Origin of the sequence: Kitasatospora sp. NPDC056076 (assembly GCF_042266305.1) — a bacterium.
In the GTDB taxonomy this organism is placed as follows: domain Bacteria; phylum Actinomycetota; class Actinomycetes; order Streptomycetales; family Streptomycetaceae; genus Kitasatospora.
In genome coordinates this window covers 111,993-168,002 of record NZ_JBHJWG010000009.1, presented here as the reverse complement: position 1 = coordinate 168,002, position 56,010 = coordinate 111,993, and the positions used below count along the sequence as shown (strand labels likewise).

General features: G+C 75.0%; 53 protein-coding genes (2 of these 53 running past the window's edge). 22 read left to right on the top strand and 31 right to left on the bottom strand.

The features are described from left to right. Positions 1-41 carry the beginning of a DUF6309 family protein gene (locus ACFC1T_RS10510; RefSeq protein WP_375886156.1) on the bottom strand. 610 nt of this gene lie to the left of the window's left edge, so only the first 41 of its 651 coding nucleotides appear in the window; the start codon lies at positions 39-41; its stop codon lies beyond the left edge, outside the window. 20 nt (positions 42-61) lie between these two features. Beyond that, positions 62-862 (bottom strand): phytanoyl-CoA dioxygenase family protein, encoded by an 801-nt coding sequence (locus ACFC1T_RS10505; protein ID WP_375886154.1) that lies wholly within the window; start codon positions 860-862, stop codon positions 62-64. A gap of 468 nt (positions 863-1,330) precedes the next feature. Between ACFC1T_RS10505 and ACFC1T_RS10500 the strand changes: the two genes are divergently transcribed. The 3 genes from ACFC1T_RS10500 (at position 1,331) to ACFC1T_RS10490 (ending at position 3,017) form a co-directional block, all read left to right on the top strand. After that, entirely contained in the window at positions 1,331-2,002 is a 672-nt protein-coding gene (locus ACFC1T_RS10500; RefSeq protein ID WP_375886151.1) for a TetR/AcrR family transcriptional regulator, read from the top strand. Positions 2,003-2,109: 107 nt separating this feature from the next. Beyond that, positions 2,110-2,304, top strand: coding sequence for a DUF1918 domain-containing protein (locus tag ACFC1T_RS10495; protein ID WP_375886149.1), 195 nt, complete (start codon positions 2,110-2,112; stop codon positions 2,302-2,304). Positions 2,305-2,381: 77 nt separating this feature from the next. Continuing rightward, entirely contained in the window at positions 2,382-3,017 is a 636-nt protein-coding gene (locus tag ACFC1T_RS10490; RefSeq protein ID WP_375886147.1) for a DedA family protein, read from the top strand. Here ACFC1T_RS10490 and ACFC1T_RS10485 read toward each other — a convergent pair. From ACFC1T_RS10485 to ACFC1T_RS10460, 6 genes are all read right to left on the bottom strand, one after another. Then, complete coding sequence (locus tag ACFC1T_RS10485) at positions 3,014-3,754, bottom strand: PIG-L deacetylase family protein (protein WP_375886145.1); 741 nt, start codon at positions 3,752-3,754, stop codon at positions 3,014-3,016. The two genes, ACFC1T_RS10490 and ACFC1T_RS10485, sit on opposite strands and share 4 nt — an antisense overlap. Before the next feature lie 251 nt (positions 3,755-4,005). Further along, positions 4,006-5,241: an MFS transporter gene (locus tag ACFC1T_RS10480; protein WP_375886143.1), complete on the bottom strand. Its 1,236-nt coding sequence runs from the start codon at positions 5,239-5,241 to the stop codon at positions 4,006-4,008. Next, a complete protein-coding gene (locus ACFC1T_RS10475) occupies positions 5,241-5,801 on the bottom strand; it encodes a GNAT family N-acetyltransferase (protein ID WP_375886140.1) in 561 nt (186 codons plus the stop codon). The genes ACFC1T_RS10480 and ACFC1T_RS10475 overlap by 1 nt, the downstream gene beginning before the upstream one ends. Then, positions 5,798-7,018, bottom strand: coding sequence for a type III PLP-dependent enzyme (locus tag ACFC1T_RS10470; RefSeq protein ID WP_375886211.1), 1,221 nt, complete (start codon positions 7,016-7,018; stop codon positions 5,798-5,800). Before ACFC1T_RS10470 ends, ACFC1T_RS10475 begins: the two co-directional genes overlap by 4 nt. A gap of 384 nt (positions 7,019-7,402) precedes the next feature. Then, a complete protein-coding gene (locus ACFC1T_RS10465) occupies positions 7,403-8,755 on the bottom strand; it encodes a DUF6271 family protein (protein ID WP_375886138.1) in 1,353 nt (450 codons plus the stop codon). Beyond that, positions 8,737-9,828: a phytanoyl-CoA dioxygenase family protein gene (locus tag ACFC1T_RS10460; RefSeq protein WP_375886136.1), complete on the bottom strand. Its 1,092-nt coding sequence runs from the start codon at positions 9,826-9,828 to the stop codon at positions 8,737-8,739. The genes ACFC1T_RS10465 and ACFC1T_RS10460 overlap by 19 nt, the downstream gene beginning before the upstream one ends. A 523-nt stretch (positions 9,829-10,351) precedes the next feature. Between ACFC1T_RS10460 and ACFC1T_RS10455 the strand changes: the two genes are divergently transcribed. After that, positions 10,352-12,283, top strand: coding sequence for an FUSC family protein (locus ACFC1T_RS10455; protein WP_375886209.1), 1,932 nt, complete (start codon positions 10,352-10,354; stop codon positions 12,281-12,283). A 33-nt stretch (positions 12,284-12,316) separates the two neighbouring features. On the opposite strand, the gene ACFC1T_RS10450 is transcribed toward ACFC1T_RS10455, so the two are convergent. Continuing rightward, positions 12,317-13,720 (bottom strand): amidase, encoded by a 1,404-nt coding sequence (locus tag ACFC1T_RS10450; RefSeq protein WP_375886134.1) that lies wholly within the window; start codon positions 13,718-13,720, stop codon positions 12,317-12,319. 368 nt (positions 13,721-14,088) lie between these two features. Between ACFC1T_RS10450 and ACFC1T_RS10445 the strand changes: the two genes are divergently transcribed. Together ACFC1T_RS10445 and ACFC1T_RS10440 are read left to right on the top strand one after the other, a co-directional pair. Next, positions 14,089-15,438 (top strand): cytochrome P450, encoded by a 1,350-nt coding sequence (locus ACFC1T_RS10445; RefSeq protein ID WP_375886132.1) that lies wholly within the window; start codon positions 14,089-14,091, stop codon positions 15,436-15,438. Between the two features lie 103 nt (positions 15,439-15,541). Next, complete coding sequence (locus ACFC1T_RS10440; protein WP_375886130.1) at positions 15,542-16,261, top strand: rhomboid-like protein; 720 nt, start codon at positions 15,542-15,544, stop codon at positions 16,259-16,261. 84 nt (positions 16,262-16,345) lie between these two features. Here the strand turns inward: ACFC1T_RS10440 and ACFC1T_RS10435 are convergent, their stop codons facing one another. Both ACFC1T_RS10435 and ACFC1T_RS10430 read right to left on the bottom strand, forming a co-directional pair. After that, positions 16,346-16,927, bottom strand: coding sequence for a DUF421 domain-containing protein (locus tag ACFC1T_RS10435; RefSeq protein WP_375886127.1), 582 nt, complete (start codon positions 16,925-16,927; stop codon positions 16,346-16,348). A gap of 73 nt (positions 16,928-17,000) precedes the next feature. After that, positions 17,001-17,810 (bottom strand): LysR family substrate-binding domain-containing protein, encoded by an 810-nt coding sequence (locus tag ACFC1T_RS10430; RefSeq protein WP_375886125.1) that lies wholly within the window; start codon positions 17,808-17,810, stop codon positions 17,001-17,003. Positions 17,811-17,867: 57 nt separating this feature from the next. Between ACFC1T_RS10430 and ACFC1T_RS10425 the strand changes: the two genes are divergently transcribed. From ACFC1T_RS10425 to ACFC1T_RS10415, 3 genes are all read left to right on the top strand, one after another. After that, positions 17,868-18,287, top strand: a complete 420-nt coding sequence (locus tag ACFC1T_RS10425; RefSeq protein ID WP_375886123.1) for a DUF5997 family protein — start codon at positions 17,868-17,870, stop codon at positions 18,285-18,287. A 299-nt stretch (positions 18,288-18,586) separates the two neighbouring features. Continuing rightward, on the top strand, positions 18,587-20,299 hold the full coding sequence (locus ACFC1T_RS10420) for a DUF885 family protein (RefSeq protein ID WP_375886121.1): 1,713 nt from the start codon (positions 18,587-18,589) through the stop codon (positions 20,297-20,299). A gap of 253 nt (positions 20,300-20,552) precedes the next feature. After that, the gene (locus ACFC1T_RS10415) at positions 20,553-21,311 is read left to right on the top strand and encodes a hypothetical protein (protein WP_375886118.1); all 759 of its coding nucleotides are present in this window, start codon (positions 20,553-20,555) and stop codon (positions 21,309-21,311) included. A 24-nt stretch (positions 21,312-21,335) separates the two neighbouring features. Here ACFC1T_RS10415 and ACFC1T_RS10410 read toward each other — a convergent pair whose 3' ends face one another. The 9 genes from ACFC1T_RS10410 to ACFC1T_RS10370 form a co-directional block, all read right to left on the bottom strand. Next, entirely contained in the window at positions 21,336-22,676 is a 1,341-nt protein-coding gene (locus ACFC1T_RS10410) for a glycosyltransferase (protein ID WP_375886115.1), read from the bottom strand. A 55-nt stretch (positions 22,677-22,731) separates the two neighbouring features. After that, on the bottom strand, positions 22,732-23,499 hold the full coding sequence (locus ACFC1T_RS10405; protein ID WP_375886112.1) for an SDR family NAD(P)-dependent oxidoreductase: 768 nt from the start codon (positions 23,497-23,499) through the stop codon (positions 22,732-22,734). A gap of 3 nt (positions 23,500-23,502) precedes the next feature. After that, positions 23,503-23,970, bottom strand: a complete 468-nt coding sequence (locus ACFC1T_RS10400) for an SAM-dependent methyltransferase (RefSeq protein ID WP_375886207.1) — start codon at positions 23,968-23,970, stop codon at positions 23,503-23,505. A gap of 143 nt (positions 23,971-24,113) precedes the next feature. Further along, positions 24,114-25,049 (bottom strand): ADP-ribosylglycohydrolase family protein, encoded by a 936-nt coding sequence (locus ACFC1T_RS10395; protein ID WP_375886110.1) that lies wholly within the window; start codon positions 25,047-25,049, stop codon positions 24,114-24,116. Next, entirely contained in the window at positions 25,046-25,885 is an 840-nt protein-coding gene (gene nadE, locus ACFC1T_RS10390; RefSeq protein ID WP_375886107.1) for an ammonia-dependent NAD(+) synthetase, read from the bottom strand. The genes ACFC1T_RS10395 and nadE overlap by 4 nt, the downstream gene beginning before the upstream one ends. Positions 25,886-25,946: 61 nt before the next feature. Beyond that, a complete protein-coding gene (ftsH, locus tag ACFC1T_RS10385) occupies positions 25,947-27,956 on the bottom strand; it encodes an ATP-dependent zinc metalloprotease FtsH (protein WP_375886104.1) in 2,010 nt (669 codons plus the stop codon). Between the two features lie 33 nt (positions 27,957-27,989). Continuing rightward, on the bottom strand, positions 27,990-28,556 hold the full coding sequence (locus ACFC1T_RS10380; RefSeq protein ID WP_375886204.1) for an NUDIX hydrolase: 567 nt from the start codon (positions 28,554-28,556) through the stop codon (positions 27,990-27,992). Between the two features lie 185 nt (positions 28,557-28,741). Continuing rightward, positions 28,742-29,380 carry a DsbA family protein gene (locus ACFC1T_RS10375; RefSeq protein WP_375886101.1) on the bottom strand — a complete coding sequence of 213 codons (639 nt, stop codon included), beginning with the start codon at positions 29,378-29,380 and terminating at the stop codon, positions 28,742-28,744. Between the two features lie 68 nt (positions 29,381-29,448). Next, the gene (locus ACFC1T_RS10370) at positions 29,449-31,020 is read right to left on the bottom strand and encodes an alpha/beta hydrolase (RefSeq protein ID WP_375886098.1); all 1,572 of its coding nucleotides are present in this window, start codon (positions 31,018-31,020) and stop codon (positions 29,449-29,451) included. Positions 31,021-31,382: 362 nt separating this feature from the next. Here ACFC1T_RS10370 and ACFC1T_RS10365 point away from each other — a divergent pair, with 362 nt between their 5' ends. The 3 genes from ACFC1T_RS10365 to ACFC1T_RS10355 all read left to right on the top strand — a co-directional run bounded on the left by ACFC1T_RS10365 (position 31,383) and on the right by ACFC1T_RS10355 (position 33,262). Beyond that, positions 31,383-32,117, top strand: a complete 735-nt coding sequence (locus tag ACFC1T_RS10365) for an NUDIX domain-containing protein (protein WP_375886095.1) — start codon at positions 31,383-31,385, stop codon at positions 32,115-32,117. 150 nt (positions 32,118-32,267) lie between these two features. Continuing rightward, positions 32,268-32,666 carry a PadR family transcriptional regulator gene (locus ACFC1T_RS10360; protein ID WP_375886093.1) on the top strand — a complete coding sequence of 133 codons (399 nt, stop codon included), beginning with the start codon at positions 32,268-32,270 and terminating at the stop codon, positions 32,664-32,666. Next, on the top strand, positions 32,663-33,262 hold the full coding sequence (locus ACFC1T_RS10355) for a hypothetical protein (protein ID WP_375886090.1): 600 nt from the start codon (positions 32,663-32,665) through the stop codon (positions 33,260-33,262). Before ACFC1T_RS10360 ends, ACFC1T_RS10355 begins: the two co-directional genes overlap by 4 nt. A gap of 285 nt (positions 33,263-33,547) precedes the next feature. On the opposite strand, the gene ACFC1T_RS10350 is transcribed toward ACFC1T_RS10355, so the two are convergent. Together ACFC1T_RS10350 and ACFC1T_RS10345 are read right to left on the bottom strand one after the other, a co-directional pair. Next, positions 33,548-34,225: a DUF6461 domain-containing protein gene (locus ACFC1T_RS10350; protein ID WP_375886087.1), complete on the bottom strand. Its 678-nt coding sequence runs from the start codon at positions 34,223-34,225 to the stop codon at positions 33,548-33,550. A gap of 438 nt (positions 34,226-34,663) precedes the next feature. Then, positions 34,664-36,175 carry a purine-cytosine permease family protein gene (locus ACFC1T_RS10345; RefSeq protein ID WP_375886085.1) on the bottom strand — a complete coding sequence of 504 codons (1,512 nt, stop codon included), beginning with the start codon at positions 36,173-36,175 and terminating at the stop codon, positions 34,664-34,666. Between the two features lie 71 nt (positions 36,176-36,246). Here ACFC1T_RS10345 and ACFC1T_RS10340 point away from each other — a divergent pair, with 71 nt between their 5' ends. From ACFC1T_RS10340 to ACFC1T_RS10320, 5 genes are all read left to right on the top strand, one after another. Next, positions 36,247-36,933, top strand: coding sequence for a TetR/AcrR family transcriptional regulator (locus ACFC1T_RS10340; protein ID WP_375886082.1), 687 nt, complete (start codon positions 36,247-36,249; stop codon positions 36,931-36,933). 54 nt (positions 36,934-36,987) lie between these two features. After that, positions 36,988-38,685 (top strand): amidohydrolase, encoded by a 1,698-nt coding sequence (locus tag ACFC1T_RS10335; RefSeq protein WP_375886079.1) that lies wholly within the window; start codon positions 36,988-36,990, stop codon positions 38,683-38,685. A 271-nt stretch (positions 38,686-38,956) separates the two neighbouring features. After that, positions 38,957-40,354: an erythromycin esterase family protein gene (locus ACFC1T_RS10330; RefSeq protein ID WP_375886076.1), complete on the top strand. Its 1,398-nt coding sequence runs from the start codon at positions 38,957-38,959 to the stop codon at positions 40,352-40,354. A 144-nt stretch (positions 40,355-40,498) separates the two neighbouring features. Continuing rightward, positions 40,499-41,278 (top strand): hypothetical protein, encoded by a 780-nt coding sequence (locus tag ACFC1T_RS10325; protein WP_375886073.1) that lies wholly within the window; start codon positions 40,499-40,501, stop codon positions 41,276-41,278. Positions 41,279-41,432: 154 nt separating this feature from the next. Then, positions 41,433-42,641 carry an MFS transporter gene (locus ACFC1T_RS10320; RefSeq protein WP_375886071.1) on the top strand — a complete coding sequence of 403 codons (1,209 nt, stop codon included), beginning with the start codon at positions 41,433-41,435 and terminating at the stop codon, positions 42,639-42,641. An 86-nt stretch (positions 42,642-42,727) separates the two neighbouring features. Here the strand turns inward: ACFC1T_RS10320 and ACFC1T_RS10315 are convergent, their stop codons facing one another. Continuing rightward, positions 42,728-43,696 (bottom strand): alpha/beta hydrolase, encoded by a 969-nt coding sequence (locus ACFC1T_RS10315; RefSeq protein WP_375886068.1) that lies wholly within the window; start codon positions 43,694-43,696, stop codon positions 42,728-42,730. Positions 43,697-43,737: 41 nt separating this feature from the next. On the opposite strand from ACFC1T_RS10315, the gene ACFC1T_RS10310 reads away from it, so the two are divergent. Next, positions 43,738-44,220, top strand: coding sequence for a MarR family winged helix-turn-helix transcriptional regulator (locus ACFC1T_RS10310; RefSeq protein ID WP_375886065.1), 483 nt, complete (start codon positions 43,738-43,740; stop codon positions 44,218-44,220). Positions 44,221-44,289: 69 nt separating this feature from the next. Here the strand turns inward: ACFC1T_RS10310 and ACFC1T_RS10305 are convergent, their stop codons facing one another. Further along, a complete protein-coding gene (locus tag ACFC1T_RS10305; RefSeq protein ID WP_375886062.1) occupies positions 44,290-47,409 on the bottom strand; it encodes a phosphocholine-specific phospholipase C in 3,120 nt (1,039 codons plus the stop codon). Between the two features lie 299 nt (positions 47,410-47,708). Here ACFC1T_RS10305 and ACFC1T_RS10300 point away from each other — a divergent pair, with 299 nt between their 5' ends. Beyond that, positions 47,709-48,152 carry a hypothetical protein gene (locus tag ACFC1T_RS10300; RefSeq protein ID WP_375886059.1) on the top strand — a complete coding sequence of 148 codons (444 nt, stop codon included), beginning with the start codon at positions 47,709-47,711 and terminating at the stop codon, positions 48,150-48,152. A gap of 51 nt (positions 48,153-48,203) precedes the next feature. Here the strand turns inward: ACFC1T_RS10300 and ACFC1T_RS10295 are convergent, their stop codons facing one another. Continuing rightward, complete coding sequence (locus tag ACFC1T_RS10295; protein ID WP_375886056.1) at positions 48,204-48,950, bottom strand: DUF2306 domain-containing protein; 747 nt, start codon at positions 48,948-48,950, stop codon at positions 48,204-48,206. 65 nt (positions 48,951-49,015) lie between these two features. Further along, a complete protein-coding gene (locus ACFC1T_RS10290) occupies positions 49,016-50,053 on the bottom strand; it encodes a medium chain dehydrogenase/reductase family protein (protein ID WP_375886053.1) in 1,038 nt (345 codons plus the stop codon). A 112-nt stretch (positions 50,054-50,165) separates the two neighbouring features. Here ACFC1T_RS10290 and ACFC1T_RS10285 point away from each other — a divergent pair, with 112 nt between their 5' ends. Then, positions 50,166-50,807, top strand: coding sequence for a TetR/AcrR family transcriptional regulator (locus ACFC1T_RS10285; RefSeq protein WP_375886050.1), 642 nt, complete (start codon positions 50,166-50,168; stop codon positions 50,805-50,807). A 118-nt stretch (positions 50,808-50,925) separates the two neighbouring features. Here the strand turns inward: ACFC1T_RS10285 and ACFC1T_RS10280 are convergent, their stop codons facing one another. Continuing rightward, the gene (locus ACFC1T_RS10280) at positions 50,926-52,140 is read right to left on the bottom strand and encodes an amidohydrolase (protein ID WP_375886047.1); all 1,215 of its coding nucleotides are present in this window, start codon (positions 52,138-52,140) and stop codon (positions 50,926-50,928) included. 119 nt (positions 52,141-52,259) lie between these two features. Here ACFC1T_RS10280 and ACFC1T_RS10275 point away from each other — a divergent pair, with 119 nt between their 5' ends. Beyond that, positions 52,260-52,784 carry an HPP family protein gene (locus ACFC1T_RS10275; RefSeq protein ID WP_375886045.1) on the top strand — a complete coding sequence of 175 codons (525 nt, stop codon included), beginning with the start codon at positions 52,260-52,262 and terminating at the stop codon, positions 52,782-52,784. A gap of 171 nt (positions 52,785-52,955) precedes the next feature. Here ACFC1T_RS10275 and ACFC1T_RS10270 read toward each other — a convergent pair whose 3' ends face one another. Further along, positions 52,956-53,723 carry a maleylpyruvate isomerase family mycothiol-dependent enzyme gene (locus tag ACFC1T_RS10270; RefSeq protein WP_375886042.1) on the bottom strand — a complete coding sequence of 256 codons (768 nt, stop codon included), beginning with the start codon at positions 53,721-53,723 and terminating at the stop codon, positions 52,956-52,958. Position 53,724: 1 nt separating this feature from the next. Beyond that, positions 53,725-54,264: an SRPBCC family protein gene (locus tag ACFC1T_RS10265; RefSeq protein WP_375886039.1), complete on the bottom strand. Its 540-nt coding sequence runs from the start codon at positions 54,262-54,264 to the stop codon at positions 53,725-53,727. A 263-nt stretch (positions 54,265-54,527) separates the two neighbouring features. Between ACFC1T_RS10265 and ACFC1T_RS10260 the strand changes: the two genes are divergently transcribed. Beyond that, entirely contained in the window at positions 54,528-55,514 is a 987-nt protein-coding gene (locus ACFC1T_RS10260) for a LysR family transcriptional regulator (protein ID WP_375886037.1), read from the top strand. Here the strand turns inward: ACFC1T_RS10260 and ACFC1T_RS10255 are convergent. Beyond that, on the bottom strand, positions 55,489-55,890 hold the full coding sequence (locus tag ACFC1T_RS10255) for a hypothetical protein (protein WP_375886035.1): 402 nt from the start codon (positions 55,888-55,890) through the stop codon (positions 55,489-55,491). The genes ACFC1T_RS10260 and ACFC1T_RS10255 overlap by 26 nt on opposite strands. An 18-nt stretch (positions 55,891-55,908) precedes the next feature. Then, a protein-coding gene (locus ACFC1T_RS10250; RefSeq protein ID WP_375886032.1) for a GNAT family N-acetyltransferase crosses the window boundary here: on the bottom strand, positions 55,909-56,010 show its end. The gene runs 669 nt beyond the window's last position; 102 of the gene's 771 nt are visible here — the last part of the coding sequence; its start codon lies beyond the right edge, outside the window; the stop codon is at positions 55,909-55,911.

The window sequence follows — 56,010 nt, the reverse complement described above, 5'->3', positions numbered from 1 at the left end:
CGGTGGACCTCGGAGTAGGCGACGGCGCTGACGATCTCCACGGCGGTGCTCCTCAGGAGGTTCAGACGGTTCCGGTGTACTCGGTGAAGTGGTGTTCCGCGAACAGGTCGGGCCACTGGCCGTCGGCCAGGTCGAGTTCGCGGGCCCGGGCGAGCATCTGCCGCCAGTGCGGCTTCACCGGGCGCCAGCGCGCTCCGACCTGGCAGTAGGAGGCGTCGATGAAGTAGCGCGGCCGGCCCGGTCCGCCGTCGGGCGCCGGTCTGCGGGTGTGGAAGAGGGCCGAGTTGAGCAGCACGGTGGTGCCGGGCGGCAGCCGGTCGAGGACCACCTCGCCGGGCAGTTCGCCGGTGCCGTGGTGGGCGTAGGCGCCCTTGTCCGCGGTGCGGCGGTGCGAGCCGGGCAGCACGGCCAGGCTGCCGACCCGCTCGTCCAGCCCGGTGAGGTAGTGCAGCGCGTGGACCATCAGCAGCGACGGGTCGGAGCCGTCGTTGGGCTCGCAGTCGTGGTGCCACGGCTTGCCGGGGAGGTCGGGGGCCTGGCGGTCGCTGTGCAGGTGGTGGAAGACGAAGGACCGGCCGATCAGCCCGGTCAGCGCCCGCAGCAGCGGCGGGTGGGTGAGCAGTTCGCCGTGCGCGGGGAGCTCCAGCTCCAGCACCGGGGGCGGCCCGTTGCGGCGCGGGTCGGTGCAGGCGGCGATCGAGCGGGCCCGCAGGCCCTCGTCCACCCAGCGGTCCACCTCGGGGGCGAGGCGTTCGCGCAGCGCTTCCGGGAGCAGCCCGGGCAGGACCAGGTACCCGGACTCCAGGAACTGACGGCGGTGCTCGGCGTCGAGGGCCTCACGCCCGGTGGAGAAGACTGTCACCGTACCGACCCCCTCCTTCCGTTCGACGGGACGCACAGCGGGACTCGGCACGGCGGGACTCGGCGCAGCGGGACTCGGCACAGCCGGGCGGGGCGCAACGGGCCGGGGTACGGCGGGACGCGGTTCGGGCATGGAGGCACACGGGTCCGTCCTGACTTCGGGTGGCGGCGGTGTCGCCCGTCGTCGCCACAGACAGCTGGATGCGCGTTTCGCAATCGCGACCGGGTCCACCGAACGGGCCCACGGTCGCCACGAAGAGCCAAGCGTCGATCACGCAAGGTGATCCGCCCCAGGAGTATGAACCGGCCTTCGCGTCCACGACAAGACCAAAGCCAACCCGTGGTTACCTTCCCGCCACCGTGCCGTTCAGCTCCGGCCACCAGTCGATTCGCACCCCAACCGAAACTCCGGCACTCCCCCGCCCCGATGATTCGCCGTCGGAACAGCGGATGCGGCAGAGTTGGCGGCATGAGCGTTGACGCCCGGAGTCTCCGGCACAGCCCCGGACCGGCCAGGCGGCGGCCGGTCCAGCAGCGCAGCCAGGAGCGGTACGGCCGCATCCTGGACGCCTGCGCCCGGCTGCTGGACGAGGTCGGCGCGACCGCCCTGACCACCAAGGAGGTCGCCCAGCGCGCCCAGGTGCCGATCGGCACCCTGTACCAGTTCTTCGCCGGCAAGGAGGACCTGCTGGCCGCCCTCGCCACCCGCAACCTCGACCACTACCTCCAGCGCCTGGACGACCGGCTGGCCGGCTCCGCCCCGGTCGGCCCGGCCGGGTTCACCGACCTCGCGGTGGAGGAGTTCGTCGCGATGAAGCGCGCGGTGCCCGGCTTCGGCCAGGTCGACTTCGGGCTCGCCGGTACGGCGGTGCCCTCCGGGGTGCGGAACGACAAGCACCTGCTGGACTCCGGTATGGACAACAACACCGCCGTCGCCCTGCGGCTGCAGGCGCTCGGCGGCGAACTGTTCGAGGCCGGCGACCCGGCGGCCACCACGCTCGCCCTGCGGGTCGCCCTGGAGGCGGCCGACGCGGTGCTCAAGCTGGCCTTCCGGGGGGACCCGCACGGGGATCCGGCGCTGATCGCCGAGTGCAAGCGGCTGGTGCGCGGCTACCTCGCGCAACAACTGCCCGCCCACTGACCCCCGTCCCTCCGGCCCGCCCCACCCCGGCCGCCCGAGCCGTTGCGAGGCCGTCCCCGGCGCAGCACAGTGGATAGCGCAACGGCCGCACGACTCGAGGAGCAGTCATGCACGCAACGGTTGGTGACCACATCCACATGTTCAGCCGGTCGATCGGCATGACGGACCGGAAGGGCGAGATCGTCGAGGTGCGCGGCGCCGACGGGGAGCCGCCGTACGTGGTCCGCTTCGAGGACGGCCACCAGGGCCTGGTCTACCCGGGACCGGACTGTCTGGTCGAACCGCGCCTGGCGGAACACTGACCCACTCCCCCACGACCCCGCTGCCCGGAGCGCTCGCCGGGCTCGCGCCACTGCTGGACCACTACGGGTACCTGGCGGTGGCGCTGCTCGTGCTGCTGGACAACTGCGGCGTCCCGGTGCCCGGGCAGACCGTCCTGGTGCTCGCCGCGGTGTACGCGGGCACCGGGCACCTGGACCTCGCCGCCGTCCTGCTGATCGGGGCGGCCGCCGCCACCGTCGGCAACATGCTCGGCTACCTGATCGGCCACACCGGCGGGCGCGCCTTCGTCCACCGCTGGGGCCGCTACGTGCTGCTCACCCCGGCCCGGATGGAACGCGCCGACGGCTTCTTCGCCCGGCAGGGCGGCAAGGTCGTCACGGTCGCCCGCTTCGTGGACGGGCTGCGCCAGTACAACGGCATCATCGCCGGGACCACCGAGATGCCCTGGCGCCGCTTCGCCGTCTTCAACCTGCTCGGCGCGGTGCTGTGGACGGCCGTCTGGGGCACCTTCGGGTACGTCGCCGGGGCCAACATCGGTGCGGTCTACCGGACGGCGCTCCGCTACCAGCTCTGGTTCGCGATCGGACTCGGCGTCCTGGTCGCGGCGTTCCTGCTGCGGCAGGTGCTGCGCTACCGGCGCCGGCGCCGCGAGGACGCCGACGCCGGCAGGCCGTCCGACCGGCCCGAGGACCCCGCCCGGCCCGAGGACTCCGACCGGCCCGAGGGCGGTTAGCCCAGCGGGAACACCTCGAACGGCACCGCGAAGCGCGTCCCCAGCCGGGTGCCCGCGCCCCGGCCGAAGCCCTCCAGGAACTCCCGGGCGTCCGCCATCGCCCCGCCCAGCCCGGCCAGGTACGCCTTGTGCTCCTCCAGCGAGGCGACGCCCAGGTCGAAGGTGTCGGTGGTGTCCACCGCGTGCCGGGCCTCGGGCGAGGCGGCCGCCCAGATCTGCCGGACGCCGTTCCAGGGCTGGTGGCCCTCGTCCAGCAGTTCGCGGAACACCCAGCGGTTGCCGGCGTCGCGCACGCCGTCCAGGGTGGCCCGGCCGACCGCGATGTGGTCGGCCTGGTTGAGGAACGTGCCGCCGTAGGTCTCCCGGAAGTTGCTGGTGATCACGATGTCCGGCCGGTGCCGGCGGACCACCCGGGCGATGTCGCGGCGCAGCGGCAGCCCGTACTCGACCACCCCGTCCGGGTGCCCGAGGAACTCGACGGTCTCCACCCCGACCACCCGCGCGGAGGCGCGCTGCTCGGCCTCGCGCAGCGGGCCGCACCGCTCCGGGTCCATCGAGTCGATCCCGGCCTCGCCGCTGGTGACCATCACGTAGACCACCTGCTTGCCCTGGGCGGTCCAACGGGCGACGGCCGACGCGCCGCCGTACTCCATGTCGTCGGGGTGGGCGACGATCGCCACGGCGGTCCGCCAGCCCTCGTCGACGGGCTGGTAGGGCTCGGGCGCCTGCTCGGTCATGCTGCTCTTCCTTCACTCGCGGCTCGTACGGCTCTCGGTCACACCGTCGTACGGTCGTACCGCAGGCGACTCTAGAAGACCGTCCTCCCCACACCCCGTCAGACACCCTTCCCTCGCCGGGACTTGACCCCGACCCCGCGCGTCAGGGGTCGGCGTCCGGTCGGCCCGCGGCGGGAAAGGGCTCGCCCGGCACGCCGCAACGGGGGGTACGGGCGTGCCGGGCGAGGGCTGGGGGGTGGACCGCCGGTCGGTCAGCCGGCCTCGGCGGCGAGCCGGGGTTCCGGCGCGGGCGCGGCGGGCTGCGGCCAGGTGATCCGGGTGGCGCAGAGCGAGACCACCGCGGCGGAGGCGGCGACGGCGGCCATGCCCCAGACCAGGCTGGTGCCCCCGGCGATGAAGCCGATCACGGCGGGGCCGGCCAGCAGGCCGGTGGTGCCCATCGCCGCCACCAGGGAGAGCGCGTCGGAGCCCTGGCGGGCGGCGGCGACGTAGACGCAGGGGGTGACGGCGGCGACGCCGAGGCCCACGCAGGCGAAGCCGAGCAGGGTCGGCACCACGCCGCCGGCCAGCAGGGCGAGGGCGAGGCCGAGGCTGGCCAGCAGGCTGCCGGTGCGGACGATCCGGCCGTCGCCGAAGCGGGTGCGCCAGCCGTCGGCGAAGATCCGGGCGCAGACCATCATCACCGAGACGACGGCGATGCCCAGCGGGGCGAGTCCGGCACCGGCGTCCACCACGTCCTTGAGGTAGAGCGCCGACCAGTCGTTCATCGCGCCCTCGGTGACGGTGCCGAAGACCATCGCCAGGCCCATCCAGAGGGTGGCCGCGGCCGGCAGGGCGAAGCCGCGACGGGTCTTCCTCCCGGCCTGCTCCGCGGGGGCGGCGGCCCCGTCCGGGTGCTCGGCCCCGTCCGGACGTTCGGCCAGCAGGCCCGGCCGGGCGGCCAGCGCCAGCACCGCCAGCAGTGCGGCGGCCAGCCCGAAGTGGACGACGAGGCTGCCGGTGAAGGCGTTGACGCCGGAGGCCAGCAGGGCGGCCAGCAGCGAGCCGGCGCTGAACGTGGCGTGCAGCCTGGACATCGTGGTGCGCTCGAAGCGGGCCTCCAGGGCGGCGCCCTGGGCGTTCATCGCCACGTTCAGGCAGCCGACGGCGACGCCGTCGAAGAACAGCACCAGCAGGGTGACCGGGTAGTTCGGCACCACCGACAGGGCGAGCAGGACCACGCCCAGGGCGAGCGCCGACAGCACCGAGAGCAGCCGGGAGCCGAACCGCCGCATCAGCACCGCCACCAGCGGGAACGACACCGCCGCGCCGATCCCGCAGGTCATCAGCAGCAGGCCGATCTGGGCCTCGCCCAGATCGAGCCGCGCCTTGAGCGCGGGCACCCGGGACACCCAGGTCGCGTACTGGAAGCCGAGCGCGAAGAACAGTGCGCCGATGGCCAGTTGGGAGCGGCGGAACTCGTCGCGCGCGGGGGAGGTCATGTGCATCAGCCCACTTCGGCTCTGGGTGCGGATCCGGGGGTCGGGTCCGCGGGGTTCGGGGCGCGGTCCAGCGGCTTGGCCATGTAGACGGCCGCGGCGCCGTAGCTCGCGGGCAGCCCGATCTCCGGCCGGGCGCGGTAGCCCAGTCCGGTCCACAGCACCTCGGAGCCGCGCACGGCGACCAGCGAGAGGGTGCGGTGGCCGGCCGCCCGGCCGCACTCCTCCAGGTGCCGCAGCAGCTGCGGGGCCAGGCCCCGGCCGCGCGCCCGCTCGGCGATCACCAGGTCGTGGGCGTGCAGGTTGCTCTCCGTGGGCCGCACCACGGCGCCCGCGGACGCCAGGCTGAGGTCCGGGCAGCGGAACAGCGGGTACGGCAGGGCGAGCAGGTAGCCGGCGAAGCCGTCCGCGTCCTCCAGCACGAAGCAGGTCGACGGCGAGGCGCGGTGCCGGGAGCGCAGCGCCGCACCGCCCTCGGAGAGGCCGCTGGCGGCGTAGGCGCGCTCCTCGGCGGCGATCACGTCCGGCCAGTCCTCCTCGCGGAGCAGCCGGATCCGGGTGTCGCTCATCCGCGCCCCTCCTCGGGGTGGTCGCCGCCGACGCAGGTGTACGGCAGCGGCGGGAAGCCGTTGAAGCCGCGGGTGGCGTAGGCGGTGGCGTAGGCGCCGCAGGAGTGGATCCAGACCGGATCGCCGGAGGCGAGCGCGTGCGGGACGCGCACCGCGCCGTCCTCCTGGGCGTACGCGTCGTCGCTGTCGCAGGTCGGGCCGGCCACCACGGCGTTGACGAACTGCCCGCCGGGGTGGGTGGGGAACTCCAGCCGGTACTGCAACTGGTCCATCTCGTACAGGCCGTTGAACTTCCCGCAGCTCAGGTAGAGCCAGTCCTCGCGGGTGCCGTCGAGCCGGTGGCGGGAGGAGAGCCGGGCGACGTGGGCGCGGATCGCGCCGTGGTCGGCGACCAGGTGGCGGCCGGGTTCCAGGACGAAGTCCAGCGGGGCGGCGTTGACGGCGCGCAGCCGGTCCATGCCCTCGCGGATCACCGTGAACATCTTGTCCAGCGGCGGTTCGAGCGGGCGGCCGCCCCGGTCGAGGACGCCGAGGGCGGGCAGTCCGCCGCCGAGGTTGATCCGGTCCGGGGTGATGCCACGCCAGTTGAGCGCCTCCAGGACGGCGGCCAGCGAGTCGATCGCCGCGGTCCAGGCCTCGGCGGTCATCTGCTGGGAGCCGACGTGCACGGACAGCCCGGAGGGCACCAGCCCAGCGGTACGGGCGGCGCCGAGCACCCGCAGGGCGTCCTCGGGCGAGCAGCCGAACTTGTGGCTGAGGCCCCACAGGGCGCCCTCGCCGGTGGTCGCGATCCGGCAGAACACCCGTGACCCGGGGGCGTGTTCGGCGATCGCGGCGACGTCCTCCAGGCTGTCGGTGGCGAACTCGCGCACGCCCAGCCGGTAGGCCTCGGCGATGTTGCGGTCGGACTTGATGGTGTTGCCGTAGTGGATCAGCCCGGGGGCCACCCCGGTGCGCAGCGCCTGGGAGATCTCCTGCGGACTGGCGGCGTCGAAGCCGGAGCCGAGCCGGGCGAGGTGGCCGAGCACCTCGTCGACGGGGCAGGCCTTCATCGCGAACCGGACGGCGACGCCGGGCAGTTCGGTGACCAGGGCGGCGTACTGGCGGCCGATGCCGTCGAGGTCGTAGATGACGGTGTCCTCGGTGGCGGCGGCGAGCGCGGCCCGGAGGGCGGTGTGGTCGTGCTGGTCGGGCCGGGGCGCCCGGTCGGCGTGCACGGCGGCGGAGGCGGTCGGGGCGCGGTGGTTGGCCCTCCCCCGGTCGGCCCGCTCGCGCGGTTCGGCGGCGTGCTGCGCCCCGGCGGCGTGACGCTGCTCGGGGATGTGGCGCGGCTCGGCCGAGCGCCGGGGCTCGGCGGAGCGGTGCGGCTCGGTGGAGCGGTGCGGTTCGGCGGAGCGGTGCGGTTCGGCGGAACGGTGCGGCTCGGTGGCAGGGCGCGGTTCGGTGGTCTGAGATATCACGTGTGAACTCCCGGTGCGGCTGGGCCTGTCCGGCGGATCTGGTCGGACCAGACCGCGGCGTCTGAGTGCGTGCATCGCAAGGCGGAGGATGGAGTCCATGCGGAGCATCGGCGACTGACGACAACGCAGCGAGGTGCGTGCTCAGGCGTCGCGGGCCCGGCCGGATCCGCCGGACTGGCCCTGACCCTGCAGCCGGTCGGCGGGGGCGGTCCGGCTCGCTCGCACGAGCGGGCCCCACGCGTCGATCAGCAGGGCGAAGTCCTCGATGTCGGCCTGCGCCCGGTCGAGCAGCTGCGCCCGTCGGGGCGCCAGGTGGTCGGCGAACTCGGCGTACTTTCCGCCGAGTTGCCGGTAGCAGCGGTCGAGCTCGGCGAGCCGCCGGTGGTTCTCGGCGCGGTCGGTCGTGGCGCTGCGGCGGGCGGAGTCGGCGATCACCCCGGGGCGGACGTGGTGGTGCTCGTCCAGCAGGGCGTCGCCGGCCCGTTCCATCTCGGAGTAGACGGGGTGGAGGTAGAGCATGGAGAGCAGGAACTTGGCGTAGCGCTCCTGGTAGGCGGTGAAGCCGGAGTCGGTGCGCCGTTCCGGGGTGTAGTAGTTGACGATGTGCCGGTTGTGGGTCACCCCGGGCAGGGTGGCGTCGTGCACCAGGTGGTGCAGGAAGTAGTCGCTGCCGATGGTGTCGGTGGCGGGCGGCAGCGGGACGCGTTCGTAGACCTCGTGGTCGAGGGCGATGTTGCACATGTCGATCCGCCAGATGTCGGGCCGGCCGAGCACGGCGCGGTCGACGGTGAACGGGTCGGTTCCGGCGCCGGTGAAGGAGTCGGCGACGAGTTCGCGCCGCTCCTGCTCGGTGGCTCCGGTGGGCGCCCAGAGCGCGACCAGGTCGTGGTAGACGTCCGGGTCGAGGGCGCGGATCTCGCCGAGGTCGACGGAGAGTTCGCCGATGAAGGAGGCGCCGACCAGGGCGACGGGCTTGTCGGCGTCGGCCGGGTCGAGGGTGTGCTCGGTGACGGCGGCGGCCGCGTCGGCGGCCTTGAGGCCGATGGTGGCGAGTTCGTGGTCGATCGGGAAGACGGGGGCGCCGTCGTGCCACTGGTAGCGGCTGTCGGAGTCGCGGCGGTGCACGGAGGCGCAGCCGAGGGCGGCGGCCAGCAGGAAGGCCCGGTTGGTGCAGGCGCCGTAGGAGACGGCGTCGGGCAGCATCAGGTCGAGCAGCCGGTCCGGGTCGGGGTGGGCGGTGCGCTCGATCACCTCGCGCAGGAAGGCGCGTTGGGCGTCCTCGTCGAGGTGGTGGGTGACCACGCCTTCGGTGGGCGGCAGTGCGGCGACGGCGGCGGCGTGCCGGGCGCGGTCCGCCGGGTCGGCGGAGTCGAGCACCAGGAGGTGCACCCGGACGCCGAAGGTCCGGGCGGCGTGGGCGGCTTCGGCGCCGACGGTGGTGATGGTGTCCGCGCAGGCGCGGTTGGTGGGCAGGGTCAGGCAGACGGCGTGCATTCCCGCTCCCCCGTGGGCTGCTCGGCGGCCGAGTCCTCGAAGGTCCGGCCGGTCCAGGACCGCAGGCCGAGCAACTTCTCCCCCAGTTCGGTGAGTTCGGCCGGTCCGTAGCGCAGGGCCTCGGGCCGTTCGGCGTCCCCGACCAGGGTGCGGTTCCAGTCCGGGGTGGCGAGGGTGCGCCAGGACTCGACCCGGGAGCGGCGCAGCGGCTCGGCCTCCTCCAGGGCGGGCATCATGGACAGGTACTGCACCGAGCGCACGCCGTTCGCGGAGGTGTTGGGGGCGACGCCGTGGGCGAGCAGGCCGTTCCAGATCAGCAGGTCGCCGGCCTTCAACTCGGGCCGGACGACCGGGAACTCGGCGCGGTCGATGTCGGGGCGGATCGGGTCGCGGTCGGCGGGCTGGGCGGCCTGCCACTCGTTGTGGCGGCGGAACAGTTCCGGGTCGCACTGGAAGCCGCCGTGGTCGGGGGCGGTGTCGTTGAGCGCGATGATGCCCTGGACGCGCTGGGGCAGCATGGCGCGGGTGGTGTCGACGTCCCAGTGCAGTTCGATGTCGAAGCCCTTGTCGGTGGGTTCGATCAGGGCGCGGTCGCGGTTGCGGACGTTCGGCGGGTTGAGGTTGAGCCGGTCGAGGGTGACCCAGAGCTCCTCGCAGTCCCAGACGTCCACGAAGGCGTCGTAGACGCGCTGCGACTGGCGGCTGTCCCAGATGAGTTGGTGGTGGTAGGCCTCGACGAAGCCGTAGATGTGCAGGTGCCGGTCGAGTTCGTCGCGGTGGTCGCGCTCGCGGTACCAGTCCTCGGGGCGGTCGGGCGACAGGCCCTGGAACTCCCAGGCGAAGTCGAGCAGTCGCTGCGCGGCCGCGGCCGGGATCGCCTGCCGGACCACGACGTGGCCGTAGGTCTGCCAGTGCGCGAAGTCCTCCTCGGAGAGCACCCGCAGCGGGTGCTTCTTGCGCAGTTCGCGCAGGGCGTCGGAGGCGAGGTAGCTCTCGGTGTCGGCACTGAAGTAGGGGCGCGCGGAGGCGGCCCGGTACAGATATTCCTCGGGGTGTTCGTCAGGGCTCGGCATGGGCGGTCACTCCGTGGTTCGTGGTCGATGCAGCGCGTTCCCGGGCGCCCGGTGCGGGCGCGGCGAGCCGGTGGCCGGTCGTCGGCCGGAAGGGGAATTCGGCGCGCGGACCGGTTCCCCGTCCGCATGCGCTCCTTCTCGCCTCGGCCCCCGAGCGGCGCACAACGCCACGTCAGGGGGCCAACTCACCCGTCCGGCAAGGGCACTCACCCCACATCAGCCTGCGCCGGACCGCGCTTCCCCATACGTTGGACTAGACCAACTAATGGTGTCAACCCTTTCCCGCAGGTTACCGATTGGGAATCAGCGCAGTTCACGGCGGTTCTGGAGGTTCGCTTTATGTTTCGGAGACTGACATAAGGCCGGGTATGTTTCGAGAATTGACATAATCGCGCGGAGGTGAACCCCACGCGCCCCACATCCGTTGCGCACGTACGTTGGGTCTGTGGCACGCACCCGGCCGGCACCTCCCCGACGGACCCGTCCCCGACCGGCACGGCCCCGGCCGGCCCCGCCCGGCTGGCTGACCGCGAGCCTGCGGCCCCGGGCCGCGCCGGTCCCCTGGGCCGCGGCGGCCCGCGCCTCGGTGGCGCTCGCCGCCCCGCTCGCCGTCGGCACCGCCACCGGCCGGACCGGCTACGGCGCGCTGGTGTCGATGGGCGCGCTGTCCGGGGTGATCGGGGACACCGCCGACGCCTACCGGATGCGGGTGTTCAACATCGCCGTGCCGCAGCTGTTCGGCGCCCTCGGGGTGCTGGTCGGCACCCAGGTGTTCGGCACCGGCTGGACGGCCGTGGTGGTGCTGACGGTGGTCGCGCTGGTGTCCGGCATGATCTCCTCGATCGGCGCGGTCGCCTCCGTCTCCGGCCTGCTCCTGCTGCTGAACGCCGTGGTCGGGGCCGGCCTGCCGATGCCCTCCCCGTGGTGGCTCCCGCCCGCCCTGCTGCTGCTCGGCGGCCTGCTGGTGCTCGCGCTGACCCTGCTCGCCTGGCCCTTCCGCGGCGGCACGCCCGAGCGCGCGACGGTGGCCGACACCTACCGGGCGGTCGCCGGACTGCTGGAGGCGGCCGGCTCACCCGGCTACGAGGACCGGCGCCGGGAGCTCACCCGGGCGCTCGACCACTCCTACGACCTGCTGCTGGCCCGCCGCGCCCGCCGGCACGGCCGCTCGCCCACCCTGGTGCGCCTGCTCGCCCAGCTCAACGCGCTGATCCCGGTGGTCGAGGGCGCGTCCGCGGCCCAGCTGCGCCCGCCCGCCGAAGGTCCGCTGCCGCCCGCCTACCCGGCGGCGGTGCGCGCGCTGGCCGCCGCCGTCGAGCGGGGCCCCGGCGGCCCGTCCCCGCCGCCCGGGCCGCCCGGAGTCCTCGGACTGCCCGAACTGCCCGAGCCGCGCGGCCCCTCCACCCGGGCGCTGGCCGAGGCCATCGGGCACGCCGCCACCGTCGTGCACGAGGCCGACCCCGATCCGTACGCCGCCGACGACCGGCTCGGCCGGCCCGCCGGGCTGCGGGTACGGGCCCGCCGGACGGCCCGGGCCCTGCTGCTCTCCGGCGCGTCCTGGCGGTACGGACTGCGGCTGGCCCTGTGCATCGGGCTCGCCCAGGTGCTGGTGTCGGTGATCGCCGTGCCGCGTTCGTACTGGGTCTCGCTGACGGTGACCTTCGTGCTGAAACCGGACTTCGGCTCGGTGTTCTCCCGCGCGGTGCTGCGCGCGCTCGGGACGGCCGCCGGGCTGCTGGTCGCCGTGCCGGTGCTCGCCGAGGTGCCGCACGGCTGGTGGGACGTCCCGGTGATGGCGGCGCTCGCCACGCTGATCCCGGTACTGTCCGCGAAGGGGTACGCGTTCCAGACCGCCGCGATCACCCCGGTCATCCTGATGCTCTCCGACCTGCTCAACCACCAGGGCTTCCACCTGGTGCTGCCCCGGCTCTACGACTCGCTGATCGGCTGCGGCATCGCCCTGCTGGCCGGCTACCTGCTCTGGCCGGAGTCCTGGCACACCCGGATCGGCGACCGGCTGGCCGACGCCGTCCAGGACACCGCCTCGTACGTCTCGCTGGCCTTCACCACCGCGCCGGGCCACGACGAGCCGGCCCGGGCCCGCTACCGGCGCCGGCTCTACCGGGACCTCTCCGCGGTGCGCAGCGAGTTCCAGCGGGCGCTGACCGAGCCGCCGCCGGTCGGCGCCCGGGCGGAGGCCTGGTGGCCGCTGGTGATCGCGGTGGAGCGGATCGTGGACACCACCACCGCCACCCGGGTGCGGGTCGAGCACGGGGCCCCGGCGCCGACCCCGGCCGAGGTGGGCGCCGTCGCCCGGGAGCTGACCGACCTCGCCGAGGCGCTGCGCACCGGCGCGCCGCTGCCCCCGGGCGACCCGGACCCGCCGGCGCCGGACTGCGCGCTGGCCCGGCTGCACCACGAGGTGCACGCGGCCCGGGCGGTCGCGGCCCCCTGACCGGCCCGCCGCGGCGCGGCGGGCCGGGGCCGGTCAGTCCTGGATCCGCCGCCAGGGCCGGTCCGCCTCCAGCTCGTAGGCCAGCTCCAGCAGCAGCCGCTCCTGCCCGTGCGCGGCCGACAGGTGCACCCCGATCGGCAGGCCGCCCGGCGCCGCCCCGGCGGGCAGCGCGATGCCCGGGCCGCCGGTCACGTTGTTGACCGGGGTGAAGGCGACGTAGCGCAGCAGCCGGTCGACCAGCTCGTCGAAGGCCACGTTGGGGCTGAGGTGGCCGATCGGCGGGGCGGTGTGGGCGAGCACCGGGGAGAGGATCGCGTCGTGCTCGCGGAAGATCCCCGCGTACACGGCCTCGGCCCGGCGCAGTCGGCGCAGTACGCCCGGGGTGCGCCGGAACTCCGCCCGGAAGCCGTTGCGCAGCCCGGTGGTGAGCCCGTCCAGCTTCCCGGCCCGGAAGCTCGGGTCGAGCAGCACCCGGCCGGTGAGCGCGATCACCCAGGCGATGTAGCCCCAGTACGCCAGGAAGTCGCGGGAGAACTCCTCGCCGAAGGGCAGGGTGGTGGGCACCACCCGGTGCCCCATCGCCTCCAGTCGGGCGGCGGTCTCCTCGACCACCCGGCGGGTCGCCTCGTCGGTCTTGGCGGTGGGCGAGTCGACCACCAGCCCGATCCGCAGCCGGCGCCCGCCGGGGCCCTCGACCAGGCCGAGCGGGGGCAGCCGGGGGTTGCAGTGGTGGCGTTCGGCGGCGGCGAAGAAGGCGGCGGTGTCGCGCACCGTACGGGTCAGCACCCCGTCGGTGACCAGGTCGATCGGCAGTTTGCCGCCCTGGGCGTTGGTGACCAGCCGGCCGCGGGTGGGCTTGAGGCCGACCAGGCCGCAGCAGGCCGCCGGGATGCGGATCGAGCCGCCGCCGTCGTTGGCGTGGGCGATCGGCACCACTCCGGCGGCGACCAGCGCGGCCGCGCCGCCGGAGGAGGCGCCGGGCGAGTGGGAGGTCTTCCAGGGGTTGCGCACCGGCTGGGCGGTGGCGAACTCGGTGGAGGCGTTCAGGCCGAACTCGGGCAGCCGGGTCTTGCCGAGCACGGCCAGGCCGGTGGACAGCAGCTGGTCGGCGAAGGGCGCGTTGCGGCGGGCCGGGCGGGCGCGGAAGGCCTCGCTGCCCATGCCGGTCGGCAGGCCGCGCAGGTCGACGTTGTCCTTGAGGTAGGTCGGCACGCCCCAGAGCGGGCCGTCGATGCCCGCCCGGCTGATCCGGGGCCGGTCGTGGGCGGCGTGGGCGACGGGCAGCAGCGCGGCGTCGATCCGCCCGGCGCGGGCGACGGCGGCCGCGACCAGCTCCCGGGGGTGGGCCGCACCGGCCCGGACCAGGGCGGCCAGTGCCACGGCGTCGTGTGCGCCGAGGGCGTCGTCGGTGAACGCGTGGGCCCGCTCGTCGGCCATCCCAACTCCCTACCGGTAGTACCGAACTGACTGGCGGTACCAGCCGGTAGTACCAGCCGGTAATAGTGCGGAGCTCGCAGTGTAGGCGCGCGGCACCACGCGCGGAAACCCCCTGCGCCCGCCCCCGGAACCGCCGTCCGGGCCTCCGCCGGTCCCACCCCCGCCCCGAGCGTCGACCGGGCCGCACCGGGCTGTCGGCCGGGCTCGGCGCCGGGCTCGGCACCGGAACGTCAAGGCCGCCCCGGCGCACGGGCGTTCGGCCTGCGCCCCCGCGTTCACCCCACCCGCCGTTCGCGGACCGTTTCACCGGCGGCCGCCGGGAAAGATCACCGACGCCCGACCGACCCGCCCTCCCCTAGGTGACGCCCGTGCCCACCCAGTACCGCCCCACCGCCCGCTACACCTCGGCCACCGCCCCCGGCGCGCTCCCCCTGCTCGGCCACGCCCCCGCCCTGCTCCGCAACCCGCCCGACTTCGTGGCCGGCCTGGCCGCCCACGGCGACCTCGTCCGGATCCGGCTCGGCCCGCTCACCGCGTACGTCGTCTGCCACCCCGACCTGGTGCGCCGCCTGCTCACCGAGGACCGCACCTACGACAAGGGCGGCATCGTCGTCGAGAAGGCCCGCGAGGCCTTCGGCAACGGCCTCGCCACCTGCCCCGCCGCCGACCACCGGCGCCAGCGCCGGATGCTCCAGCCCGCGTTCCACCGCGACCGGCTGCCCGGCTACGCCGCCCTGATGGCCGAGGAGATCGCCGCCACCACCGGCGGCTGGCGCGACGGCGACGTGGTCGACGTGCCCGCCGCGATGTACCGCCTCTCCACCGCCGTCACCGCCCGCTGCCTGTTCGCCGCCCACGAACGGGCCGGCTCGCTGCCCGTCCACGCCGCCATGGACCAGGTCGCCCGCGGGGTCGCCCGGCGGATGGTGCTGCCGCTGCCTGGCGCCGACCGCGTCCCCACCCCCGGCAACCGCCGCTTCGCCCGCGCCCGGCGGGACCTCCGGGAGATCACCGACCGCCTGATCGCCGACTACCGCGCCGCCGGCACCGACCACCACGACCTGCTCTCGATGCTGCTCGGCGCCCGCGACGAGGACGGGCGGGGCCTGTCCGACGACGAGGTCCACGACCAGGTGGTCACCTTCCTGCTGGCCGGCATGGAGACCACCGCCGCCACCCTCTCCTGGGCCTGGACCCTGCTCGCCGCCAACCCCGCCGTCCGCGAGCGCCTGCACACCGAGCTCGTCACCGTCCTCGACGGCCGCCCCGCCCGCCACCAGGACCTGCCCGCCCTGCCGCTCACCGCCCGGATCGTCAGCGAGACCCTGCGGCTCCACCCGCCGGCCTGGATCCTCAGCCGCACCACCACCACCGCCACCGAGCTCGGCGGCCACCCCCTCCCGGCCGGCGCCACCGTCCTGTACAGCCCGTACCTGCTGCACCGCCGGGCCGACCTCTTCCCCTGCCCCGACCGCTTCGACCCCGACCGCTGGCTCACCACCGCCCGCCCGGCCCCCGGCATCTACACCCCCTTCGGCCTCGGCGCCCGCCGCTGCATCGGCGAGGCCTTCGGCAGCACCGAGGCCGCCCTCGCGCTGGCCGGCATCGCCGCCCACTGGACCGTGACCCCCACCCCCGGCAGGCCCGTCCGCCCCCAGCGCAGCGCCTCGCTCTCCCCCCGCCCGTTCACCGCCACGCTCGCCCGCCGGATCCGCTGAGGGCCCCGCGAGCATCCGGCAGCGCGGTTCGGTACTGTCCCGAAGAGGCCGGCCGCATCCGGGCCGGCCGGGACCAGCCGCTCGACCGGGACACCATCAGAACATGAACGCTCGACCCCCGTTGGGGCTCCTCAGCACGCTGCTGCGCGCCGTCCGCACGTACCCGCGGCGCTCACCGCTGACCTTCGTCTACGTCGCGCTGCTGCTCCTCGGGCACGCCTGGGTCGAGTACGGGCTGACCGAGGAGCAGGCCGACGACCTCCGGGCCTACATCAGCACCAACCTGGACAACCTGCACGACCATCCCGTCCGCGCCCTGGCCGGCAGCGCCCTGCTGTACGACGGCACGCTCACCGACATCACCTCCACCGGCTTCGGCGGCACCCTGATCACCCTGGGCCTCGGGATCGTCGTCGGCCTGGCCTGGGCCGAGCGCCGCTTCGGCACGCCCCGCGCCGCCGCCGTCTTCCTCGCCGGGCACGTCGGGGCGACCCTGGTCACCGCCCTGGTGATCCTCTTCGCCCTGCACCAGGGCTGGTACCCGGAGAGCGTCCGGGCGGCCTCCGACTACGGCATCAGCTACGGCGCCCAGGGCGCCCTCGCCTTCGCCACCCTCGCCCTGCCCCGCTGGGCCCGACTGCCCTGGGCCGCCTTCGTGCTCGCCTGGCCGCTCACCGGCGACGAGGAGTGGCCGGGCCCCCTGCCCGAGTTCACCACCGTCGGCCACCTCCTCGCCGCCGCGCTCGGCTTCGCCCTGGCCGCCGCCACCGCCCGCGGCCGACGCCGCGCCACCGCCCCGGCCGCCGCCCGCTCCGGCGGCTGACCGCCCCCTGGGCGGGGCCGGGGGCGGCCCGGGTCCGTCGGCCCGCCGCCTGCGGCCCGCAGGCGGGAGGCGGCAGGCGGGTGGTCAGCGCGGCGGGCGGCGCTCCTCGGCGAGCGTGGTCAGCAGCCGCTCGATCGCCGCCAGCCGCTCCCGCAGCTCGTCGACGTCGCCCTTGGTCGCGCTCCGCTCGGCCTCCCGCAGGGTGACCAGCAGCTGCCCGTCCGGCTCCAGCCGGGCCCGCGCCACGTCGCTCACGTCGTCACCGTTCTGCACCCGGATCGCGTGTTCCAGCTCGGACGGGCGCAGCGCCAGTTCGCGCAGCGCGCCGGGCACCAGCGCGCCGTCGCGGACCACCGTGGTGGGCGCCCCCTCCAGGAGCCGCGCGGCCCGCGGATCGCGGGCCAGCCAGCGGGTCACCCCGGCGTTCACCGCGATCAGGGTGACGGCGCCGATCGCGCCGCCCAGCAGGCTGTTGTCGTTGCCGATGATCGCGTTCTGCACCACGTTGGAGAGCAGGAACACGACCACCATGTCGAAGGTGTTCAGCCCCGCCAGCCCGCGCTTCCCGGCCACCCGGAACAGCACCAGGATCAGCACGTAGACGGCGATCGTCCGGAGGACCTTCTCCACGATCGGAATCTGGACGACCACCAGGTCATGCCACACGGCCCCGCTCCTCCCACCAGGACGCTCCGGAACGGCCGTCCGGAACGGGGCCGACGCTACTCCCGCGCAGCGGTCAGGAGCGCCGCTTCGGCTTACCGCGCCGGGCCGCGGCCGGGCCGCCCCGGCCCTTCTGCGCGCCGGTCCGCTGGCCGCCCGCCTTCTGCGCACCCGTCTTCTGGCCGCCGGCCTTCTGCTGCTGCGGCTTCCGCGGCGCCGCCGCCTTCTTCGGCCGGCTCTCCGCCGGGGCGTCGGCCGGCTGTCCGGCCCCGCGGCCGCGCGAGCTGTTGACGGTGCGCCCCCGGACGATCCCGATGAACTCCTCCACCAGGTCCGTGGTCCGCTCCTGCGGCCAGGACAGCGCGACCTGCGACTGCGGCGCCTCCGGCACCGTCCGGTAGGTGAGGTCCCGCCGGTGGTGCAGCCGGGCCAGCGACTGGGGCACCAGCAGCACGCCGACGTTGGCCGCCACCAGCTCGACCGCGTCCGCCGTGGTGTCCGGGCGGGCGATCGCCGGGCGCCCGGGCAGGGTCCCGGCCGTGAAGCCGAGGGTGTCGTCCAGCGGGTGGAAGACCACCTCGTCGGCGAGCTCGTCGAGGGCGACCTCCTCCGCGGCGGCCAGCCAGTGGTCCTTGGGGAAGACCACCACGGTGGTCTCCGTGTACAGCGGGATCGCGCTCAGCACGTCCTTGTCGACCGGCAGCCGGACCAGTCCGGCGTCCACCGCGCCCTCGCGCAGGATCCGCTCACCGTCGGTGGAGGGCACCGCGACGAGGTCGAGCCGGACGTCCGGAAGCCGTTCGATCCACACCCGGGCCCATTTGCCGGGGGTCACGCCCGGGACGTACGCGAGCCGGAAGGGCTGGTTCACCTGCATGTCTGTCACAGGGCAAGGCTACCGACCGTGACCGGAAGCGCCCGCGCACTCCCTTACCCTTGTTCCATGACATCGCTCAAGCAGAAGACCAGCCAGACCATGAAGCCGGCCACGGCGGCCAAGAAGCTGGGGATCTACCTCGCGGCCGCGCCGACCGACTTCCAGGAGGGCGTGGTCTCCCGCGAGGAGCTCAGCGCGCTGCAGGCCGAGCCGCCGCAGTGGCTCCAGGAGCTGCGCAAGAACGGCCCGCACCCGCGCCCGGTGATCGCCGGCAAGCTCGGCATCTCCATCGCGGGCCTGGCCCGCGGCGGCGTGACCGAGGCGCTGACCACCGCCGAGGTCGACGCCCTCAAGGCCGAGAACCCGCTGTGGCTCCAGCACGAGCGCGCCAACCAGGTGGACGTCCGCAAGGAGACCGCCCGGATCAAGGCGAAGCACGAGAAGGAGGCCGCCGAGAAGGCCGCCAAGGAGGCCCAGGGCAGCTGAGCCCCTCCGGGGGCCGGCCACCGGACCCCCTCGCTCCACCGGTGCCGGCGTTCGTCCAGGGAGGACGGACGCCGGCACCGTCATGCCCGCTGCCCCCGGTACCCGGCGCCCTGTGCCCGCTGCCCGGTACCTGCGGGCCTGCCGAAGACGCCGTCCCCGGTGGCGCGTTCACCGTCGGTGCCCCGAACTGCTCTCCCCCGGTGCGTATTGACCGCGCCGCGGCCGACTCCGAATAATCGGCCCGATCGGGCCCTCAGGGAACCCGTGTCGCACTGCCCCCACCGGACCCGGGAGCGACCATGACCGAGCAGCCGAACGACACGTCCCACCGAGCCGTCCCCGCCCACCACACCGAACTGGCCGCCCTCGCGGACGAGTTCTTCGCCGCCGAGAACGGCCACGACCCCTTCGAGGCCACCCTCTCCGGCACCGAGGGCTACGCCCACGAGGTGCCCGACCCGTCCCGCGCGGCCGCCCTGCGCCACCGCGAGGTGCTCCGCGGCCTGGCCGCCCGGCTGGCCGCCGTCCCGCTGGACGGACTGGTCGGCGAGGACCGCACCACCCACCGGGTGCTCGCCCGGCTGATCGACGACAACGACGGCCGGATCACCCACGGACTCGCCGAGGTCAGCGTCTCCGCGACCATCGTCGCCCCGCACAACACGGTCTTCACCTCGCTCGCCATGACCGCCGTCGACCACGAGGGCACCGACGCCTACCTGGAGCGGCTGGCCGGCCTGCCCGGCTACTTCGACGCCGTCCTGCGCCGCAGCCTGGACGCCGCCGCCGAGGGCCGCCACCCGCTGCGCAGCGGTGTGGACGCCGCCATCACCCAGCTGGACGGCTACCTGGCCGCCGACCCGACCGCCGACCAGCTGCTGCGTCCGCTCCAGGGCCGCCGGGAGTTCGAGCGGGCCCGGGCCATCGTCCGCGAGGGCGTGCGCCCGGCCGTGGCCCGCTACCGGGCCGGGCTGGCCCAGCGGCTGGCACCGGCCGCCCGCCCGGACGCCGAGGCCGGGGTCTGCTACGTGCCCGGCGGCGACGAGGGCTACGCGGACGCCGTCGGCCGCTTCACCCGGCCGGGGCTGGGCCCGGAGGAGGTGCACCGGATCGGCCTGGAGACGGTGGCGGCGCTGCGCGAGGAGTTCGGCGAGCTGGGCGCCCGGGTGCTCGGCATCAGCGGCACCGACGAGGTGCTGACCGCGCTGCGCGAGGACCGCTCGCTGCGCTTCACCAGCGCGGCCGAGATGGTCGCCCTGGTGGACGGCGCCCTGGACCGGGCCCGGCGCGCCTCCACCGACTGGTTCCGCCCGTACCCGATCGCCGACTGCGTGACCCGGGAGATCGACCCGCTGGAGGCGGAGACCGCGCCGCTGGCCTACTACCAGCCGCCGGGGCCGGGCGGACTTCCCGGCACCCACTGGATCAACACGCTGAACCCCGGGAGCCGGTTCAGCTACGAGTACGAGGCGATCGCCTTCCACGAGAGCGTGCCCGGCCACCACCTGCAGCTCGCGCTCGCCCGCACCCTGCACCACCTGCCGGAGTTCCGGCAGCGGCCGAACGGCCAGCTGACCGCGCACGTCGAGGGCTGGGGCCTGTACACCGAGCGGCTGGCCGACGAGATGGGCCTGTACGGCTCGGAGCTGTCCCGCTTCGGCATGCTGTCGATGGACGCGCTGCGCGCGGTGCGCCTGGTGGTGGACACCGGGCTGCACCACTACGGCTGGTCCCGGGAGCGGGCGATGGCCTACCTGCGGGACAACACGGCCACCCCGGAGGCCAACGTCCGCAACGAGATCGACCGCTACATCGCCTGGCCGGGCCAGGCCACCGCGTACCTGATCGGGCGTCGGGAGATCGTCCGGCACCGCGAGCGGGCCCGGGCCGAGCTCGGCGGGCTCTTCGACGTGCGGGAGTTCCACCACGAGGTGATCGGGCACGGCAGCCTGCCGCTGGGCGTGCTGGAGGACCTGATCAGCGACTGGATCGCGGCGCTGCGGTCGGTCTGACGGTCCCACCGGCCCCGGTCCCGGTGCCACCCGCCCCGGGTGCCCTCGCCGGGGCCGGGCCGGGGCCGGGCGGTGGCAGGCCCGTCGACGCGTCAGGAGTGCGAAAACGATTCCGCGCGCCCGCCGCCGTCCTCCCGCGCCGGACGTGGCGTCACCCCTTCGGCCCCCTCCACACGGTAGTGTCCGCTGGCGCGGCCCCCGGCACCTTCGTCGGCCGGCCGCCCGTGCCACCGCAACGACCTGGAGGAACTCCGTGCCGGCACCCGCCCGAGGCGCCCTCGCCATAGCCGCGGCCGTCCTGCTCGCCGCCGCCGCAGGCTGCTCGTCCGGCGGCGGCCACACCGCCAAGGACGGCTCCGGCGGCAAGGCCTCCGCCCACAGCAGCAGCGCCCACGGCTCCGCCCCGGCGGCCGCCGGGGACGCCGCCCAGCCCGTCCCGGCCGCGATCGTGACCGGCCCCGGGCCGAAGAGCTCCTACGACGCCCAGCCGCAGCCCGCGGCGGGCAGCTGCCACTACCGCTACACGGCGGACAAGCAGCCGCTGCCCGACCCGAACTGCACCCCGGGCGCGATCAGCCCCGCGGTCAACCAGGGCACCATCAACGACACCATCTGCAAGCCGGGCGGCTACACCTCGACCATCCGCCCGCCGGTGAACGTCACCGGCAAGGAGAAGGCCGAGAACGCCAAGTCCTACGGCTACACCGGCCCGATGGGCGACGCCGAGTACGACCACCTGATCAGCCTCCAGCTCGGCGGCGACCCCAACGACCCGCGCAACCTGTGGGTCCAGCCGCCCTCCCCCGGCCACGTCCCGGGCAAGGGTCCGAACAACCCCAAGGACTCGGTGGAGACCCACCTCCACACCGCGATCTGCAAGGGCCAGGTCACCCTGGCCGCCGCCCAGCAGGCGATCGCCACCGACTGGACGACGGCCGAGGCCAAGCTCGGCATCAGCAAGGGCGGGGCCGCCGCCACGCCCACCACGGAGCCGGACGCCGACGGGGACTGACCAGCCCGGCGCGAGTCGACCGGTTCAGAGCGAGTCGACCAGCTCGGCGATGGTGTCGAACGGCCGGTACTCCGCGAACTCCGCGCCCAGCGCGCGGGCCCGTTCGCGGAACCGGCCCTCGGCGAGCACCTGCTCCACCGCCCGGCCGACCGCCTCCGGGGCCGGGCGGCCGGTGCGCAGGTCCAGCCCCACGCCGGCCCACTGCACCCGGGCCGCGACCTCCGGCTTGTCCTCGCTCGCCCCGGCCACCACCACCGGCACCCCGTACCGCAGCGCGGTCTGCACCCCGCCGTAGCCGCCGTTGCTCACCAGCACGTCGGTGTGCGGCAGCAGCCGGTCGAACGGCACGTACCCGGCGGCCCGGACGTTCTCCGGCAGCCGGCCGCCCAGCAGTTCGGCCAGCTCCGCCGGCCCGTCCGGGCGGACGGTGGCGGCCACCACCAGCACGTCCCGGTCCGCCAGCGCGCGGACCGTCGGGGCGACCAGCTCGCCCAGGTCGTCGTTGGCCAGCGTCCCCTGGGTCACCACGACGACCGGCCGCTCACCGGTCAGCTCCGCCCACCACCCGGGCAGCGGCTGCTCCTCGCCGACGTTGCCCGGCAGCGCGCCGATCAGCCGGTACGAGGCGGGCGCGTCGGAGCGCGGGTACTCGAAGCCCGGCACGGTCAGCTGGAGGTACGCGTCCGGCACCGTCACCTGGGCCAGCCCGCGCGGCCCCTCCGGCAGCTGGACGCCCGCCTCCGCGAACACCTTCTCCGCGTACCGCTGCAAGGGCTCGCCGCGCCGGTCCACCTCCTCCCGCAGGGAGCGGTTGCGGATCCGGCCCTCCTCCCCCGGCAGCGGCGGCAGCGCCAGCCCGAACGGCGCGGTGTCCGCGCTCGGCAGCATCGCCGGGGTGGTCCCGACCCCGATCAGCGCCGGGCGCTGCGCCCTCGGACGGGCGAGCGCCAGCGGCAGCACGCCCTGGACGAAGGCGTCCGCGACGACGGCGTCGGCCGGGAACTGCGCCAACAGCGCGAGCAGGGCCCGGTACTGGTGGGGCACCGGGTCGAGGAAGACGTGCCGCACGTCGAAGGCGATCCGCTCCGGGCCGGGCGCCAGCTCCGCCCGGCCCGGGAAGGAGCCGTCGAGGTCGCGGTCGTCCCAGTCGGCCTCGGCGGGCAGCGCGGCGAAGCGCACCCCGGCCCGCCCGGCCGCCTCCGCGAAGCGCGAGCCGCCCAGGAAGACCACCTCGTGGCCGCGCGCGGCGAGGTCGGCGGAGATGGCCAGCAGCGGGCTGACGTGCCCGTGCGCGGGCAGGGCGGTGGTGATGATCCTGGACAGCGGAGACTCCTGTGGTCGGGCCCGGTTCGTACGAGCACTCACCGTAGGCAGCGGCGGTAGACGTCCGATGAACGGCTCGTCCGCCCGGCGGAGCCGCTCATCGGCCCAGCACCGCGCCCCCGTTCAGCCCGATCACCTGCCCGGTGAGGTAGCCGGCCGCCGGCGAGGCGATGTAGGCCACCGCCTCGGCCACGTCCTCGGGCGTGCCGGCCCGGCCGACCAGGGTGTCGGCGACCTTCCGGGCGTGGAACTCCTCGTTCCGGTCCGCCCCGAAGATCTCGGTGTCCGCCACGTAGCCCGGGGCCAGCACGTTCACCGTGATCCCGTCCGGCCCCAACTGCCGGGCCAGGCCGAACGCCCAGCCGTGCAGCGCCGCCTTCGCGGCCGCGTACGAGCCCGCCGAGTGCGGGCCCGCGCCACCGCGCTGGGCGGCCGCCGAACTGATCACCACCAGGCGGCCGCCGGGCCGGCGCAGCACCCCCTGGAGCGCGGTGGTCAGCAGCACGGCGGTCAGCAGATTGGTGTCCAGGTCCCGCCGCCAGGAGGCGGCCAGCGCGGCCAGGCCGTCGTCCTCGGGCGGGGTGATGATCGCACCCGCGTTGTTCACCAGCACGTCCACCGGACCGAGTTCGGCGATCCGGGCGGCCACCCGCTCGACCGCCGCCGGATCCGCCAGGTCACCCGCCAACGGCACCACGGCCCCCGGCCCGGCGGTGCGCTCGATCTCCGCCCGGGCCTCCTCCAGCACGGCCGCCCGACGCCCCAGGACCACCACCCGGCACCCGTCCCCGGCCAGCCGGGCGGCGATCGCCCGCCCGATCCCCGTCCCGCCGCCGGACACCACCGCGAGCCGCTGCTCCGTCATCGCTCAGGCCTCGCCGTCGTAGTAGGCGCGCATCAGCTCGGTCGACCACGCGGGCTGCCGGAGCCCACCGCGCGGGCCGAACTCGGCCAGGTACGGCTTGATGTCGAGCACCGGCGTGCCCGCCACCGCGTCCAGGCCGGTGACGTGCAGGTCCAGTCCGTCCACCCGGACGAGCTCGCAGCGCGAGACCCCGAGCCGGTTGGGCCGGTTCTTCCCGCGCTGGGCGAAGATCCCCACCAACGGCCAGTCGGTGTTGCCGCGCGGGTGCCGGGCGCCGGTCTCGACCTCTCCCTCCGGGACCCGGTCGAAGCGGTAGACCACCTCCAGGTGCGAGAAGTCCGCCAGCCCGTACAGCGCCTCCTCGGTGAACTGCCCGGCGTCCAGCCGGATCACCGCCGCGACACCGCCCCACCCGTCGTCCCGCACGTCCTCCCGGCCACCCACCACCCGGGCCACCGGACGCACCGTCATGTCAGCCATGCCGTCTCCCCCTTCGACGTCGAACCGTTCCACGACGTACGGTAGCGAGCCGCACGCCGGAACGATCAAGGGGGCCGGAGGCAGCCCTGTTCGCCACCCCGGCCGGCCACCGCAGCCGCCCCGCACCCCGAGGCTCAGCCCGCCAGCCGCGCCGCCATCGCGATCAGATCGGGCGCCCGCAGCACCCGGCCGCCGGAGCCCGGCAGGGGCACGTGCAGCGGCTCGGTCCAGCGGGTCGGGATGGCCGCGAGCCCGTAGCGGGCCCCGGCCAGGCCGCCGGTGACGGCCGCGACGGTGTCGGTGTCGCCGCCGAGGTCGACGGCGGCGTGGACGGCCGCCTCGAAGCCGTCGGTGGTGCGCAGGGCCCAGACGGCCGAGCCGAGGCAGGGCCAGACCGCGCCGTTGGGCTCGGTGGCCCGGTCGGGGTGCCAGTCCGGGGCCAGGACGGTGGCGTAGCGCTCACGGTCGTCCGGGTCCACGGCGGCCAGCACGGTGGGGAGTTCGGCGAGCGGGTCGGTGCCGTCGAGGGCGAGCCGGACCAGCTCGTGGAAGACCGCGGTGCCCTCCCAGGCGGCCCGGTCGCCGTGGGTGAGCGCGGCGATCCGCCGGGCGGCGGCCATGGTGGCCTCCCGCCCGGCGCCGGCGAAGGCGACGGCGGAGGTGGCCGCCCGCATCAGCGAACCGTTGCCCGCGGCGCGCAGGGTGGTGTTGAAGTGGACGGCGGCCGCGAGGTCCCAGGCGTAGCCGTTGGTGAGGACGGACTCGGTCTGGATGCCGATGTCCTTGGGCTCGGCGGCGGCCCAACGGCGGAACCGGTCGAAGATGTCCGGGAGGTCCAACCCACCCCGTTCGAGCAGGGATTCGGCGACCAGGACAGCCATCTGGGTGTCGTCGGTGGCCTCGCCGAGGTCCCAGCCGCCGCCCGCGACCAGCTCCGCACTACCGAGCGGGAAGCGGGCGCTCAGCGCGCCGGCCGGGCCGAACTCGTACGGTGCGCCGAGGGCGTCGCCCACGGCCGCGCCGAGGACCACCCCGGCCGCGCGTCCCGCGCGCCCGTCCGGGTCGGTCACGCCTGGCCCGGGGTGATCGGCAGGGCGCGCTTGTGCTCGGTGCGGCGGTAGTGGCCGAGGACGGTGTCGAAGACCTGCTCGCTGACCGGGCGGCCCTCCAGGAAGTCGTCCAGGTCGCCGTACTCGACGCCGAGGGCGTCCTCGTCGGCCTTGCCGGGGGCGAGGTCCTCCAGGTCTGCGGTGGGGACCTTGCCGACCAGCTCCTCGGGTGCGCCCAAGTGGGCCGCCACCGCGCGGACCTGACGCTTCGTCAGGCCGGAGAGCGGCATCACGTCGGCCGCGCCGTCGCCGAACTTGGTGAAGAAGCCGACGGCCGCCTCGGCCGCGTGGTCGGTGCCGACCACCAGGCCGCCGCTCGCCCCCGCGGCCGCGTACTGGACGACCATCCGCTGGCGGGCCTTGACGTTGCCGCGCACGAAGTCCTCGTGGGCGTGGTCGCGGAAGGTGACGCCCGCCGTCAGCAGGGCGTCGAAGGCGGCGTCGGTCGCGGGCTTGACGTCGACCGTCAGCACCTCGTCGGCCCGGATGAAGTCGAGGGCCCGCTGGGCGTCCGCCTCGTCCGCCTGGACGCCGTACGGCAGCCGCATGGCCGTGAAGGCCACCTGGTGCCCCTCGGCGCGCAGCCGCTCGACGGCGAGCTGGCAGAGCCGCCCGGTGGTGGTGGAGTCCACGCCGCCGCTGATCCCCAGCACCAGGGTGCGGGCGCCCGAGGCCCGCAGCTGGTCGGCGAGGAAGGCGATCCGGCGCTCGGCCTCCTTCGCGGGGTCGGTGACGGGCACCACTCCGAGGGCCAGGGCGATCTCGCGCTGGACGTCCGCGGGCAGGGTTTCGGTCATGGTCGGGCTCCTTCGGATCGGTACCACGCCATCATCCACCCCGGCCGCACCGCCCCCCGCCTCAGGGTGCCGTCCCCGCGCCCCCGCTCCCGTCCGCCCCGGGCGTCCCCGGCGCCGGGTGCCGCAGGATGTCGAGCACCAGGGTGCCGTCCACCGTCTCCTGGGCGACCAGCAGCGCCGCCAACTCGTCCAGGTGGTGCCGGTGTTCGCGCAGCAGCCCGAGGGCCCGCCGCTCGGCGCCGCGCAGCAGCCCGGCCACCGCCTCGTCCACCGCGCGCTGGGTCTGCTCGGAGTACGGGCGGCGCAGCAGGTCGTCGGGGTGCTCGCCGAGGTACTGCGGGGAGCCGCTGGAGTAGCCGACCGGGCCGAGGTCCGGGGAGAGGCCGAACTCGCGGACCATCCGGGTGGCCACCGAGGTGGCGTTGGCGAGGTCGTTGGCGGCGCCGGTGGAGCCCTCGCCGAAGACCACCAGTTCGGCGGCGCGCCCGCCGAGCTGCACGGCGAGCAGGTCGTTCAGGTAGCTCTCGCTGTACAGGTGCCGTTCCGCCTCGGGGAGTTGCTCGGTGGCGCCGAGGGCGACCCCGGCCGGGAGGATGGTCACCTTGGCGACCGGGTCGGCGTGCTCGCACAGCGCGGCCATCAGCGCGTGCCCGGACTCGTGGACGGCGACGGAGTGCCGCTCCTCGGGCAGCAGCGCGTTGGAGGACTCCCGGCGGCCCAGCAGCACCCGGTCACGGGCGTCGTCGAGGTCCGCGGCGGTGAGGGTGGACCGGTCGGCGCGCACGGCGTTGATGGCGGCCTCGTTGACCAGGTTGGCGAGGTCGGCTCCGGAGAAGCCGGGGGTGCCGCGGGCGATCCGGTCCAGGTCGGTGTCCGGGGCGAGGGTCTTGCCGCGGGTGTGCACGGCGAGGATGGCCGCCCGCTCGGCCTGGTTGGGCAGCGGCACGACGACCTGCCGGTCGAAGCGGCCGGGGCGCAGCAGGGCCGGGTCGAGGGCGTCCGGCCGGTTGGTGGCGGCGATGACGACGATGCCGGTGCTCTGGTCGAAGCCGTCCATCTCGGAGAGCAGCTGGTTGAGGGTCTGCTCGCGTTCGTCGTTGCCGCCGATCCGGGTGCCGCCCGCGCGGCGCCCGCCGACGGCGTCGATCTCGTCGATGAAGACGATGGACGGTGCGCGCTTGCGGGCCTCGTCGAACAGGTCGCGGACCCGGGAGGCGCCGACGCCGACGAACATCTCGACGAAACCGGAGCCGGTGACGGACAGGAAGGGCACCGAGGCCTCGCCGGCGACCGCCCGGGCGAGCAGCGTCTTGCCGGTGCCCGGCGGGCCGACCATGATCACTCCGCGCGGCCCCTTGGCCCCGGCGGCGGCGTAGCGCTCCGGGCTGCGCAGGTAGTCGACCACCTCGCTGACCTCCTGCTTCACCCCCTCGTACCCGGCGACGTCGGCGAAGCCGGTGGCGGGCCGCTCGGCCTCGATGATCTTCGCCCGGGAGCGGCCGATGGCGCTGAGCCCGCCGCCGAGCGACCGCGCGGCCAGCCGGCCGGACCAGAGGAACAGCCCGCCGAAGAGCAGCAGCGGCAGGAACAGCAGCAGGGTCGACCAGATCGAGCTGCCGCCGGACCGGCTGCCGGTGACGTTCACGTGCTGGTCGGAGAGCGCCTTGCCGAGCTGGGAGGTGTCCAGGGCGGTCGGGATCTGGCTGGTGAACCGGGTGCCGTCCTTGAGGGTGCCGGACACGCCGCCGGTGTCGCTGACGTCCACGGTCTGCACCTGGCCGGCGTCGACCCGGTTGAGCAGGTCGGTGTAGCCGTAGCGGGGGCCGGTCGGGGCGGGCTTGGCCAGCAGCACCAGGAGCAGCAGGGTCAGCAGCACGGCGACCGGCAGCAGCCAGCGCCGCAGCGCGGGCGGGGGCGGCTTGGGCGGGGTGCCGCCGGGGCCCTGCCCCGGTCCGCGACCGGGGCCGGGGCCTCGGCCCGGGCCGCCCCAGCCGCCGGGGCCCGGGCCCTTGCCGCCGCCGGGCGGGGTCGCGGCGTGGCGGGCGGCACCCGGGCGCGTTCGGACGATCATCCACGCTCACCGCCTCTCGGGCGCCGCCGGGCCTCAGCCGGGCCCCGGCTCGGCGCCCACCCCTCCATGGTCGACCCCTCCGGCCCCGGACGGGAGCCCGAGCAGGTACCGGCGGAACGCCACCTGCCCGTCCGGCACGAACGGCCACCGCCGTACGGCGCCGGCCAGCTCGGGCAGGGTCAGCCAGCCGTACCGGGCGATCGCGGCCGGATCGACCGCGTCGGGGTCGATCAGGTCCGGCGGCAGCACGGCCTCGTGCACGCCCAGCCAGTACGGGGCGATCGCGCCCCGGCAGAGGAAGGTGAACCGGTGGCGCACCGGCACGCTCACCCCGAGCTCCTCCGCCAGCTCCCGCCGCGCCCCGGCGGCGTACGACTCCCCCACCCGCAGTGCGCCGCCCAGCATCACGTCGTGGCACCCGCCGAAGCGGCCGGCGCCGTCCGGGCGGCGGTGCACCAGCACCCGGCCGGACGGATCGCGGCAGACGGTGGTGGCGACCCGGTGCAGCCAGCCGCGGCGGATCGCCTCGCCGCGTTCGACCACGCCGAGCACCCGGTCGTGCTCGTCGACCCGCTCGACCAGTTCGCCCGGCCCGACCAGTTCGCCCGGCTCAACCGGCCCAACCGGCCCGACCTGTTCGACCTGCCTGCTCGGCCGGCCCGACTCGAACGGCCCGCGCGGATCCGTGGTCACGCCGCCCACCCCCGTCCCGAAGCCTGCCCCGTGGCGGTGGCGGGGCGGCGATCGCCGGTCATCGGAAGGCGCCGGTCAGGAGAATGCGCCGGTCAGGAGAAGTCGAGCGACCCGGTCCGGGTCCGCTTGAGCTCGAAGAACTTCGGGTAGCCGGCCAGCAGCCGGACGCCCTCGAAGACCCGCAGCGCGTCCTCGCCGCGCGGGATCGCGCTCAGCACCGGGCCGAAGAAGGCCGTGCCGTCCACGTGGATGGTCGGGGTGCCGACCTCCTCGCCGACCGGGTCCATGCCCTCGTGGTGGCTCTTGCGCAGCGCGATGTCGTACGCGGTGCTGTTGGCCGCCTCGGCGAGCTCCTCGGGCAGTCCGGCGGCGACCAGGGCCTCGCGGATGACCGTGTCGTCGGCCTCCCGGTCCTGGTCGTGGAAGCGGGTGCCGAGCTCGGTGTACAGGTCGCGCAGCACGTGCTCGCCGTGCTGTTCGGCGGCGGCGATGCAGACCCGGACCGGGCCCCAGCCGGTGGTCATCAGGCGCTGGTAGCGCTCCGGCAGGTCGGTGCGGCCCTCGTTGAGCACGGACAGGCTCATCACCCGGAAGGTGAGGTCGAGTTCACGCTGGCGGGCGACCTCCAGGATCCAGCGCGAGGTGATCCAGGCGAAGGGGCAGACGGGGTCGAAGTAGAAGTCGACCTTGGGGACGGCGGTGGCGGCGTTCTCGTTCGCTTGCGTGTTCACACGGATGATCTTAGGGGCCGATTGGACCATTCCGCAGGGCCAATCGAATACTGCCGCAGTGGGCCACTTCAGCTGCAGGTCGTCCCGTCCGCAGGCACCGTACCGTCCAGCAGGTAGGCGTCGACAGTCTTCTTCAAGCACGGGTTTCCGGTGTTGTAGCCGCCGTGGCCCTCGCCGTTGAGCGTGACGGTGACGCCGACGCCCGCGCCCAGCTGCTGGGCCATGGTCCGGGCTCCCTCGACCGGGGTGGCCGGGTCCCCGGTGGTGCCGACCACCAGGATCGGGGCGGCGCCCGGGGCGGCGACCTCCGGGTGGTCGGCCTTGCCCGGGACGGGCCAGCCGGTGCAGCCGGTCAGGCCCCAGGCGGTGAAGGCGCCGAAGACCGGGGAGGCGGCGCGGAACTGCGGCAGCTGCTGCTCCACGTCCTGGTCGGAGTAGCGCTGCCGGGCGTCGACGCAACTGATCGCCCGGTTGGCCGCGTTGAGGTTGTTGTAGTGGCCCTGCGGGTCGCGTCCGTTCAGCGAGTCGGCGAGCTGGAGCAGGGTGTCGCCGGTGCCCGCCTGCATCGCCTCGGTGAGCCCGGAGGCCAGCGCGGGCCAGGTCTGCTGGCTGTACAGCGCGCCGGCGATGCCGGTGACGGCCAGGCCCTCGGTCAGCTTCCGTCCGCTGCTGGTGGGCAGCGGCGACCCGGCGAGCTTCTGCAGCAGGTCGGTGATCCGCGCGGTGCCCTCGGCGCCGCCGCCACCGGTCGGGCAGGCGGCCGCGTCCTGGGTGGCGCAGGCCTTCATGAAGTCGTCGAGGGCGAGTTGGAAGCCCTGGGCCTGGCCGAGCGCGCTCTGCTCCGGGTCCTTCGTCGGGTCGACCACCGAGTCCAGCACGACCCGGCCGACCTCCTGCGGGAACAGGTGGGCGTAGACGCCGCCGAGCTGGGTGCCGTAGCTGATGCCGAAGTAGGAGAGCTTCTGGTCGCCGAGCACCTGGCGCATCAGGTCGAGGTCCCGGGCCGCGCTCTCGGTGTCCACGTAGGGCAGCACCGGGCCGGAGTTGTGCTCGCAGGCGGCGGCGAACTGGGCGTTGCTGTCGTCCAGGGCCTTGACCTCGGCGGGGGTCTCCGGGGTGCTGTCGACGGCGGCGTTGACGTCCGCCGCCCGGTCGTCCAGGCACTTCACCCCGGCGCTGTCGCCGACCCCGCGCGGGTCGAAACTCACCAGGTCGTAGCGGGTGTTGAGGGAGGCGTAGGCGGCGGCCAGGGCGGGCAGGGTGGCCACCCCGGAGGCGCCGGGGCCGCCGAAGTTGAACAGCAGCGAGCCGAGCCGGTGCTGCTCGTCCTTGGCCTTGGTGCGGATCAGCGCCAGGTCGATGGTGCCGCCGTCGGGTTTGGCGTGGTCCAGCGGGGCCTTGAGGGTGGCGCACTCCCAGTCGCTCGCGGGCGCGGTGCCGCCGCCCTGCGCGGCGCTCGGGGCCGGGCAGGCCCGCCAGTCCAGCCGCTGGGCGGCCGGGCCGCCGCTGCTCGCGCCGGTGACCGGGGAGGTGGGCGCGGGCTCGGCGACGGACGGGCCGCCGCCCTGGCAACCGGAGACGGGCGCGAGCAGCAGCGCGGCCAGGCCGAGCGCGCCGGCGCCGCGGACGACGGAGTGCATGGGGCGGTCCACCTCTCGGGTTGGCCGGGCGGTACTGCCGGGTGCACCGGCGCGTGGCAGGACGGCGTACGCCTGGTGCGTCGGGGAAGCGTGCATCGGGGAGGCGTGCGCCCCGGCGCCCGGCACCGTCGGCGCACCACAGACCCTAGGGGCCCGCGTACGGCGACGCCCGTCGGAGTCTCCGGACGGGGGGCGTGCGCCGGACGGGCTGCCATCGGCCGACCGGGTGAGGGGCGGCGGGTGCGCTGCCCGGGTGCGGTGCGGGCACACCGCGGGTACGCCGCAAGCAGCCCGGGAGTCCGGCGCCGCGGCACGGCACGGCACGGCGCGGACCGCGGGGCACCGTCGAAACGGAGGGCGCATTGAGCACCGACAGCGATTTCGTCAGCGTGGACGTCTACATCACCACCGGCCGGCAGGAGGTCCTGCTCCAACTGCGCGACGACCGGCCGGACATCCCGTGGCCCGCCCACTGGGTGGTCCCCGGCGGCCACCGCGAGCCCGGCGAGACGCCGTACCGCACGGCGGTGCGCGAACTGCGCGAGGAGACCGGGCTGGACGTGCCCGGGCTGCTCCCCTTCCACCCGGTCCTGGCCGCCTCCGACCCGGAGGGCCGACGGCACCGCGCCTTCCACGCCCTGGTCGACGTCGACCCGGCGGAGCTGGTCCTCGGGGAGGGCCAGGAGCTGCGACTGGTCCCCTTCGCCGAGGCCCAGCGGATGAAGCTGCCGCCCGCGCTCAAGGGCTACCTGCGGCAGTTGGAGGCGCGGCTGGCGGTCGGGCGGACGCCGGAGTGGGCGGTGGTCGACGACATCCACCGCCACCTGTCCGACCACCGGTCGACCATCGGACTGCCGCTGCTGCCCCTCCAGGTGGTGAAGATCCAGGAGGAGGCCGGGGAGGTCGCCGAGGCCCTGCTCGGCGTGCTCGGCGCCAACCCGCGCAAGGGCGTCAGCCACACCGTGGCCGAGCTGCAGGGCGAGCTGTGCGACGTGATCACCGCGGCCATGGTCGCGCTGCGGGACACCACGGCGGACCCGGGCGCCGTCCTGGCCGCGCACCTGGCCGGCTGGCGGCCGGTGCGGCGGGAGGGGTAGCGCGTCCGCGGGTCGCGCGCTTCCCGCGGCGCTTCCGGTTCGGGCCCTGGCGCTCGGACCCGGAGGGCGGAACCCGGTGCTCGGCCCGGGTTCCTCCATCCGGGCGCCGCCCCTGGCCGGTACCTTGCTTCGCCTGCTATCTTGCATTGCATGGTACCTGGCATCGCAAGCACCGACGGCGGCGACGAGCCCGGCGCGGTCGACGGCCCGGTCGACGGCCCGGTCGCGACCCAGCTGCGCAAGGGCGTCCTGGAGTACTGCGTCCTCGCGCTGCTGCGCGACGGCCCGCGCTACGGGGTCGAGCTGCTCCAGGAACTCGGCCGCCACCCGATGCTGGCGACCAGCCAGGGCACCATCTACCCGCTGCTGTCCCGGCTGCGCCGCGCCGGGCTCGCCGACACCTTCCTGCGCGACTCGGCCAGTGGCCCGTCCCGCCGGTACTACACCCTCACCGAGGCGGGGGAGAGCGCGCTGGCGGAGTTCACCGCGCTCTGGCCCGCCTTCCGCGCCACCATCGACCACGTCCTCGCCCCGGGAGAGCACCCGTGAACAACCCCGTCGACCACCCCCTGGTCCGCGCTCACCTCGACGCCGTCGCCCGCGGCACCGCCACCCTGCCGCCCGAGCGCCGCCGCGAACTGCTGGCCGACCTGCGGGAGCACATCGAGGTCTCGCTCACCGACGTCCCGCTCGACGACGACGCCGTCCGCTCCGTCCTGGCGCAGCTCGGCACCCCCCGGCAGATCGCCGACGCCGCCCTCGCCGAGGAGGGGCAGACGCCGCCCACCCCGGAGTCGACCCGCTGGACCAGCGTCACCCTCGCGCTGGCCGTCCTCGCCCTGCCGGTCTCGCTGGTCCCGGTCGCCGGGCCCGTGCTCGGCTTCGCCGCGGCCGTCGTCGCGGCCGTCCGGGTGACCAGGTCCCGTCAGTGGACGCGCCGGGAGAAGCGGCAGGCCGCCGTGCTCATGGTCTCCCCGCTGCTGCTCGTCCCCGCGATCTCGATGGCGTTCGCGCTGCTCCCCACGGGCCTCACCTCCACCTCCCTGCTCACCGCCTGCGCCCTGGGGTTCTGCCCGAGCCCGATCGCCGCGCTCCGGCTGTCCCGCGCGGCCGCCCGCGTGCGGACGGCGGCCCTTCCCGCCTGAGACGGGGCACCGGCCGCCGGCCCTGGCCTACCCCCGCTCGACGTGCGTCCAACCAGCGAGTAGGCCGATCGGCACCCCTGCAAGGAAGTTGCGCTCGGCGGAACCTCCCGATCGGCACATGTGCGGGCGGCCGGCGGCGAGCGAGGATGACGGCCATCGGGGCCCCGCCGGTGGGGCCCCGGGAGGGAGCCCGCCATGACCGTCATGACCGCCATCACCACCGCCGCCGTCAGCACCGTCACCGTCGCGCCGCTGTCGTTCCCGCCGGCGTCCCCGCCGCCGGGCTCAGTGCAGTTCCAGCCCCGGCCTGCCGCGCACCACGTACGCCGGCAGCCGTACCTCGCCCAGGACGGCCCGGGGCAGGCGCAGTCCGAAGCGCCGCCCGACCGCGCTGAGGGTTCGCCGCCGGGCTCCGGCGGCGGGCGCCCGCCCGGGCGTGCAGGAGGTGACGCCGTCCGCCTCCAGGACGTTCGCGGCGATCAGCTCCGGTACGAGCAGATCGGGCTGCCGGCCCCAGCGCCACCGCTCCTCCCCCAGCCCGAAGCCGCACAGCACGGCGCCGTCCCGGGCGTAGTCGAGCAGGGCGGGCGGCTGTTCCGGCATCGGCCGGAAGTGCACCACCTCCACGCCCTCGCGCGCTATCTCGGTGAGCAGTTCGCCGCCGGTGGAGTCCCCGTACTCGATCGCGAAGGACCAACCGTCCGCCTCGCCGACCCGGATCACGCCGTCGCCGTCGTCACCGGGCCGGTAGACCTCGATGTCCAGGTCCCAGATCTCCCGCCCGCTGATCGGCCCGGTGGCCGCAGCCGGGTCGGCCCCCATCCGGCGGGCGAGTTCCTCCGGCGGGATCCCACGGGCGAACACCACTCCGCTGACCTCGCCACCGGCATCCGCCAACCACTGGATGCCCTCACCGTCCTGCTCCTCGGCCCCGCGCGAACCCTCACCGACGACGCCGATCATGACGCCCCTCCCCTCGCGCCGGCCCTGAAATGGCCAGGCGCAGCCGGTCCGCACCCTAACCGAGATCGCCGACAGCCAACGCCGATCGGCCGGGCGGAGAGGCAGCCCGGCGGAGTAACTCAGCTAGGGCGCACCACCGTTCGCCCAGCACCCCCCTCGGTTCGCCCTGACCGGGACGGTCGAAGTAACCTCCGAGCCCCTCGCCCGCCTCCGGACCGCCGCGCCCTTCCCCATGCTCCGCAACGGCACCATCGACGAACCTCGGCCCACCACCTCGACCTGAGCCACCGAGACGGAACGGAGGACGACCGGGCAAGGCCGACGCGGGAAGTCGGACCTGCCGACTTCCCGCGCGACGTACCGACGGACCGCCCACCGAACCGCTGTGGCTCCGGCGGCGGCTGCGGCGCAGACCGTACAGGCCCGACCGCCCCGACCTCAGGCCTGCCCCCGCGACACCACCCGTCGCATCAGCAGGGCGTAGACCACGGCGGCGACCGCGATCCCGGCCGGGAGGGCCAGGTCCACGCCGGTCAGCGCCGCGATCGGGCCGGTGTAGAGCGTGTCGACACAGAGGGCCGAGGCTGTCACGCCTGCCAACAGGGCAAGCGCACCGGCCGGGTTGACGCCGGCGCGGTACCAGAACGGGCTGCCCGGCGACTCGTCGGTCAGTGCCCGCCCGTCGTAGCGGTTGCGGCGCAGCAGGATGTCCACGGCATAGATGGCGGTGCTGGGGCCGAGGAGGACGACGGTCAGCTGGAGCACGTTGCTGACCGTGTCCAGGAAGTTGGAGACCAGCAGGGCGTAGAGGGTCAGCGCGACGGCGACCGTGCCGTCCACCAGCACGCTGAGCGTGCGGCGGATGCGGATGCCGACGGCCTGGAGGGCGAGGCCGGCGCTGTACGCGGTGAGGGCGTTGACGGCGACGGTGCCGATGACCAGTGAGAGGAGGAAGACCGGGTTGAACCAGCCGGGCAGGATCGTCCGGAGCGCCGCCTGGGGGTCGGTCATGTCGACGGCGGTGGCCCCGAGCACGCCCAGTCCGCCGACGACGACACTGGGCAGGAAGCCGCCGAGGGCGGTCCAACCGAGCACGGCACGCGGGGAGGTGTCGGCCGGCAGGTAGCGGGAGAAGTCGGCGCTGATGGTGTACGAGAGCGGCCCGGAGGCGATCAGGGTGACGCCGGCCAGGACGGCCGCCCACGTCCCGCTGCCGCTGAGCGGCTGCGGCTGGCTCCAGCCGAAGTCGGCGTGCCGGAGGATCGCGTACCCGACGACGGCGAAGGCGGCGGCGAGGACGAGGGTGATCGGCAGGTACAGCCGCACGATCACAGCGTGCCCGTACACGCTGATGGTCAGCGTGACCACCACGATCGCGATCACGATGGCGATCTTGATCGGGGTGTCCGGGGTGATCCCGACCTGCTCGGCGAGGGAGAACGCCGCGACGGCGGCCGCCGCGAGGTTCAGTGCGAAGTAGCAGACGGAGATCATCCAGCCGGTGACGGCGTTGTTCACCCGGTTGCCCCGGACGCCGTACAGCGCCCGCGTGATCACCTCGCTGGGCGCACCGGCGGCCGGTCCGGAGACGGCCAGCAGTCCGGTGCCCAGCCAGAACAGGTTGCCGACCACCACCACCGCGAAGGCCTGCCACAGGCTGAGGCCGCTCAGCACCAGGGCGCCGCCGACCACCAGATTGAGGTAGTTGACGCTGGCCGCCGCCCAGACCGCGAAGAGTTCGCGGGCGCGGCCCCTCCGTTCCGTCTCGGGGATGTGGTCGATGCCGTGGACCTCGACCCGCCCGGCCGCCCGATCCTGTGAGGGCTGCGCGGACTGGCCGGACTGGCCGATCTGGCTGAGCTGTACGGACTTCGGGGACTGCGCGGGCTGCGGGAGCGGTGGTCCGATGGGGGAGTCGGACTGGGGGTGGTCCGGGAGCGTGGACGCCATTGGGGGCCCTCCGTGGGGGTGTCGTGCCCACCTGCTTGCTTATTGGTCGCACACTCAATAGCATCCGGCACATGACGTCAAGCGTTCAGCGCAAACGGATCCGGAAGTCCCCCGACGACCGCCGCGCGGAGATCGTCGAGGCTGCGGCCACCGTCGCCCTCACCGAGGGCCTGGAGTGCATCACCCTGCGCCGGATCGCCGAGCAGCTCGACGTCAGACCCGGTCTGATCAGCCACTACTTCCCGGCCGTGGAGGACTTGGTCGCCGAGGCCTTCGGCAGCGCCGCCACCGCCGAACTGGAGTCACTGCTGCCCGCCGACCCGCCGGACGGCCGCTCGCTCAACCACCTCGCCCGCTTCTTCGCCCGCACCACCGGCCCGGCGTACGACGACATGAGCCGGCTCTGGCTCAACGCCCGCCACCTCAGCCGCTACCGGCCCGTCCTGCGCGAGCGCGTGCTCGGCCAGGAGTCGCTGTGGCGCGGCCGGCTCACCGGCGTCGTCCGAGCGGGCGTCGAGCGGGGCGAGTTCCGCGCCGAGGACCCGGGCCTCACCGCCGTCCGGATCCTGGTGGTGATCGACGGCCTCGCCTCCCATGCCAACACCGGTCTGGGCAACCACCCCTCGGCCGTCATCCGACTGGCGGCCGCCACCGCCGAACGCGAACTCGGCCTGGCGGAAGGCTCACTGGCCCTCGCCACCGAGCCGGAATCCCCCACCGCCGCCGAGCCCGGATCCCGCACCGAAGAGCAGTCCTGACCCCGTTCCCCCCTCCCCCTCCCTCCCCCACCCCGCACCACCGCTGGAGTCGACGTGCGCACCTCCCTGGTCCTCCTCTCCGCCCGCCTGCTCGACCCCGCGTCCGGCGGCTTCCTCCCGCAGAGCGCGCTCGCCGTGGTCGACGGCCGGATCGCCGCCCTGGGCGACGACCGGACGATCCGCGAACTCGCCGACGCCGCAACGACGGTGATCGACCTCAAGGGCGCCGTGGTCACCCCCGGCCTGGTCGACGGCCACCTCCACCCGGTCACCGGCGCCGAGCTCACCCACGGCCTGGACCTCTCCGGCTGCACCGACCTGCCGTCCGTCCGCGCCGCCCTCGCCGCCGAGGTCGAGGGCCTCGGCCCGGGCGCCTGGCTGCACGCCTGGGGGCTGGACCCGAACGTCTTCGGCGACCGCCCGGTCGAGTCCGCCGCCCTGGCCCCCGTCCTCGACGGCGTCCCCGCGCTGCTCCAGCTCTTCGACGCCCACTCCATGATCGCCAGCCCGCGCGCCCTTGAGCTGGCCGGCGTGGACGGTCCGCGCACCTTCGCCCAGGCCGCCGAGGTGGTCTGCGACGCCGCCGGCCGTCCCACCGGCCTGCTGCTGGAGGACGCGGCCTGCGAACTGGTCGAACGCGCCGCCCCCCGGCCCACCCGCACCGAGCGCCGTGAGCGCCTGGCCGCCGCCCTGCGCGCCATGGCCGCGAACGGCCTCACCGGCGGACACGCAATGGACGCGGGCGGCGACAGCCTCGCCCTCTACGCCGAGCTCGACGAGGCGGGCGACCTGCCACTGCGCCTGCGGGTCGCCCCCTGGTGCCAGCCCGGCGTGGACCGGGACGGGCTCGACGAACTGGTCGAACTCCAGAGCCGCAGCGGGAAATTGTGGCAGGTGGACGGCGTCAAGCTGTTCATGGACGGCACGATCGACAACGGCACCGCCTGGCTGGAACGCCCGGACTGCCACGGCGAGTCCACCCACGCCTTCTGGCCCGACCCGTCGCACTACACCCAGGTGATCGGGCAGCTGCACCGGGCCGGCGTACCGACGGCCACCCACGCCATCGGCGACGCCGCCGTCCGCCACGCCCTCGACGCCGTCGAGCAGGCCACCGCGACGGCCGGCACCGCGACCACCGCCCCGACCGCCACCGCGACCATCCCGGCCACCCCGGCCCCGGGAGCAGCCGCCCGAACCGCCCCCGTCCGGCACCGGATCGAGCACATCGAGACCGTCCCGGACGAGGTGGTGCGCCGCTTCGCCGAGCTGGGCGTGATCGCCTCCATGCAGCCCACCCACTGCTGCGACTTCACCCGCGCCGACCACACCGACAACTGGTCCCGCCGCCTGGGCGAGGAGCGCGCCGACCGGGCCTGGCGCTGCCGCGACCTGTGGGACGCGGGCGCCACCGTCGTCCTCGGCTCCGACTGGCCGATCGCCCCCTACCCGCCGCTGGGCGTCATGGCGGGGGCCCGCCACCGCCGCCCCACCCGCGACCTCGGCCAGCCCCCGCACAACCCCCGCCAGGCCCTCACCGCCCTGGAGGCGCTGCGCGCGATGACCGTCAACCCGGCCTTCGCGGCGGGCGAGGAGCAGGTGGCGGGCCGGATCGCGGTCGGCCACCGGGCCGACCTCACCGTCCTCGCCGCCGACCCGCTCACCACCCCCGCCACCGAGCTCGCCGAGGTCCCGGTCCTGCTCACCGTCCTGGACGGCCGCCCCACCCACCGCGCCGACCGGCTCTGCTGACCCCAAGCACCCCAAGCGCCCCAAGCACCCAGCGCACCCGGAGCAGGGCGTGCCCGACGCCCTCCCACCGCCTACCAGCCGCCCGCCCATCCGTCCAGGTGGCCCCAGGGGAACCGTCCAGGTGCCCCCAAGGGGCCCGGGTGGGTGGGGGCTGCCCCCCGAAGAACCTGGCGGCCCTCCCCAGCGCGCCCGACCCCCTCCTCGGCGGAGGATTCTCTCACCGGCCCACACCGCCGGACGAGTTGAAACGACAAGCCGTGGAGTAGCCATCATGACCGTGACCCGGACCCCGATCGACCGACGGACCCTGCTGACCGCCACCACGGCGACGGCGACGGCCGCCCTGCTCATCCCGGCGACGGCCGCCACCGCCACCGCAGCCGCGGCCGGCACCGCTGCCGCCGGCCCGACGGCCTCCCGGCCGGTCCCGGAGACCGCGGCGGTCTCCGCCGAACTCGACCGGATCGCCCACCCGTTGCGCTCCACCGAGCCCGACGCCCCGGCCGCCGGGCTGCGGGCGCTGGGCGCGATGATCGGTGACGCCCGGGTGGTCGGCCTGGGCGAGGCCACCCACGGCTCCCACGAGTTCTTCACCATGAAGCACCGGGTGTTCCGCTACCTGGTCGAGGAGAAGGGCTTCACCACCTTCGCCCTGGAGGCCAGTTGGTCGGCGGGCCTGCTGATCGACGCGTTCGTGCAGGGCCAGGGCGACGGCGACGCCCGTACGCTGGTCCGCCGGGTGATGGCCGGATCGCCCTGGCAGCGGCGCGAGTTCGCCGACCTCATCAGCTGGATGCGGGCGTACAACCGGAGCGGCCCTCAGCACCCGGTCCACTTCGTGGGTACCGACCTCGGCTTCCCCGGGATCGGCGAGCAGCCCTTCTCCGAGGTCACCGCCTACCTGCGGAAGGCCGCCCCCGCCTCGCTGTCGAGCGTCGAGCAGTCCTACGCCGCCCTGCGCCCGTTCACCGACGCCATCGGCTACATCAGCCGCACCCCGCTGCCCGAGCGCCGGCGCAACGCGGACCTGGCGCAGCAGGCGCTGGACCTGGTCGCCGCCGCCGGCCGGGACGGCGACGCGGACTACGAGTGGGCCGTCCAGCACGCCCGCAACATCGCCCGGACCTTCGCCTTCACCACCATGCAGGTCGACGACAGCGGCTCCGTCGTCGCCGCCCAGGTGCTCCGCGACCGGGCGATGGCCGACAACACCCTGTGGTGGCAGCGCCGCCACGGCGGCAAGGTGCTGCTCTCCGCGCACAACGGCCACGTCGGCTACCGGGCCAGCGACCCGGTCCTCTACCCCACGCCGCAGGGCGCCCACCTGCGCGAGGCACTCGGCGCCGGCTACGTCGGCATCGGCTTCACCTTCGGCAGCGGCTCCTTCCTCACCGAGGCCGACCCCTTCGCCGACGACTGGCGCAGCACCACCGTGCCGCCGGCCACCCTCGGCATGAACGAGTACCTCCTCGACCGGGTCCGCCCCCGCGACTACTACCTCGACCTGCGCCAGGCCCCGCCTGCCGCCCGTACCTGGCTGGACACCGCCCGCCCCACCTACGACGCCGGCACGACCTTCACCAGCACGCCGCTGCCCACCCTCGCCCTCGGCGGCAGCTACGACGTGCTGATCCACCTCCACCGGGTCCGCGCGGCCGACAAGCTCTGAGCGCCCCCTCTCCCCCGGCCTCAGCCCGCGGCGCGCACCAACCGTTCCGCTGCGGAGGCGGTCTGACATGATCGACCCCCCATCGTTCCCGGCGGCCCCACCCGACCGGGGGCGACTCGACGGCGAGGAACAGCGGAACCGGTCATGAGCAGCAGGAACAGGTCGGCCCGCACCTCCCGGCAGTCCCGCACCTCCCGGCAATCCGGCACCGCCCGACAGTCCGCCACCGCCCGGCAATCCGCGACCACCCGACAGTCCGCCACCGCCCAGCAATCCGCGACCGCCCGACAGTCCGCCACCGCCCGACAGTCCGCCACCACCCGGCAATCCGCGACCGCCCGACAGTCCGCCACCGCCCTGCGGCAACCGCAGAGCCGGGGCGCGGGTTTCCTGGCCCTGCTCGTCCTCGGTGCAGCGGCCGTCGCCCTCGGCCTCCTGGGCGGCCGGGCCGCCGGCACCGCCTTCGCCTACGCGGCCCGCCTCAGCGGCCGACCGGGCGAGCTGACCGTGGAGCGCTGCTGGGGCGACAACCCGGCGAAGCCCGGGCTGATCACCTCCTGCGCCGGCGCGTTCCGCTCCGACGACGGCCGAACGGTGGTCGAGGGCTCGCCGATCGACGGCGCCCACCACCTCGGCGCCGTCCTGCCCGTCGAGTACGGCGATGGCGGCTCCCACAGCACGGGCCTCGCCTACGCGACCGGCGACCTGGCCGGACTGCTCGCCGTGATCCCGGTCGCCGCGTTCGGCCTCTGGCTGCTCTGCCTGGCCGTCGGCACCCTGCCGACCGGCGGCCGGCTCCCGGCCGGGCTGTTCCCGCAGCACAACAAGGCGGTGCGCCGACTCCTGTGGGCCGGCCTCGGCTGCCTGCTGGCGGCCGGCGTCTGCCTGCTGGTCGGTGTCGTCGGCTGGGCCGCGACGCCCTGACCCGGCCCACGCGCGGTCGGCCGACGGGCCGACGGCGGTGCCGGGAGGCCTCGGAGGTGCCACCGTCCAGGTGCCGGGCGGGCGTACGGCCGGTCGGCCCAGTGCGCGCCCGTACGCCGTGGGCCCGTACGGCCCGGGTGCCTATCGTGGGTTGGTGACTGATCATCGGACTGCCGGTCCCGTCGTCTCCCCGGTGGGCTACCTGCTGGCCGCCTTCGCCTTCGCGGTCTGCATGACCGGGACCACCCTGCCCACCCCGCTGTACGGGCTCTACCAGGAGCGGATCGGCTTCTCCGAACTGACGGTGACGGTGGTGTTCGCCGTGTACGCCTTCGGGGTGATCGGGGTGCTGCTGCTGGTCGGCAACGTGTCCGACGCCGTCGGGCGCCGGCCCGTGCTGGTGTTCGGGCTGGTCGGCGCGGCCTGCAGCGCCGTCGTGTTCCTGGCCGCGGACAGCGTGCTGCTGCTCTGCCTGGGGCGGCTGCTGTCGGGGCTGTCGGCGGGGGTGTTCACCGGCACCGCCACGGCGTACGTGCTGGAGCTGGCACCGCCGGGCCGCCGGGGACGGGCGGGCTTCGTCGCGACGGCCGCCAACATGGGCGGCCTGGGCTGCGGCCCGCTGGTGGCGGGGCTGCTCTCCCAGTACGCGCCGTACCCCTTGGTGCTGCCCTTCGTGGCGCACCTGGTGCTGCTCGCCGCCGCCTTCGGCGTGCTGCTGCGGCTGCCGGAGACGGTGGTCGGCGCCCGTCCGCTGCGCACCGCCCGACCGGTCCGGCCCAGCCTGCCGCCGGAGGTGCGGCGGGTGTTCGTGCCGGCCGGGATCGCGGCCTTCGCCGGGTTCTCCCTGCTGGGGCTGTTCACCTCGGTCGCCCCGGCCTTCCTCGCCGAGGGGCTGGACGTGCACAACCGTGCGGCGGTCGGCCTGATCGTCTCGTCGGCCTTCCTGGCCTCGACCCTCGGTCAGCTGCTCGTCCCCCGGCTGGGCACGGCGCGGGCCGTACCGCTGGGCTGCCTGGTGCTGATCGCCGGTCTGGCGCTGCTGGCGGGTTCGCTGGCGTGGGCCGTCCTGGCGCTGCTGGTGTCGGCCGCGCTGGTGGGCGGCGCCGGGCAGGGCATGGGGCTGCGCGGCGCGGTGGGCGAGGTCGCCGCCGCGAGCCCGGCGGAGCACCGCGGCGGGGCGCTCTCGGCCCTCTTCGTGGTCGGCTACTTCGGCATCTCGATCCCGGTGATCGGCGTCGGGCTGCTCACCGGGCCGCTCGGGCTGGCCCACGCCGGTCTGGTGTTCGCCGCCTGCATGGGCCTGCTGGCCGCCGCCTCCGGCGCCTACCTGCTGCGCCTGGCGCGGGCCGGCGCCGCGGTCTGACCCCTAGCCTGACCCCGGCCCCGACCCCGACCCCGACCCGCGCCTGCTCAGCCCCGGCCCGCGCCTACGCCGCCAGGGCTCCGCGCCTACTCCACCGAGGTCCCCGCAGCGGTTCCGGCCCGCCCGGCCCGGAGCCGCTGGCGCAGGAAGAGGGCGGCGCGGTCGAGGGCCTCGTCCGCCTCGTCGAGGACGCCGGCGAAGGCCTGGAACACGTGCGGCACGTCGGCGGTGACGTCGAGGATGACGTCCACGCCCGCCTCGCGCGCCCGCGCGGCGAGGCGGGTGGAGTCGTCCAGCAGCAGTTCGTTGGCGCCGACCTGGATCAGCATCGGGGGGAACCCGGTCAGGTCGGCGTGCAGGACCGGGCTGAGCAGCGGCTGCCGCGGGTCGGCCCCGCCGAGGTACATGGCTCCGGTGCGGTCGAGTGCGGCGCGGGTGAAGATCGGGTCGATGCCCTCCTTGGTCCGGATGCTCTCGCCGCTCCGGGTGGCGTCGAGGCCCGGGGAGAGGACCAGTACGGCGGCGGGCAGCGGCAGGCCCGCGTCCCGGGCGGCGAGGCAGGTGGTGACGGCGAGTCCGCCGCCGGCGGAGTCGCCCGCGAGGACGATGGCGGCCGGGTCCCCGCCGCGGTCGAGGAGGGCCCGGTAGGCGCTCAGGCAGTCCTCGACGGCGGCCGGGAAGGGGTGCTCGGGGGCCAGCCGGTAGTCCGGTGAGTACGCCTCGACCCCGGTCCTGGCCACCAGGTTCCCGGTCAGCGAGAGGGCGGTCTCGGGGGAGCCGAAGACCCAGCCGCCGCCGTGGAAGTACAGGATCGTCGCGTCCGTCCCGCCTTCCGGAGCACGATCCGAACCGTCCCCCTCCGGGCCCTCTGGCCGGACCCGTAGGGCCGGTCGGCCGCCGAGGGTCGTCGGCTCGGTGCGGATGGCGTCGTGGGGCACGATCATCCCCGCCATCAGGGCCCGGAAGCCGGCCCTGATCTCCTCCACCGACCGGGGCCCGGTGGGCGCCGGCTGCCGCAGCATCGCGTCGACCCGGCTGCGCTGTTCCCTGCTCATGGCACACTCCTGGCTGAGTAGCTTCCCGTACACTATATGCCGTGGAAGATACATTGAACGGCGCCCGCTCCGCAGCCGGCCTCGCCGGGTTCTTCGCCGACCTGGTGCGGTGCGAGACGCGGCTGTACAACGCCCTCAACGACCGGCTCCGCGAGCGGCACGGGATCGTCACCTCGCAGTACGAGTTCCTGGGCTACCTGCACCGCCACCCCGGGTGCCGGGTGGCCGACCTCGCCGCCGAGTTCGCCATCGGCGTCGGGGCGACCAGCAAGGGCGTCGACCGCCTGGAGAAGCAGGGGTGGGCCGCCCGGCGGCCGAACCCGGCGGACCGCCGGTCCTCGCTGCTGGTCCTGACCGACGAGGGCACCCGGCTCGTCGAGGCAGCGGAGCGGACCGTCACCGAGGGCCTGGCCGAGCTGCTCGCGGACACCCTCGACGCCGCCGCGCTGTCCGCCGCGGCCGGGGCGCTCGCCACCCTGCGCGCCGCCCTCGAACGCGACCAGGTCGGCATCCCCACGGGCTGAACCGCCCTGCCCACGGCCGGGAACGGCGACCGCGCCGGTCGCGACGACGACCGGCGCGGCGCGCCCGGGTCAGCCCGTGATCGGACGGGTGTCCAGCCGGATGTGGTCCACCGCCCAGTACCAGTTGTTGCCCGCGTCGTACATCCGGAACTTCAACGTCACCGAACGCGCGCCCGCCGGCACCGCGAACTGCCGGACGACCTGGACGTTCTGGGCGTCCTTGCCCGCGTTGTCGTTGCCGGTGGCGTCCGCGCTGTAGAAGACCAGCCGGGTCTCGGTCCCGTTGTCGAACACCGCGGTGACGGCGGCCTTCTGCGGGGCCTCCTGGCGGTAGTGCGAGTCGAAGGCCAGGTGGAGGGTGGCGGTGCCGGCCGGGACCGGGACGGCGGGCGAGACCAGGGTGGAGTCGAAGACGCCCTTGCGGGACGGCGAACCGGTGTCGTCCCAGTCGTCCGGGTCGGCGACGGCGACGACGCCCAGGGCACGGCCGAAGTTGCCGCGGTCCTGCCCGGCGGGCACGGTCCACTCGCGCTTGGTGTGGAAGGTCCAGCCCTGGAGCCGGACGGTGCCCTGCGGCATGCCGGGGGCGTTGACCACCGACCAGCCCTCGGGCGCCCGGGCGGTCCAGCCGAGCACGCCGCCCTCCGGCCGGAGCGCACCGGCCAGCGATTCGAAGTCCTCGTCCAGCAGGTGGCCGGTCATCACCGGGGCCGGGCGGGCGGCGAGTTCGCCGTCCGCGACGGCGAAGCGGCCGCCGGCCAGGGCACGGGCGGTGACCAGCAGGCGGTGGGTGGCGCCGGCGGGCAGCTGGGCGGGCGGGGTGACGTCCCAGACCGCGGTCGCGGTGGCACCGGCGGCGAGGGCGGCGGGCGGCGCGGTGACGGCGGTGGCCGTCCAGCCGGGCGGGAGCAGCGGCCGGGCCTCGAAGCGGGTGAGCGCCTCGGTGGCGGTGAAGGTCGCGGTGACCCTGGCCGGGCGGCCGGGCAGCAGGACCGGCTCGTCGATGGTGGTGGAGGCGGCGCCGAGGGCGACGTCGACGGTGAGCGGGTCGGCCAGGCCCAGGGCCGGGTCGGTGACGGTGCGGTCGTCCCACGGGAAGCGGCCGGCGATCCGGCGGCGGAAGCCCAGGTCGTCCAGGACGCCCACCGCGACGTCGTACCAACCCTCGGGCCCCACGGCGACGTTGACGGTCCGGTCGTCGCCGGCCGGGACCCGCACCTCGCGCAGTCCGTCACCGTAGGCGAGGTCGCCGACCAGGAAGGTCCGGGCGGTGCGCGAGCGGTTGATGACGTCGACCTCCAGCACCTTGCCGCCGCGCTCCTCGGAGAGCGACACCTCGTACGCCGAGTCGGTGTCGCCGCGCAGGTGCCACAGCGCGCCGTTGGGGCCGTGCACCCGCAGGTCGTAGCCCTGCGGCCCGACCTTCCAGACGTCCGACAGCCGGCTCTTCGCCGCCACCGTGTAGTACCGGGGCGCCTCGCCGGGGGCCGGGTAGAGCGCGAACACCGCGCCCTGGCGGCCCTGGTTGACGAAGTCCAGGGTCAGTTCGTCGCCCTTGAGCCGCGGCTTGACGAGCAGGTCGTACGGCGCGGGGCGGGCGGAGCGGGTGCCGCGCTGCTGCTGCGGGAAGGTCTGCGGGCTGGGCACGGTGGGGGCGGGCAGCTTGCCGGTGTCGACCACCTTCTGCCGGTTGCCGCTGGTGTCGGGCAGCTGCGGCCAGACGGGGTTGCGGCCGGAGAAGTCGAAGACCTGGGTCAGGTCGCCGCAGACCGAGCGCCGCCAGGGGCTGATGTTGGGCTCCTGGACGCCGAAGCGCTGCTCCAGGAAGCGCAGCACGGAGGTGTGGTCGTAGACGGTGGAGTCGACCACGCCGCCGCGGGTCCACGGCGAGACCACCACCATCGGCACCCGTACGCCCAGGCCCATCGGGTAGGGGCCGGAGAGCAGGGTCTCCCCGGCGGGCAGGGTGTCGGACCAGCCGAGCGTGCCGTCGGCGGCCTTCACCCGGTACCGGCCGTCCTGGCCGACCACCCGGTGGTAGGTCTTCCCGGCCTTGCCCACCCGGACCACGACCTCGCCGTCCACCGGCACGTTGGACCTGCCGCGCCCGGCGGCCAGCGGCGGGACGGGCGGCAGCTGGTGGTCGAAGAAGCCGCCGTGCTCGTCGTAGTTGAGGATGAAGACGGTCTTCTGGAACACCTCCGGCCTGGCGGCCAGCGCCGACAGCAGCCGGGCGGTGAGGTGCTCGCCGTTCGGCGGCGCGTAGTTGGCGTGCTCGGAGAGCGCGGCCGGGGCGACGATCCAGGACACCTGCGGCAGCCGGTCGGCCTGGACGTCGGCGGTGAAGGCCTCGACCAGGGCGTCGCCCATCGCGAACGGGTCGTCCTTCTTCGCCGGGTCGCCGACGGCCCGCATGCCGCGCTCGTACAGCGGCTCACCGGGCTTGGCCTTGACGAAGGGGGCGAACCAGGCGAGCGCGTTGTCGTCGAAGTTGTCGAGGGCCTGGTAGGTCTTCCAGCTGACGCCGGCCCGCTCCAGGCGCTCGGCGTAGGTGGTCCACTCGTAGCCGCCGGGGATCTCGGTGTTGTCGGTGACCGGGGTGTCCCGCACGGTGCCGCCGCTGGTCCCGGTCATCAGGTGTTCGCGGTTGGTGTTGGTGTTGCACTGCACGGACGCGTAGTAGGCGTCGCAGACCGTGAACACCGAGGCCAGCGCGTGGTAGAAGGGCATGTCCGCGGACTCGTAGTAGCCCTGGCCGAGCCAGCCGGAGGAGCGGCGGGTGACCGAGCCGTCGGCCCGGCCGTCGTTCCAGGCGTTCATCGAGTCGACGAAGCCGAAGGCGGGCGCGCCCTGCTGGTAGGCGTTGGTGTGGGCGGCGTTCATGGCGAAGGGCAGCAGGTGGCCCTCCTTGCGGCTCGGGTCCGGCTGGTGGAACACCGAGCGCCCGTCGACGCCGCGCACGGCGGTGCGGTCCCCGAAGCCCCGGACGCCCGCCAGGGTGCCGAAGTAGTGGTCGAACGCGCGGTTCTCCTGCATGAACACCACGACGTGCTCGATGTCGGCCAGCCGTCCGGGCCGGGCCGGCGCGGCGAGCGCCTGCTGGACGCTGAGCGGGAGGGCGGACAGCACCGCGGCCGCCGCCGCGCCGCCGAGGAGGCTGCGGCGCGACAGTTCGGGCTTCGGACTCATGGGGTGGGGCTCCTTGCTGACGGACTGGGGGGCTCCGGCACCGGCCCGGGAGCGGCCGTTCGTGTCGGACCCGTCAGGTCTACGAGACCGAGGTGGACGCAGCGGCGGAGTCCGGTGTCCGGCCGGTGGCCGTCAAGAAACCCGGAGCTGTACAGACAACTTGACGCCCAATGATCAACCACCGGACCGATGCGCCGACGGCCTCCACCGCGCCCGCGGCATCCTCTACGCTGACGCCAGGCCCGGGGCAGCAGGCCCCGGCCGCCGGACCGATGCGCACCGACACCGGGGGGAACCGCGTGATCCGTGTACAGCACCGCACCTACACCCTGATCCCGTGGCCGTGGCGGGTGATGTCCTGGGCCCAGGCGCCCGAGGGGCTGGAGTTCACCCTCTACGACATCGCCGACCCGACCCTGCCGCCCCTGCGCGGCGTCGCGGTGCCCGGCACCCCGGAGGAGGCCGCCCGCTGGAAGGTCGGCCACGACGCCTACCTGAGCCTGCTGCGCGAGGCCGAGGAGACCGTCCGGCACGCCCACGGCGTGCGCTGCCGGCCCGGGTTCATGGTCGACATGCGCTCGGTGCGCCTGCGCCGCTACGGCCTGATGCCCCACCGCAGGTCCCGCTCCCGGCGGCTGTTCGCCGAGTGCCTGGACCGGATGCGCACCTACGAGGAGGCCTACCGGCCGATCCTGACGGAGATCGAGGCCCGCATCGCGGCGGCCGCCGCCGACACCGCCTGACCGACGGCCGGCCGGTCAGGCCCGCACGGCCGCTCGGGCCGGTCAAGCCGGTCAGGCCCGCTGGGCCGTCGAGGCCGCCGTGCCCGCCGTGCCCGCCGTGCCCGCCGTGCCCGCGACGGTCACCGAGGCGGAAGCGTCGCGCCGCCGGCGGGTCGAGCGCTCCAGCGTCCGGTGCACGATGACGTACTCCGCGACGAGCACGTTGCCCAGGACTGCCGCCCAGCCCGCCGTGGTGTACACGTCCCGGAACGTCAGGGACGGGACGACCTTCGCCAGCGCCAGGCCGGCCAGGAGGTAGATCCGCAGGGTCACCGCGGCGAAGGTCAGGGCGTAGTTCCGGATCATCCAGATCCGGTGCAGCTGCACCTCGCCGCGCCGGATCGTCCGGTAGGCCTGGGCCGCGGTGTACAGCCACGCCGCCGTCAGCAGGAAGAAGGCGACCTGGAGCGGGAAGCCGCTCGGCGACACCGTGGTGGCGTAGAGGGCCGCGGCCGAGGCGGCCACCACGGAGACCAGGTACACTCGGCCGGCGATCCGGTGCAGCCGGGGGTAGCGGGTCCGCAGGCGCGGCACGAACTGCAACGGCCCGATGATCAGCGTCAGTCCGGCCGGCCCGGCGTGGACGACGAGGCTCGCGTAGTAGCCGACGATGCTCCGGTCGATGGGCGCGTACGAGGATCCGGTCAGGTACGGCGGGACGAAGACGGCCGCGATGCCGACCGCCGACACCGCCATCAGGCCCCACAGGGACCACCACCAGCGGCGGCGGACGGTCCGGGCGGCAGCTGGGTCGACCATGGGTGGAGCTCCAATCCTGGTGCGGTAGAAGGGGTTTCGGGCATCCGGCCGACGCCGGCCCCCGACTAGGGGACGATGACGACCTTGCCCGCGACGGTGCGCGACTCGGCCAGGGCGAGCGCGGCCGCGGCCTCGTCGAGCGGGAACTCGGCGGCGATCTGGGCGGTGAGCGTGCCGTCGGCGAGCAGGGCCAGCACCTGGGTGAGGTCCTCGCGCAGCCGGGCCCGGAAGGCCGCCGGGCGGCGCTTGCCCGCCCAGAAGTTGTAGAAGTGCGCGGACCGGCCGTTGGGCAGGTTGTTCCACAGCGCCAGCCGGGCGAACAGCTTCAGCACAGGGAGCTGGGAGTTGCCGGCCTCGTCCTTGGTGGCGGCGGTGCCGTAGGACACCAGGACCCCGCCGCGGCGCAGCAGCGACCAGGACTGCTCCAGTCCGGCGCCGCCGACGTGGTCGAACACCGCGTCGACGCCGTCCGGCGCGAGCTCCCGGATGCGCCGGTACAGCTCGGGGTCGCGGTAGTCGACCGGGGTCGCGCCCAGGGCGCGGACGGTGTCGTGGTGCCGCGCGGAGGCCGTGCCGATCACCGTGATCCCGGCGTGCCGGGCCAGTTGGACCAGGGTCGAGCCGACGCCGCCGTTGGCGCCGAGCACGACGATCGTGCCGCCCCGGCGCACCTTCGCGGTCCGGTGCAGCATCTGCCAGGCCGTCACGCCGTTGACCACGACGGTCTCCGCGTCGGCGGCCGTCACGCCGTCCGGCACCGGGACGACGTCGGCGGCGTCGAGCAGCAGGTGGCTGGCCCAGGCGCCGGTCTTGGTGACGGCGGCGACGCGGCGCCCGACCGTCGCGGGGTCGACGCCGGGGCCGGTCGCGACCACGGTGCCGACCACGTCGTAGCCGGGCACGAAGGGGAAGGGCGGCTGGTCGTAGTACTTGCCGCGGCGCATCTGCTGCTCGGCGAAGGAGACCCCGGTGGCGTCCATCCGGAGCAGGACGTGCCCCGCGCTCGGCGGCGGGAGGTCGCGGGTGCGCAGCCGCAGGCCGCTCGGCTCGACCTCGCCCGGCAGGACGACCTCGGTGGCGTGGGTGACGACGGCGTTGTTCACGGTGTGCTCCGTTCGGCTCTGCGGTGCGGTGGCTACAGCCGTAAAGTTACACACGTAAGCTCACGACTGACAAGAGCTGCCGTTCGTAAGTTTTCACCTGTAAGCTCACGCCATGGGAAACGAACCGAGCACAGCCCCCGTCCGCGCCCGCAACCGTCGCGGGGAAGGCGCCCGCCTGCGCGAGGACATCGTGGCCGCCGCGGTCGAACTGCTCGACGAGGCCGGCACCGAGACCGCCGTCACCCTGCGCTCGGTCGCCCGCCGGGTCGGCATCGCCGCCCCCTCGATCTACCGCCACTTCCCCGACCAGCCGGCCATCATGCTGGCCGTGGTGCGACAGGCCTTCGAACAGATGGAGGCCCGGCTGCGCACCGCCGTCGACGCGGCCGACGACGACCCCCGACAGCGGCTCACCGCCCTCTGCCACGCCTACCTGGCGTACTCCCGGGAGCACCCCGAGCGGTACCGCACCATGTTCGGCGGCGTCTGGGTGCCCGCGCTCCAGGACACCACCGTGACGCCGGAGGAGATGGGCACCCTCGGCCAGGAGCTGCTGCAGCTGTTCGTCGAGGCCCTGGAGGCGTGCGTGGCCACGGGCGCGTCCAGCAGCGACGACGCGTTCGCGGACACCGTGGCCCTCTGGCTGGGCCTGCACGGGCTGGCCCACCAGCGGGCGGTCACGGTCGCCTTTCCGTGGCCGGAGGGGATCGCCGACCGGCTGATCGTCACGCTGGCGCACCTCAAGGCCGAGTAGTCGGACGGCCGGACAGACGGACGGACAGCCGGGCGCCCGGAAAGCCGGACGCCCGGCACCGCACGAACCGGTGCCGGGCGCGGGCAGGCGGGGGGCCACGCAGGGGCGGGGCCGAAGGTCAGCCGGTGAACCGCCCCTCGCGGGCCACCACGCGCCCCGCCCGGACGACGAGTTCGCGCGGCGGGAGGTCGACCACGACCTGCGGCAGGCACTCGCCGGTCAGCAGCATGAAGTCGGCCGGCGAGCCGGGCGCCAGGGTCACCGGCGGCAGGTCGAGCAGTTCGGCGCCGCCGTCGGCGGCCAGGGCGAAGCAGTCGGCGAGCTGCCCGTCGGTGCGGGCGTCGGTGGTCCAGCCGAGCAGGTGGGCGCGGTGCAGCAGGTCCGCGTTGCCGTACGGGCTCCAGGAGTCGCGCACGCCGTCCGACCCGAGGCCGACCCGCACGCCGTGCTCCCGCAGGACGCGGAACGGCAGCACCTGGTGGGCCGAGGGCGCGACGGTGGTCAGCCCGACCCCCGACCCTGCCAGCAGCTCGGCGAGTCCGGCCAGCGGCGGGCCGGTCAGCTCGGGCACGCAGAAGGCGTGGCTCACCACCACGCGCCCGGCGAGACCGGCCGCCGCGGTCCGCGCGGCGATCTCGCGCAGCGGGCCGAGGCCACGCTCGCCCCGGTCGTGGAGGTGGATGTCGAGCCGCAGGCCGTACTGTTCGGCCAGGCCGAAGAGCAGGTCCAGCTGGGCCGGGCCGGTGCCGTCCGGGCCGCCGTCGAACCCGGCCGGGTCGATTCCGCCGATCGCGTCGATCAGCCCGCTCGCGGCCGCCTCGGCCAGCAGCTCGCCCGCCCCGGGCGTGCGCCGCACCCCGTGCTGGGGGAAGGCGACCAGCTGGAGGTCCAGCGCGCCCGCCAGCCGCTCCCGCACCTCGGCGAGCCCGGTGACCCCGGCCAGGCCGAAGGCGGGGGCGACGTCCACGTGGGCACGGACGGCCCGGGTGCCACGGGTCACCGCGTGGGCCAGCAGCCGGTGGGCCCGCTCGGCGAGCGGGGTGCGCTGCCGCTGGTGGAGGTCGACGTCGCCCTGGACGTACTCGGGCAGCGAGCCGGCCGGGCGGCGGCTGTACCAGGGCTCGCCCCAGGCGGTCTTGTCGGGGTGGATGTGGGCGTCGACCAGGGTGGGCAGCGCGATCCGGCCGGCGCCCTCGACGATCTGCGGCGCCGCGCCGTCCGGGACGCGCTCGGCGAGGACGCCGTCCACGGCGACCAGGTCGACGGCCTCGGCGGCGCCGAAGGGGCGGACGTCCCGGAAGACGGTGACGGCCGGTGGGGTGGGTGCGATCACGCGGTGCTCCTCGGATCCCGTCTCGACAATGTGCCCAGCAGGCAAAACGTCCTACCTCTCCTTCAACAGTCTGTTTATCATCGGCGGGTCCCCCGTCTTCCATCCGGAGCCACCCGCACATGCCCGCCCCGCTGTCCCCACCGCCCGCCCCCGGCATACCGCCCGCCACCGGCGCCCGCCCGCGGCCGCACCCGCTGCACGTGCTGCGGGACTCCGTCTACGCCGTCGGCGCCCTGCTCGTGCTGGTCGGGATCGGCGTGCTGCTCCACCAGCCGCTGCTGATCCCGCCCCTGGCGGCCAGCGCCGCACTGGTGCACGGCGCACCCGGGCTGCCGATCTCCCAGCCGCGCAACCTGATCGGCGGCCAGCTGCTGGCCGCCACGCTCGGCTACGCCACCCTGGCCGTCACCGGCAGCACCGCCTGGGGCGCGGCGATCGCCGCCGGACTGGCGCTCGGCGCGATGCTGCTCACCCACCTCTCGCACTCCCCCGCCGCGGCCACCGCCGTCATCGTGGTCCTGCAAGCCCCGCACCCCGTGCCCTTCCTGCCGCTGCTCGTCCTGGCCACCACCCTGCTGGTCGCCGTCGGCCTGCTGCCGGGCCGGATCGGCGGACACCCGGTCCGCTACCCACTCTCCTGGTGAACGGCGTACGGCGGGATCAACCGATCGGTCGACCCCGCCGTACGCCGTTCCGCTCCTCCGGGCCCGTCCCGAACAGCCCCTGGCCGGTCACCGGCATCACCCGTGCTGATGCCGGGCACCCGCCCTCCGACGCCACCGCCCGCGCCTCCGCCTCCGCCTCCTGAGCGGACCTCACCCCCAGCCGGGCACCGGCGGCAACGGCCAGGCCGGCAGCACCGCGGGCGCCGGCAGCCCGCCGTCCACCCGCAGGGCCGCCAGCGGGCCGCGCCCGGCGAGCCAGGCGAGCAGCGCGTGCCCGGGGCCGCTCACCACCGGGCCCGTCCCGCCGATCGCCCAGCCGAGGCCGAGGTCCTCGGCCTCCACCCGGGCCAGCGGCACCGCCCGTACGGCCAGGGCCGCGGCCGTCTCGGCCAGGGCCGCCCGGACGAACGCCGCGGGCCAGTCGGCCGGCCCGCGGCCGAGGCCCAGGTCGACCGCGTGCACCTCCAGCTCCCGCCAGGCCCGCCACAGCAGGTACCAGGCCGGGTGCCGCCAGCCCGCCAACGCCGGGACCAGGACGTCCCGGCGCCCGGCGGGCAGCTCGGCCGCGTCCCGCAGCAGCCCGTCCAGGCTGTCCCGCAGGTCGGCGACCAGCGCTCCGGCGGCGCGCCCCGCGCCCGCGCGCAGTTGCCGGTCCAGCTCGGCGGCGTCGGCGCGCGGCCCGGGGGCGCGGCCGGTACGGGCGAGGGCGAGCATCCAGCGGTAGGCGTCGGCGCTGCGGGCGAGGTGGGTGAGCAGATGGCCCCGGCTCCAGCCGGGGAGCAGCGAGGGCTCACGGGCCTGCCGGTCGGTCAGCGGCGCCAGGTCCGCGCACAGGCGTGCCGCCGAGGCCCGGACCTCCGCGAGCAGCCCGTCGGGGTCCAGCGCACGCTCAAGCTCCGAACGTTCCAGCTCCGACACCTCAACCCACGCTCTCGGCCGCCGACTTGATGCCCTCCAGCGTCGCCGTCATCCCGGTCCGCAGCTCCCCCAGGCGGAAGGCGACGATCTTCTCCTCGGCCTCCGGCCGGGCGTCGATGGCCCGGGTGACTCCGCTGCGGCCCGGGCCGAGCAGCACCGAGTGCCGCACCCGGGTACCGCCGTCCTCGGGGCGAAGCTCGAAGCGCCACCGGGCCAGCGCACCGGTCGCGTCCGTCACCGGGGTGCCGAAGCGGCCGTCCACGTCCAGGACGGCCCAGGCGAAGGCGCGGTGCTCGACCAGCTCCACCACCTCGGAGACCGTCCGCCAATCGGGCATGCCCGCCCGGCGGTTGTACCCCTCGAAGCGGGCGCCCGGCGCGGGGCCGTCCGCGCCGGCCGCGCCGTCCAGCCAGGCGGTCCGCTGGAGCTCCGGGCTGTGCCGGGCGGGCAGCGCGATGTCGGTGACCAGTGCCCAGACCCGCTCCACCTCCGCCCGGACGAACACCTCGCAGTCCGTACCGGGACCATCGGCGTACCGCATGTTCCGTTCCCCCTCCACTGCCCGACGTGCCCATGGGCCCGCGGGTACCTACGGGTCGGCACCCGCCCCGCCCCCGCCTCTACGCGTCCGGAGCGCCGCGAAGGCAGCGGGCGGGTTGCCGCCCTCCTGCGGGCCCTGCCGTCGATGATCGAGGCTGCCGGACTTCCAAGTCAATCCGCTGATTTCCTGGGGAACTTCCAAGGTCAGGCTTGGGTCGGGCCCCTTCTCGTGCCGTCCCGGACCCGGCAGTACCCTGGGCGTTCGTGACCCTCGACGACCTCCGCGTCTTCGCCGCCGTCTGCCGGGCCGGCTCGCTCAGCGCCGTCGCCCGCGACCTGGCGTGCAGCCAGTCCGCCGTCAGCCAGCACGTGAAGCGGCTGGAGCGCGAGCTGGGCCTCACCCTGATCGATCGGCACCCGCGCGGCGTGGTGCCCACCCAGGCCGGACGCCACCTGCAGACCGCCGTGGCCAACGGACTGGGCGGCATCGACCACGCGCTGCGCACCATCGCCGAACTCGCCCGCGGCGAGGGCGGATCGGTGCGGATCACCACCGGCGCCACCAGCATCCGGCACTTCATGTCCGCCGCCGTGGTCGACTTCCGCGAACGGTTCCCGCAGGTCAGCCTGGAGTTCCAGACCGGCGTCTCCAGCCGCAGCTGTCTGGACGCGCTCACCGCCGGCCAGGTCGACCTGGCCTGGATCACCCTGGGCACGCCCGTCCGCGGCATCGAGCAGCGTCCCGTCGCCGACCTGCCGTGGGTGCTCGCCGTGGCGGCCGCCGACCCGCTCGCCGCCCGGGAACGCATCGAACCCGCCGACCTCCAGGACGCCCGGCTCATCGGACTGCCGCAGAACTCGGTCTCCCGCTCCCAACTGGACGACTGGCTCGGCAAGTCGGGCATCCGCCCGGTCTTCGACACCAGCGTCACCGACTGGGACACGGCCATCCTGCTCGCCGAACTCGGCCTCGGCCACGCCGTCGTCCCCGCGCTCCCCGAGTGGCAGGGCCCCGGCCACCCCGGGCTCCGGCTGGTCCCGCTGCCCGACCTCCCGGGCCTCACCGTCGGCTGGGCCGCGCGCGAGTGGCTCACCCTGGGACCGCTCGCCCGGGCCTTCGCGGACACCGTCGCCGACCACTGCGGGCGGGCGGCGGCCGAGCCGGTCAGCCCCGCGGCCCCCTGTCGTACGCCGCCCGCGCCCCGGCCGACTACTCCCCGGCCGACTACTCCCCGCCCGAGTACTCCCTGACCGACCGCAGCCCGCCGCCGCCCAGGAGACGGGCCACCGGCAGGCCCTCGTCGCGGGACGTCACCGCCGACAGCCGCGCGAACTCCTCGGGCAGGACGTCCAGCAGGCCCAGCACCTGCTCGCCGGTCCGCAGTTCCAGCACCAGCTCGCAGCGCAACCGGGCCGGCAGTTCGGGACGGTGGGACAGCCCGTGCCACAGCGCCGCCCGCAGGTAGTGCCGCCCGTCGGGCGCCGCGTGCGCCCTCAGCCACGCCGGGTCGAGCCGCTGGGAGAGGCCGAGATCCACGGCGCGCTCCTCCAGTCGCAGCAGCGCCGGGGTGTCGACGGCCATCAGGTCACGGGGCAGGGCCCGTTCCGTGTTCAGGTCACCGTCCAATCGCCTGTCCCCCGGTCGTCAGCTCGTCTGGAAGGACAGGTTGCGGCCGATCTCGACGAAGCCCCGGCGCGCGTACCACGTGCGCGGCCAGTCGACCGCGTCCGCGAGCAGGAACAGCCG

Coding starts and splice junctions, on each gene's coding strand:
- ACFC1T_RS10500 (WP_375886151.1), top strand. CDS start 1,331: ATGAGCGTTGACGCCCGGAGTCTCCGGCACAGCCCCGGACCGGCCAGG.
- ACFC1T_RS10495 (WP_375886149.1), top strand. CDS start 2,110: ATGCACGCAACGGTTGGTGACCACATCCACATGTTCAGCCGGTCGATC.
- ACFC1T_RS10485 (WP_375886145.1), bottom strand. CDS start 3,754: ATGACCGAGCAGGCGCCCGAGCCCTACCAGCCCGTCGACGAGGGCTGG.
- ACFC1T_RS10480 (WP_375886143.1), bottom strand. CDS start 5,241: ATGCACATGACCTCCCCCGCGCGCGACGAGTTCCGCCGCTCCCAACTG.
- ACFC1T_RS10475 (WP_375886140.1), bottom strand. CDS start 5,801: ATGAGCGACACCCGGATCCGGCTGCTCCGCGAGGAGGACTGGCCGGAC.
- ACFC1T_RS10465 (WP_375886138.1), bottom strand. CDS start 8,755: ATGCACGCCGTCTGCCTGACCCTGCCCACCAACCGCGCCTGCGCGGAC.
- ACFC1T_RS10460 (WP_375886136.1), bottom strand. CDS start 9,828: ATGCCGAGCCCTGACGAACACCCCGAGGAATATCTGTACCGGGCCGCC.
- ACFC1T_RS10450 (WP_375886134.1), bottom strand. CDS start 13,720: ATGGCCGACGAGCGGGCCCACGCGTTCACCGACGACGCCCTCGGCGCA.
- ACFC1T_RS10440 (WP_375886130.1), top strand. CDS start 15,542: ATGAACGCTCGACCCCCGTTGGGGCTCCTCAGCACGCTGCTGCGCGCC.
- ACFC1T_RS10425 (WP_375886123.1), top strand. CDS start 17,868: ATGACATCGCTCAAGCAGAAGACCAGCCAGACCATGAAGCCGGCCACG.
- ACFC1T_RS10420 (WP_375886121.1), top strand. CDS start 18,587: ATGACCGAGCAGCCGAACGACACGTCCCACCGAGCCGTCCCCGCCCAC.
- ACFC1T_RS10405 (WP_375886112.1), bottom strand. CDS start 23,499: ATGACGGAGCAGCGGCTCGCGGTGGTGTCCGGCGGCGGGACGGGGATC.
- ACFC1T_RS10400 (WP_375886207.1), bottom strand. CDS start 23,970: ATGACGGTGCGTCCGGTGGCCCGGGTGGTGGGTGGCCGGGAGGACGTG.
- nadE (WP_375886107.1), bottom strand. CDS start 25,885: ATGACCGAAACCCTGCCCGCGGACGTCCAGCGCGAGATCGCCCTGGCC.
- ftsH (WP_375886104.1), bottom strand. CDS start 27,956: ATGATCGTCCGAACGCGCCCGGGTGCCGCCCGCCACGCCGCGACCCCG.
- ACFC1T_RS10370 (WP_375886098.1), bottom strand. CDS start 31,020: ATGCACTCCGTCGTCCGCGGCGCCGGCGCGCTCGGCCTGGCCGCGCTG.
- ACFC1T_RS10360 (WP_375886093.1), top strand. CDS start 32,268: ATGGTACCTGGCATCGCAAGCACCGACGGCGGCGACGAGCCCGGCGCG.
- ACFC1T_RS10350 (WP_375886087.1), bottom strand. CDS start 34,225: ATGATCGGCGTCGTCGGTGAGGGTTCGCGCGGGGCCGAGGAGCAGGAC.
- ACFC1T_RS10345 (WP_375886085.1), bottom strand. CDS start 36,175: ATGGCGTCCACGCTCCCGGACCACCCCCAGTCCGACTCCCCCATCGGA.
- ACFC1T_RS10340 (WP_375886082.1), top strand. CDS start 36,247: ATGACGTCAAGCGTTCAGCGCAAACGGATCCGGAAGTCCCCCGACGAC.
- ACFC1T_RS10330 (WP_375886076.1), top strand. CDS start 38,957: ATGACCGTGACCCGGACCCCGATCGACCGACGGACCCTGCTGACCGCC.
- ACFC1T_RS10325 (WP_375886073.1), top strand. CDS start 40,499: ATGAGCAGCAGGAACAGGTCGGCCCGCACCTCCCGGCAGTCCCGCACC.
- ACFC1T_RS10315 (WP_375886068.1), bottom strand. CDS start 43,696: ATGAGCAGGGAACAGCGCAGCCGGGTCGACGCGATGCTGCGGCAGCCG.
- ACFC1T_RS10305 (WP_375886062.1), bottom strand. CDS start 47,409: ATGAGTCCGAAGCCCGAACTGTCGCGCCGCAGCCTCCTCGGCGGCGCG.
- ACFC1T_RS10295 (WP_375886056.1), bottom strand. CDS start 48,950: ATGGTCGACCCAGCTGCCGCCCGGACCGTCCGCCGCCGCTGGTGGTGG.
- ACFC1T_RS10285 (WP_375886050.1), top strand. CDS start 50,166: ATGGGAAACGAACCGAGCACAGCCCCCGTCCGCGCCCGCAACCGTCGC.
- ACFC1T_RS10275 (WP_375886045.1), top strand. CDS start 52,260: ATGCCCGCCCCGCTGTCCCCACCGCCCGCCCCCGGCATACCGCCCGCC.
- ACFC1T_RS10265 (WP_375886039.1), bottom strand. CDS start 54,264: ATGCGGTACGCCGATGGTCCCGGTACGGACTGCGAGGTGTTCGTCCGG.